Origin of the sequence: Ancylobacter sp. WKF20 (genome assembly GCF_029760895.1) — a bacterium.
Lineage (GTDB): Bacteria > Pseudomonadota > Alphaproteobacteria > Rhizobiales > Xanthobacteraceae > Ancylobacter.
Genome location: NZ_CP121679.1, coordinates 2848500 through 2905954 on the forward strand (window position 1 = coordinate 2848500; position 57455 = coordinate 2905954).

45 protein-coding genes and 1 other RNA gene (2 of these 46 cut by a window edge) are annotated in these 57455 nt (G+C 69.4%); 11 read left to right on the forward strand and 35 right to left on the reverse strand.

The window, feature by feature from the left end; translation table 11 throughout:
• Both AncyloWKF20_RS13220 and AncyloWKF20_RS13225 read right to left on the reverse strand, forming a co-directional pair.
• Positions 1-1398, reverse strand: the 5' end (the start) of a protein-coding gene (locus AncyloWKF20_RS13220) for an AsmA family protein (protein WP_279314498.1). It extends 2310 nt beyond the left edge of the window; only the first 1398 of its 3708 coding nucleotides appear in the window; it begins with the start codon at positions 1396-1398; its stop codon lies off the left edge, out of view.
• 182 nt (positions 1399-1580) lie between these two features.
• The gene (locus tag AncyloWKF20_RS13225; RefSeq protein ID WP_279317968.1) at positions 1581-2990 is read right to left on the reverse strand and encodes an FAD-linked oxidase C-terminal domain-containing protein; all 1410 of its coding nucleotides are present in this window, start codon (positions 2988-2990) and stop codon (positions 1581-1583) included.
• 233 nt (positions 2991-3223) lie between these two features.
• Here AncyloWKF20_RS13225 and AncyloWKF20_RS13230 point away from each other — a divergent pair, with 233 nt between their 5' ends.
• On the forward strand, positions 3224-3736 hold the full coding sequence (locus tag AncyloWKF20_RS13230) for a thioesterase family protein (protein WP_267584984.1): 513 nt from the start codon (positions 3224-3226) through the stop codon (positions 3734-3736).
• A 26-nt stretch (positions 3737-3762) separates the two neighbouring features.
• On the opposite strand, the gene AncyloWKF20_RS13235 is transcribed toward AncyloWKF20_RS13230, so the two are convergent.
• From AncyloWKF20_RS13235 to AncyloWKF20_RS13245, 3 genes are all read right to left on the reverse strand, one after another.
• Positions 3763-4689: a 50S ribosomal protein L11 methyltransferase gene (locus AncyloWKF20_RS13235; RefSeq protein ID WP_279314499.1), complete on the reverse strand. Its 927-nt coding sequence runs from the start codon at positions 4687-4689 to the stop codon at positions 3763-3765.
• An 82-nt stretch (positions 4690-4771) separates the two neighbouring features.
• The gene (locus AncyloWKF20_RS13240; protein ID WP_279314500.1) at positions 4772-7309 is read right to left on the reverse strand and encodes a UvrD-helicase domain-containing protein; all 2538 of its coding nucleotides are present in this window, start codon (positions 7307-7309) and stop codon (positions 4772-4774) included.
• Positions 7310-7477: 168 nt separating this feature from the next.
• The gene (locus tag AncyloWKF20_RS13245; RefSeq protein WP_279314501.1) at positions 7478-8353 is read right to left on the reverse strand and encodes an ABC transporter substrate-binding protein; all 876 of its coding nucleotides are present in this window, start codon (positions 8351-8353) and stop codon (positions 7478-7480) included.
• A 182-nt stretch (positions 8354-8535) separates the two neighbouring features.
• Here AncyloWKF20_RS13245 and AncyloWKF20_RS13250 point away from each other — a divergent pair, with 182 nt between their 5' ends.
• From AncyloWKF20_RS13250 to AncyloWKF20_RS13260, 3 genes are all read left to right on the forward strand, one after another.
• A complete protein-coding gene (locus tag AncyloWKF20_RS13250; protein WP_279314502.1) occupies positions 8536-9111 on the forward strand; it encodes a LysE family translocator in 576 nt (191 codons plus the stop codon).
• Between the two features lie 59 nt (positions 9112-9170).
• On the forward strand, positions 9171-10997 hold the full coding sequence (locus tag AncyloWKF20_RS13255; protein ID WP_279314503.1) for an aminopeptidase P family protein: 1827 nt from the start codon (positions 9171-9173) through the stop codon (positions 10995-10997).
• 205 nt (positions 10998-11202) lie between these two features.
• Positions 11203-11355, forward strand: a complete 153-nt coding sequence (locus AncyloWKF20_RS13260) for a DUF3309 domain-containing protein (RefSeq protein WP_267584976.1) — start codon at positions 11203-11205, stop codon at positions 11353-11355.
• A 112-nt stretch (positions 11356-11467) separates the two neighbouring features.
• On the opposite strand, the gene AncyloWKF20_RS13265 is transcribed toward AncyloWKF20_RS13260, so the two are convergent.
• The 15 genes from AncyloWKF20_RS13265 to murD form a co-directional block, all read right to left on the reverse strand.
• The gene (locus AncyloWKF20_RS13265; protein WP_279314504.1) at positions 11468-12025 is read right to left on the reverse strand and encodes a cysteine hydrolase family protein; all 558 of its coding nucleotides are present in this window, start codon (positions 12023-12025) and stop codon (positions 11468-11470) included.
• Positions 12026-12066: 41 nt separating this feature from the next.
• A complete protein-coding gene (ligA, locus tag AncyloWKF20_RS13270; RefSeq protein WP_279314505.1) occupies positions 12067-14223 on the reverse strand; it encodes an NAD-dependent DNA ligase LigA in 2157 nt (718 codons plus the stop codon).
• Positions 14220-15908: a DNA repair protein RecN gene (gene recN, locus AncyloWKF20_RS13275; RefSeq protein ID WP_279314506.1), complete on the reverse strand. Its 1689-nt coding sequence runs from the start codon at positions 15906-15908 to the stop codon at positions 14220-14222. Before recN ends, ligA begins: the two co-directional genes overlap by 4 nt.
• Before the next feature lie 135 nt (positions 15909-16043).
• Positions 16044-16862, reverse strand: coding sequence for an outer membrane protein assembly factor BamD (locus AncyloWKF20_RS13280; RefSeq protein WP_279317969.1), 819 nt, complete (start codon positions 16860-16862; stop codon positions 16044-16046).
• Between the two features lie 235 nt (positions 16863-17097).
• Positions 17098-18036, reverse strand: coding sequence for a UDP-3-O-acyl-N-acetylglucosamine deacetylase (lpxC, locus tag AncyloWKF20_RS13285; protein ID WP_279314507.1), 939 nt, complete (start codon positions 18034-18036; stop codon positions 17098-17100).
• A 319-nt stretch (positions 18037-18355) separates the two neighbouring features.
• Positions 18356-20083 (reverse strand): cell division protein FtsZ, encoded by a 1728-nt coding sequence (ftsZ, locus tag AncyloWKF20_RS13290; protein WP_279314508.1) that lies wholly within the window; start codon positions 20081-20083, stop codon positions 18356-18358.
• Positions 20084-20170: 87 nt separating this feature from the next.
• Positions 20171-21460, reverse strand: a complete 1290-nt coding sequence (ftsA, locus tag AncyloWKF20_RS13295; RefSeq protein ID WP_279317970.1) for a cell division protein FtsA — start codon at positions 21458-21460, stop codon at positions 20171-20173.
• A 32-nt stretch (positions 21461-21492) separates the two neighbouring features.
• Positions 21493-22365: a cell division protein FtsQ/DivIB gene (locus AncyloWKF20_RS13300; RefSeq protein ID WP_279314509.1), complete on the reverse strand. Its 873-nt coding sequence runs from the start codon at positions 22363-22365 to the stop codon at positions 21493-21495.
• Between the two features lie 125 nt (positions 22366-22490).
• On the reverse strand, positions 22491-23411 hold the full coding sequence (locus AncyloWKF20_RS13305; protein WP_279314510.1) for a D-alanine--D-alanine ligase: 921 nt from the start codon (positions 23409-23411) through the stop codon (positions 22491-22493).
• Positions 23412-23454: 43 nt separating this feature from the next.
• Positions 23455-24375 (reverse strand): UDP-N-acetylmuramate dehydrogenase, encoded by a 921-nt coding sequence (murB, locus tag AncyloWKF20_RS13310; RefSeq protein WP_279314511.1) that lies wholly within the window; start codon positions 24373-24375, stop codon positions 23455-23457.
• On the reverse strand, positions 24372-25781 hold the full coding sequence (gene murC / locus AncyloWKF20_RS13315) for a UDP-N-acetylmuramate--L-alanine ligase (RefSeq protein WP_279314512.1): 1410 nt from the start codon (positions 25779-25781) through the stop codon (positions 24372-24374). The genes murB and murC overlap by 4 nt, the downstream gene beginning before the upstream one ends.
• A gap of 117 nt (positions 25782-25898) precedes the next feature.
• Complete coding sequence (gene murG / locus AncyloWKF20_RS13320; RefSeq protein WP_279314513.1) at positions 25899-27044, reverse strand: undecaprenyldiphospho-muramoylpentapeptide beta-N-acetylglucosaminyltransferase; 1146 nt, start codon at positions 27042-27044, stop codon at positions 25899-25901.
• Entirely contained in the window at positions 27041-28213 is a 1173-nt protein-coding gene (ftsW, locus tag AncyloWKF20_RS13325) for a putative lipid II flippase FtsW (RefSeq protein WP_267584964.1), read from the reverse strand. The genes murG and ftsW overlap by 4 nt, the downstream gene beginning before the upstream one ends.
• 176 nt (positions 28214-28389) lie before the next feature.
• The gene (locus AncyloWKF20_RS13330) at positions 28390-29904 is read right to left on the reverse strand and encodes an amino acid permease (protein ID WP_279314514.1); all 1515 of its coding nucleotides are present in this window, start codon (positions 29902-29904) and stop codon (positions 28390-28392) included.
• A gap of 190 nt (positions 29905-30094) precedes the next feature.
• Positions 30095-31474 carry a UDP-N-acetylmuramoyl-L-alanine--D-glutamate ligase gene (gene murD, locus AncyloWKF20_RS13335; protein WP_279314515.1) on the reverse strand — a complete coding sequence of 460 codons (1380 nt, stop codon included), beginning with the start codon at positions 31472-31474 and terminating at the stop codon, positions 30095-30097.
• A 105-nt stretch (positions 31475-31579) separates the two neighbouring features.
• Between murD and AncyloWKF20_RS13340 the strand changes: the two genes are divergently transcribed.
• On the forward strand, positions 31580-32503 hold the full coding sequence (locus AncyloWKF20_RS13340) for an MBL fold metallo-hydrolase (protein ID WP_279314516.1): 924 nt from the start codon (positions 31580-31582) through the stop codon (positions 32501-32503).
• Between the two features lie 1318 nt (positions 32504-33821).
• Here AncyloWKF20_RS13340 and mraY read toward each other — a convergent pair.
• From mraY to AncyloWKF20_RS13375, 7 genes are all read right to left on the reverse strand, one after another.
• Complete coding sequence (mraY, locus tag AncyloWKF20_RS13345) at positions 33822-34907, reverse strand: phospho-N-acetylmuramoyl-pentapeptide-transferase (protein ID WP_267584960.1); 1086 nt, start codon at positions 34905-34907, stop codon at positions 33822-33824.
• 152 nt (positions 34908-35059) lie between these two features.
• Entirely contained in the window at positions 35060-36502 is a 1443-nt protein-coding gene (locus AncyloWKF20_RS13350; RefSeq protein ID WP_279314517.1) for a UDP-N-acetylmuramoylalanyl-D-glutamyl-2,6-diaminopimelate--D-alanyl-D-alanine ligase, read from the reverse strand.
• A gap of 5 nt (positions 36503-36507) precedes the next feature.
• A complete protein-coding gene (locus AncyloWKF20_RS13355; RefSeq protein ID WP_279314519.1) occupies positions 36508-37992 on the reverse strand; it encodes a UDP-N-acetylmuramoyl-L-alanyl-D-glutamate--2,6-diaminopimelate ligase in 1485 nt (494 codons plus the stop codon).
• A gap of 78 nt (positions 37993-38070) precedes the next feature.
• Entirely contained in the window at positions 38071-39759 is a 1689-nt protein-coding gene (locus AncyloWKF20_RS13360) for a penicillin-binding protein 2 (RefSeq protein WP_279317971.1), read from the reverse strand.
• Between the two features lie 123 nt (positions 39760-39882).
• Positions 39883-40479: a hypothetical protein gene (locus tag AncyloWKF20_RS13365; protein ID WP_279314520.1), complete on the reverse strand. Its 597-nt coding sequence runs from the start codon at positions 40477-40479 to the stop codon at positions 39883-39885.
• Positions 40480-40488: 9 nt separating this feature from the next.
• Positions 40489-41523: a 16S rRNA (cytosine(1402)-N(4))-methyltransferase RsmH gene (gene rsmH, locus AncyloWKF20_RS13370; protein ID WP_279314521.1), complete on the reverse strand. Its 1035-nt coding sequence runs from the start codon at positions 41521-41523 to the stop codon at positions 40489-40491.
• Positions 41520-41999 (reverse strand): division/cell wall cluster transcriptional repressor MraZ, encoded by a 480-nt coding sequence (locus AncyloWKF20_RS13375; RefSeq protein ID WP_267584955.1) that lies wholly within the window; start codon positions 41997-41999, stop codon positions 41520-41522. Before AncyloWKF20_RS13375 ends, rsmH begins: the two co-directional genes overlap by 4 nt.
• 291 nt (positions 42000-42290) lie before the next feature.
• Between AncyloWKF20_RS13375 and AncyloWKF20_RS13380 the strand changes: the two genes are divergently transcribed.
• Complete coding sequence (locus AncyloWKF20_RS13380) at positions 42291-43091, forward strand: N-acetylmuramoyl-L-alanine amidase (RefSeq protein WP_279314522.1); 801 nt, start codon at positions 42291-42293, stop codon at positions 43089-43091.
• 371 nt (positions 43092-43462) lie between these two features.
• Entirely contained in the window at positions 43463-43846 is a 384-nt protein-coding gene (locus AncyloWKF20_RS13385) for a transglycosylase SLT domain-containing protein (RefSeq protein WP_279314523.1), read from the forward strand.
• 81 nt (positions 43847-43927) lie between these two features.
• Here AncyloWKF20_RS13385 and AncyloWKF20_RS13390 read toward each other — a convergent pair whose 3' ends face one another.
• On the reverse strand, positions 43928-45073 hold the full coding sequence (locus AncyloWKF20_RS13390) for an alpha/beta hydrolase (RefSeq protein WP_279314524.1): 1146 nt from the start codon (positions 45071-45073) through the stop codon (positions 43928-43930).
• A gap of 171 nt (positions 45074-45244) precedes the next feature.
• On the opposite strand from AncyloWKF20_RS13390, the gene AncyloWKF20_RS13395 reads away from it, so the two are divergent.
• The 3 genes from AncyloWKF20_RS13395 to dapB all read left to right on the forward strand — a co-directional run bounded on the left by AncyloWKF20_RS13395 (position 45245) and on the right by dapB (position 47628).
• Positions 45245-46315 (forward strand): helix-turn-helix domain-containing protein, encoded by a 1071-nt coding sequence (locus tag AncyloWKF20_RS13395; RefSeq protein WP_279314525.1) that lies wholly within the window; start codon positions 45245-45247, stop codon positions 46313-46315.
• Between the two features lie 32 nt (positions 46316-46347).
• Positions 46348-46725: RNase P RNA component class A (gene rnpB / locus AncyloWKF20_RS13400), an RNA gene on the forward strand.
• Positions 46726-46821: 96 nt separating this feature from the next.
• Positions 46822-47628, forward strand: a complete 807-nt coding sequence (dapB, locus tag AncyloWKF20_RS13405; protein ID WP_279314526.1) for a 4-hydroxy-tetrahydrodipicolinate reductase — start codon at positions 46822-46824, stop codon at positions 47626-47628.
• A gap of 17 nt (positions 47629-47645) precedes the next feature.
• On the opposite strand, the gene AncyloWKF20_RS13410 is transcribed toward dapB, so the two are convergent.
• The 4 genes from AncyloWKF20_RS13410 to AncyloWKF20_RS13425 all read right to left on the reverse strand — a co-directional run bounded on the left by AncyloWKF20_RS13410 (position 47646) and on the right by AncyloWKF20_RS13425 (position 52717).
• Positions 47646-49211, reverse strand: coding sequence for an extensin family protein (locus AncyloWKF20_RS13410; protein ID WP_279314527.1), 1566 nt, complete (start codon positions 49209-49211; stop codon positions 47646-47648).
• Positions 49212-49322: 111 nt separating this feature from the next.
• Positions 49323-50726, reverse strand: a complete 1404-nt coding sequence (locus AncyloWKF20_RS13415) for an NAD(P)(+) transhydrogenase (Re/Si-specific) subunit beta (protein WP_279314528.1) — start codon at positions 50724-50726, stop codon at positions 49323-49325.
• A 10-nt stretch (positions 50727-50736) separates the two neighbouring features.
• Positions 50737-51204 (reverse strand): proton-translocating transhydrogenase family protein, encoded by a 468-nt coding sequence (locus tag AncyloWKF20_RS13420; RefSeq protein ID WP_279314529.1) that lies wholly within the window; start codon positions 51202-51204, stop codon positions 50737-50739.
• A 355-nt stretch (positions 51205-51559) separates the two neighbouring features.
• Complete coding sequence (locus tag AncyloWKF20_RS13425) at positions 51560-52717, reverse strand: Re/Si-specific NAD(P)(+) transhydrogenase subunit alpha (protein ID WP_279314530.1); 1158 nt, start codon at positions 52715-52717, stop codon at positions 51560-51562.
• Positions 52718-53294: 577 nt separating this feature from the next.
• On the opposite strand from AncyloWKF20_RS13425, the gene pyk reads away from it, so the two are divergent.
• Positions 53295-54908, forward strand: coding sequence for a pyruvate kinase (gene pyk, locus AncyloWKF20_RS13430; protein WP_267584947.1), 1614 nt, complete (start codon positions 53295-53297; stop codon positions 54906-54908).
• A 53-nt stretch (positions 54909-54961) separates the two neighbouring features.
• Here the strand turns inward: pyk and AncyloWKF20_RS13435 are convergent, their stop codons facing one another.
• The 3 genes from AncyloWKF20_RS13435 to bcsN form a co-directional block, all read right to left on the reverse strand.
• On the reverse strand, positions 54962-55510 hold the full coding sequence (locus AncyloWKF20_RS13435) for a GNAT family N-acetyltransferase (protein WP_279314531.1): 549 nt from the start codon (positions 55508-55510) through the stop codon (positions 54962-54964).
• Positions 55511-55520: 10 nt separating this feature from the next.
• Positions 55521-56543: a murein L,D-transpeptidase gene (locus tag AncyloWKF20_RS13440; RefSeq protein ID WP_279317972.1), complete on the reverse strand. Its 1023-nt coding sequence runs from the start codon at positions 56541-56543 to the stop codon at positions 55521-55523.
• Between the two features lie 292 nt (positions 56544-56835).
• Positions 56836-57455 carry the 3' portion of a cellulose biosynthesis protein BcsN gene (gene bcsN, locus AncyloWKF20_RS13445; RefSeq protein ID WP_279314533.1) on the reverse strand. The gene runs 523 nt beyond the window's last position, so the window shows 620 of its 1143 coding nt (coding positions 524-1143); its start codon lies beyond the right edge, outside the window — the gene reads right to left on this strand; its stop codon occupies positions 56836-56838.

Consider the following 57455-nt stretch of genomic DNA (forward strand, 5'->3'; position numbering starts at 1 on the left):
CAGGCCGGCGAGCAGCGCGGTCGCCTCGGGCGCGGCCCAGCCGGCGAAGGCGGGCAGGTCTTCGGCGGTGAGCGCCATGTCGCCGGTGAACAGCGCGGCGTCCGCCGGGGGACGTATCGGCTGGCCGGCGCCAGCGGCCTGTGGCAGGCGGCCCGACAAAGCGAGGCTCGCCCGGCCGGGCAGCCGCGCCTCGATGGAGCGGGCGCGCCAGCCGGCGGGCGACCAGTCGAGCCCGAGCTTGACCGCGCGCATCGGCGCGCCGCCGAGCAGCACCGTGTCGGTGGAGAGGTCGAGCGAACCGGAGCGCGCAATGCCCGCCAGCGGCGCCACGGTCTGGGCGACGCGGGTGAGCGCCGCGAGCGGGGCGGCCCCGCCGGTCGCCGCGCCGAGGTCGATCTGGCGTGCCGCCAGAGTGAGGTCGAGGCGCGAGCCGCCGGCATCGCCGCTCGTGCCGGCGGAGGGAGCGTTTGCCGGAGCGGGTGCGGGCGCGGCGGCGACGTAGCGCCCGCTGCCCGACAGCTCCACCGGCACCTCGCCGCTGCCGAGCTGAAGCGCGAGGTTGGTGATGTCGATGGCCTGATAGGTCGCGTTCACCGTGCCGGAAAGGCTCCAGCCGGCCAGCGGATCACGCGCCGGGACCGCGCCGTCGGCGTCGCGCAGCGGTGGCCCGCCAGCGCCGGGCACGCGGGAGGCGAGCGATGCCTTGCCCTGGAAGCCCGGCCGCCCGCCGGTGAAGGCCAGCACGCCGTCGAGATCGAGCGCGAAGGGCGAGCCGACATCCTGCACGCCGAGGCGCAGCCGCGCCGGCCCCTCGGCCGCCGCCAAGGCGAGCCGCACCGTGCGGAGCACGCCCGCCGCCTCCACCTGTCCCTCCAGCCGTAGCGGCCCTGCAAGGCCGCCAAGATCGCCCATGAGATTGACGGCGGACAGCGTCAGGTCATGCCCGCCGGCGCGGTCGATCAGCTCCACCGCGCTGTTCTGCAGGCGCAGATCGGCGATGGAGAGCGGCGCGGGCCGGCTGGTGCCGGTGGGCAGCGCCACGCGGCCATCGCCGCCGATCACCACGCGGATGCGGGCGCGCTCCAGCGTCACCCGGTCGGCGACGATGCGCCCGCTGAGCAACTGGCCGAGCGAGAGGCGCCCGCTCAGCTCGCCCGCGACGATGCCGGTGCCGCCCGCGTCCAGGCCGATGGCGACATCGCGCAGGGTGAAGCTCGGATTCGGCAGGAGGCGGGCGTCGATCGGCCCGCGAATGACCACGGGCACGCCGAGCGTGCGCGCCGCCTGCGCCTCGAAGGTCGCGCGGAACTGCGTCCAGTCGACCACGAACGGAGCCGCGAAGGCCGCGACGACGGCCAGGATGATGGCGCTCGCTATGGTCAGCAGAAGGTTCTGCACGCCTCTCCTCCGGTCGTCCGGCGCCGATGGGCCGGTCTCGCGGCTCGGGACGCGGCCGCTTCCCGCCGGTTTACCGCGAGATTGTTGAGATTTTTCGCACCTCTATGCTGCCGCGCCCGGCGCCCGGCCCGCAAGCGCAAAAGCCGAAACAGGCTTCACGCGGCGAACAGGGTCGGCGCCACTCACGGCAGCATCTTGCCGGGGTTCATGATGTCCCGCGGGTCGAGCGCGGCCTTGATGGCACGCATCGCCGCCAGAGTCTCAGCCCCGTGCTCGGCTTCCATATATTTGCGCTTGCCCTGACCGACACCATGCTCGCCCGTGGCGGTGCCGCCCATGGCGAGCGAGCGTTCGATCATGCGCGAGATGAAGGACTTGGCCTTGGCCACATCCTGCGGGTCGTCCATGTCGACCAGCGTCACCGTGTGGAAATTGCCGTCGCCGACATGGCCGACGATCGGGGCGATCATGCCCATTTCCTCGATGTCGTGCTTGGTCTCGTCGACGCAATCGGCAAGGCGCGAGAGCGGCACGCACACATCGGTCGCCAGCGCCTTGGCGCCGGGCTTCAGCGGCAGGCAGGCCCAATAGGCATCGTGCCGGGCCTGCCAGAGCTTAGTGCGGTCTTCCGGCCGCGTCGCCCAGCTGAAATCGCCGCCGCCGAAATCGCGGGCGATCTCGCCGAAGCGCTCGGCCTGCTCATGCACACTCGCTTCCGTGCCGTGGAACTCGACGAACAGCGTCGGCGCCTCGGCAAGGTTCAGCTTGGAGTAGGCGTTGCAGGCGCGCACCTGCACCTCGTCGAGCAGTTCGATACGCGCGACCGGCAGGCCGGACTGGATGGTCAGGATCACCGCATCGCAGGCGGCGCGGATGGTCGGGAAAGCGCACACCCCCGCCGAGATCGCCTCCGGGATACCCGAGAGCTTCAGCGTCAGGCTGGTGATGATGCCGAGCGTGCCCTCCGCCCCGACGAAAAGGCGGGTGAGGTCATAGCCCGCCGCCGACTTCTTGGCCCGGCGCGCGGTGGTGATGACCTCGCCATTGGCCAGCACGGCGGTGAGCGCGATGACATTGTCCTTCATCGTGCCGTAGCGCACCGCATTGGTGCCGGAGGCGCGGGTCGAGGCCATGCCGCCGAGCGAGGCATCCGCGCCGGGGTCGATGGGGAAGAACAGGCCGGCATCGCGCAGATGCTCGTTGAGCTGCTTGCGCGTCACGCCCGGCTCGACCACGCAGTCGAGGTCTTCCGGGTGAACCGACAGCACGCGGTTCATGCGCGAGAGGTCGATGGAGATGCCGCCGCGCGGGGCGTTCACCTGCCCCTCCAGCGAGGAGCCGGTGCCGAAGGGAATGACCGGCACGCCCGCCTTGGCGCAGGCCCGCACGACGCGCTGCACTTCCTCGGTGCTCTCGACGAACACCACCGCATCCGGCGCCTCATTGGCGAGCCAGGTGATGGTGTTGGCGTGCTGCTCGCGGATGGCGCGGCCGAGCGCGAGGCGGTCACCGAAATGGCCGGCGAGTTCGGCGATCACCGCGGCGACCTCTGCCTTATCCGCCGCCGTCGCGGCGCGGCCCTCATCCAGCATCTCAGCCATGTCATCCTCCCTGCCCGGCCTTTGGCGCAGGGCTTACACCCGATCGTCCGGCGGCGCGAGACGCGCGCACCGTGCGAATCCGCCCGAGGGAGCGCAAAAACCGCGAGATCGCAAGATTTCAGTCATTCAATCGCCATCAGGACAGGTGACGACTGCTCTGAAAGGCGGCACAATGCTTGTCAATAAGGCAGCGCAGAAGTCGCTCGCTTCTCGGGGGTCGTGTCATGCTGGACGGGATCGACTTCGAGCCCGTGTTCTTCGCGCCGTTCGTCTCGTCCGTCATGACGGTCGAGCCGGGCTGGGTGGACCACAACGGGCATTTGCATTCAACCTATTACACCCTGCTGTTCGAGCAGGCGGTGGACGAGGCTGTGTTCCTCGTGGGCCTCGGCCCGCATCTGACCAGCCGGGCGCCGGCCTCCTTCTTCACCGTGGAGGCGCATCAGCGTTTCGAGCGGTCGCTGCAGGTCGGCCATCAGGTGCGCGTCACGCTGCGGCTGATCAATTATGACGAGAAGCGGATGCACCTGTTCCAGGAGCTGCACCATGCCGGCGAAGGCTGGACGGCGGCGACCTGCGAGCAGATCGCCCAGCATGTCGAGCCCGGCAGCCGCCGCGTCTCGCCCTTCCCGGACGAAGTCCTGGAGCGCCTCGCGCTGATGCGGGCGGCGCATGGCGCGCTGCCGCTGCCCGACGGCCTCGGCCGCCCGATCAACATGCCGATCCGGCTGTCGTGAACCTTCAGGCCGCCTGAGCGGAGCCCTCACCCGCGGCGGGGGCGCCCCGCATCGGCGGCGAGTTCCAGTGTCACCCAGCCCTCGATGGTGCGCTTGCGCACGAGGCGCAGCCCCTGCGCGCGATAGGCCGCGAGCGCCGCATTGGCGTGGGACGGCAGCAGCCCCGACAGCACCACCCGCCCGCCGGGCGCCAGCAGCTTCGCCAGCGGACGGGCAATCAGCTTGAGCGGCGCCAGCAGGATGTTGGCGAGGATCAGATCATAGGGCCCGCCGCGCTTGAAGGCGCCCGCGCCGAGCCCCGGCGCGTGCAGGAATGTGATCTCCGGCCCGGCATGGTTGGCGCGCGCATTGGCCCGCGCGGTCGCCACCGCGACGCGGTCGATGTCGCTGGCCAGCACCGGTGTGTGGAACAGCCGCGCCGCCGCCATGGCGAGCACGCCCGTGCCGGTGCCGACGTCGAGCGTGCGGAACGGCCGGCGCTTCTTGCCGAAGGCGTCGATGGCGGCGAGGCACCCCTTGGTGGTGCCGTGATGGCCGGTGCCGAAGGCCAGCGCCGCCTCGATCTCGATGCCGATATGGTTGGGCCCGACCACATGCCGGTCATGCGAGCCATGGACGAGGAAGCGGCCGATGGCGACCGGCGCCAGCCCTTCCAGCGAGGCGGCCACCCAGTCCTTCTTCTCCAGCGTGGAGAACACCGCGCTGTCCGCCAGATCCGGCGCGACGATGGCGATCAGCTCGCGCACCATCGCCTCGTCCGGCTCCTCGCCGAAATAGACCTCGACCGCCCAGCCCGAGCCTTCCGCGACATTCTCGATCTCGAAGGCGCTGGTCGCCACCTCCGCCGGATCGAAGCTCTCGCCGAGAAATTCCGCGATTGTCCGCGCCGCCTCTTCCGGCGCGTCGAGCCGCATCACATGCGAGGCCCCGTTGGGCGGCAATCCTTCGAGCATGGCACTCCTCGCGTCGCGGGCTGGATGGCGCTCTGTAAGCGAGGGCGCGGGGGAATGCCAGAGCCGGACGGCCCTGCGCCGCTCACGCCGCCTGCACGAAGCTGTCCACCACCTTCTTCTCGCCAGCCTTGTCGAACTGGACGGTGAGCTTGTTGCCCTCCACCGCGACCACTTCGCCATAGCCGAACTTCTGGTGGAACACGCGTTCGCCGAGGCCGAAGCGGGCCGGCGTGCCGGTGGATTTGGCGATCAGCTCGCCCTCGATGATGCGCGTGCCGCGCGCCGCGGTGGAGGCGGCGAAGCGTGTGGGGCGGTTGTCGGCGCCGCCCGTATCCCGCCCTCCGGTAAAGCCGCCGGACGACCCGCCGGAAGCGCCACCAAAGCTGCCGCCGCCAAAGCTACCGCCACCCGTGCGCGCTGCGTTCTGCGCGTTCTGCGCGCGCTGCCAGCCGGGCGTCGAGTAGGACGAGCCGAAGCTCTGCGCCTCGTCGAAGCGGCTCGGGCCATAGCCATAGCGCCCCTGGCCCTGCCCGCCGCCCCAGCCGGAACCACCGCGCGATTCCGTCACCTCCACATCCTTCTCCGACAATTCGTCGAGGAAGCGCGAGGGCACGCTGGACTGCCAGAGCCCATGGATGCGCCGGTTCGAGGCGAAGAACACCTTGGCGCGCTTGCGGGCACGGGTGAGGCCGACATAGGCGAGGCGGCGTTCCTCCTCCAGCCCCGCGCGGCCCTGCTCGTCGAGCGCGCGCTGGTTGGGGAACACGCCCTCCTCCCAGCCCGGCAGGAACACGGTGTCGAATTCCAGCCCCTTGGCCGAATGCAGCGTCATGATGTTGACGGCGTCCTGCCCGGCGGCGCCTTCCGCGTCCATCACCAGCGAGATGTGCTCAAGGAAGCCGACGAGGTTCTCGAACGCCTCCATGGAACGCACCAGTTCCTTGAGGTTGTCGAGCCGGCCCGCCGCGTCCGCCGAGCGGTCCTTCTGCCACATCTCGGTGTAGCCGCTCTCATCCAGAACGATCTCGGCGAGTTCATGCTGCGGCAGGGTGGCCATCTGCTCGCGCCAGCGGTCGAAGGCGCCGACGAGGTCGCGCAAAGTGAGCCGCACCTTGGGCTTCAGCTCCTCGCTGCCGACAAGCTCGCGCGCCGCCTCGACCAGCGGCAATTGCGCGGCGCGGGCATGGTCGTGGATCTGCCGCAGCGCCGCGTCGCCCAGCCCGCGCTTGGGCACATTGACGATGCGCTCGAAGGCGAGGTCGTCGGAGGGCGAGGCGATGACGCGCAGATAGGCCAGCGCGTCGCGGATTTCCGCCCGCTCATAAAAGCGCGGGCCGCCAATCACGCGGTAGTTCAGCCCGAGCGTGACGAAACGGTCTTCGAACTCTCGCATCTGGAACGAGGCGCGCACGAGAATGGCGACCTGGTTGAGCGGATGGCCCTGGCGCTGGAGCTGCTCGATCTCCTCGCCAATGGCGCGGGCTTCTTCCTGGCTGTCCCAGGCGCCCGTCACCGTCACCTTCTCGCCGGACTGGCCTTCCGAGAACAGCGTCTTGCCGAGCCGGCCCTCATTATGGGCGATGAGGTGGCCGGCGGCGCCGAGGATATGGCCGTCGGAGCGGTAATTGCGCTCCAGCCGCACCACGGTGGCGCCGGGAAAATCGCTCTCGAAGCGCAGGATGTTGTCCACCTCGGCGCCGCGCCAGCCATAGATCGACTGGTCGTCGTCACCGACGCAGCAGACATTGCGCGAGCCCTGCGCCAGCAGGCGCAGCCAGAGATATTGCGCGACGTTGGTGTCCTGATACTCGTCGACGAGGATGTAGCGGAAGCGCTTGTGGTACTCCGCCAGCACGTCCGGATTCTCGCGCAGCAGGCGGATGCTCTCCAAGAGCAGATCGCCGAAATCGACCGCGTTCAACGCCTTCAGCCGCGCCTGATAGGCGGCATAGAGCTTCTGCCCGCGCCCATTGGCGAAGGCCGCACCCTCGCCGGCCGAAACTTGATCGGGCGAGAGGCCGCGATTCTTCCAGCCGTCGATGGTGTTGGCGAGCAAACGCGCCGGCCAGCGCTTCTCGTCGATCGCCTCGGCCTGAAGCAACTGCTTCAGCAGCCGGATCTGGTCATCCGTATCGAGAATGGTGAAGCCGGAGCGCAGCCCCACCAGTTCCGAATGCCGGCGCAGCATGCGCACACCGATGGAGTGGAAGGTGCCGAGCCACGGCATGCCCTCCACCTGCTCGCCGACCATGGCACCGATGCGCTCCTTCATCTCGCGCGCGGCCTTGTTGGTGAAGGTCACGGCGAGGATCTGCGAGGGCCAGGCCCGGCCGAGCGAGAGGATGTGGGCGATGCGGGTGGTGAGCACGCGGGTCTTGCCGGTGCCGGCGCCGGCGAGCACGAGCACCGGGCCTTCCGTCGCCTCCACGGCGGCGCGCTGCTCGGGGTTCAGCCCGTCGAGATAGACGCCGCTGGCCGCCGGCCGGCCGGGATTGGCCAGCGCCGATGCCCGCGCGGCAATGCCGCCCGGCTTCGGCGCGGGAGCCTCCACACGCGCCGGCAGGTCGAAGGGAATATCGAACGCATCATCGTCCGGCGGCTGGTTCCGGGGGTCGGCCAAGGGCCCGCTCGCAGTCATGGTTTGATTATTGGTTTTTGATTCTTGGAAGAACAGATTGAAAGAACAAAATGGCATCGCCATGCCCGTTTGGCGAGGGCGGCGACGAATTGGCGGTTCTGCACCGCTTTTTCCGCAGGCGACGGCACGCTCAGGGCCGGGGCAGCACCTTTAGGGCCGGGGGAGAACTTGCGTCACCGGCGAGCCGGGCTCCGGCGGGCTGCCGAACCAGGTCTGGTGGATGCGCGCCAGCGTGCCGTCCATCTTCAGCCGGGACACGATGGCGTTCACCGGCTCGGTGAGCGGTGAGCCCTTGGCGAGCATCAGGCCATAGCTCTCTTCCGTGCCGAGCCGCGCCACCACGGCGAGATCGTTGCGCCCGAGCAGGCGGTAGAGCAGCGCCGGCATGTCGCCGATATGGGCATCGACCTCGCGGCGGCTGAGCGCGGCGAGCCCTTCATCCAGCGTGCGCACATGGCGGACGTCGCCGATGCGGTACTGCGCGCGGTTCGCGCTCACCCACTGATCGCTGGTGGTCTGCGCGATGACGCTGACCCTGCGGTCCTTCAGATCGCCCAGGGAGCGGATCGGCGAGCGGCGCATGACCGCCACGGCCTGGGTGGTGCGGTAGTAGGGCTGGGTGAAGTCGAAGCCTTTCAGGCGCTCGGGCGTGATGCTGAGCGAGGAGATGGCGATATCGACCCGCCCCTCCTGCACCGCCCCGAACAGCTCCCCGAAACGCAGGTTGGTGATCTCGACCGGTCGGCCGAGCTGGTCGCCAATGGCCCGCACGAGATCGGCCTCGAAGCCGATGATGTCGCCAGCGGCATTGTAGAATTCCCAGGGCATGTTGAGCAGCGTCGCGCCCACCCGCAGTGGCGGCGGGGTCTGCGCCTCGGCCTGCACCTCTGCCGCGGCGGTCGTCGGCGCCTGCGCCTGGCTTGGGGCCGGGCCCAGCGGGAGCAGCGCCAGCCAAGCGAGCGCCAGCCCCAGCACGCGCCACAAGGCCGTTCCGGAGCTGCGCGGCACCGTCACCGGCCGGATCATCCCATGACCGGCATCCCCCTCTGCTGCCGCGGCGATTGACGCCGCCCGCGTTGCCCCTGATGCTGGTGCAAACCTCGCCATCCGTCCAGCGGCCCTCCCCAAGCGGTCGTCCCCGAAGGTCTTGCCCAATGTCCTATGGCCTTTACCTGATGACCGCGCTCGCGGGCGCCTTATACGTGCTTATGCCCGGCCCTGCTTTCCTCGCGCTGTTCTCGCTGGCGGCGGCGCATGGCCGCCCGGCGGGAGCGCGCTTTGTCGGCGGCCATCTGGTGGGTGACCTGTTCTGGTCGGCGCTCGCGCTCGCCGCCATCATCGGTGTTAACCAGCTCGGGCCGACCCTGTTCGACCTGCTCGGCATCGGCTGCGGGCTTTACCTCTGCTATCTCGGCATCAAGGCGATCCGCGCGCGGGAGGGCGGCGACGGCGCGGTGGGCGCGCGCCGGCCGCTGATGACCGGCATATTGTTCGGCCTCACCAACCCGAAGGCCTACCCGGTTTCGGTGTCGATGTTCACCGCGCTGACCGCGAGCTATGCCTCGGGCCTCACCTGGGACGCGGCGCCGCAATTGCTGGCGGCGGCGCTGGTCGGCTTCATCCTCGCCGACATCATCCTCATCTGGGCCGCCGGCCTTGCCCCGGTGCGCCGCATGTTCCAGCGCCACGGGCGGATCATCACCCGCGTCACCGGCGTGCTGTTCGTCGCCTTCGGCGCCAAGTCGCTGCTTGACGCCGGCCGCGGCATCGCCTCCCGTCACTGACCCCTGTCCCTCGCCTGCCACGTAGCGCCAGAAGCGTGCCGTCCAGAAGAGTGCCGATCATGTATGAAGCCCGCCTGCAATCCTTCGCCGCCCCCGCCGCGCCGAGCCTCGGCACGGAGCGCCTGCGTCTTTTGCGGGCGGAGCTGGAACGGCGCGGGCTCGACGGCTTCCTCATTCCCCGCGCCGATGCGCACCAGAACGAATATGTCCCGCCCTGCGACGAGCGCCTCGCCTGGCTGACCGGCTTCACCGGCTCTGCCGGTGTCGCGCTGGTGCTGCGCGAGGCGGCGGCGCTGGTGGTGGACGGGCGCTACACGCTGCAGGCGGCACAGCAGATCGACACCGCCTCCTTCACCGTCGTGCCGCTGGCGGAGACCACGCCCGAGCGCTGGCTGGAGCAGAACCTCGCCGCCGGCGCGCATCTCGGCTACGACCCCTGGCTGATCACCGTGGACGGTCTGGACAAGCTGCGCCGCGCCGCGACGAATGCCGGGGCGACGCTGGTCGCGGTCGATTCCAACCCGGTCGACGCCGTCTGGGCCGATCGGCCGGCCGCCCCGCTCGGGGCCGTCACCCTGCGCGATCCGGCCCTCGCCGGCGAGACGACCGAGGGCAAGCTCGCCCGCATCCGCGCCGCCCTCGCTGAGCAGAAGCTCGACGCCCTCGTGCTCTCCGACCCGCACGCGGTGGCCTGGACCTTCAACATCCGCGGCGCCGACGTGTCCTTCACCCCGCTGCCGCTCGCCTGGGCGATCGTGCCGCGCGAGGGGCGCCCCTCTTTGTTCATCGACGGGCGCAAGCTCTCCAACACGGTGCGCGACGCGCTGGCGGGCGTGGCGGAGATCCTTGAACCGGCGCTGCTCGAAAAGGGCGTCGAGCTCATCGCCGCCGGCGGCGCGGTGATCCGGCTCGACCAGGCGACCGCCCCGGCGCTCCTCGCCGCGCGCATCGAGGCGGCGGGCGGCACCGTCTCCTCCGGCGCAAGCCCGGTCGCGCTGATGCAGGCGGCGAAGAACGCGGCCGAACTCGCCGGCATGCGCGCCGCCCATAAGCGCGACGGCGCGGTGCTGGCCCGCTTCCTGTGCTGGTTCGACCAGGAGGCCCCCAAGGGCCACCTCACCGAGATCGACGCGGTGGCGGCGCTGGAGACCTTCCGCCGCGAGACCGGCGCGCTGAAGGACGTAAGCTTCCCCACCATTGCCGGCGCCGGCCCCAACGCCGCGCTGCCGCATTACCGCGTCACCGAGGCGACCAACCGGCGCATCGGCATGGATGAACTCTTCCTCATCGATTCCGGCGCGCAATATGAGGACGGCACCACCGACGTGACCCGCACCGTCGCGGTGGGCACGCCGAGCCCGGAGATGCGCGACCGCTTCACCCGCGTGCTGAAGGGCCATATCGCCATTGCCCGCGCGGTCTTTCCGGTCGGCACCTCCGGCGCGCAGCTCGACCCCTTCGCCCGGCAGTTCCTGTGGAGCGCCGGCCTCGATTTCGACCACGGCACCGGCCATGGCGTCGGCGCCTATCTCTCCGTGCATGAAGGGCCGGCGCGCATTTCCAAGGTCGGCACGGTGCCGCTGGCGGCGGGCATGGTGCTCTCCAACGAGCCCGGCTACTACAAGACCGGCGCCTTCGGGGTGCGGCTGGAAAATCTGGAAATCATCCGCGAGGCGAACCCGCCGGAAGGCGCCGAGCGCAAGCTGTTCGCCTTCGAGACGCTGACGCTCGCCCCGTTCGACCGGCGCGTGCTCGACCTCGCGCTGCTCACCGGCGAGGAGCGGGCCTGGCTCGATGCCTATCACGCCCGCGTCCGCGCCGAGATCGGCCCGCTGGTCGATGGCCCGACCCGCGCCTGGCTGGACGCCGCCACCGCCCCGCTCTGACCGCCGGGCCTACCGCCCGACTCTAAGCGCCCTGCGCTGAGCCCCCGCGCGGAGACCCCGTTCCGGGCGCCCCGCCCCGTGCCGCGTCTCCCGCGTCTCGTGCAACTGACAACAAATGTTCATCCGAGGATGGTTCAATGGAACCATCATCTCATGCCGGCGTTACTCCTGCGACCAATGTGCTGGGGCAGACGGAGAGGCTGGCATGACCACGATCCTGATCATTATTCTTGTTCTGATACTTGTCGGTGCACTGCCGAGCTGGGGCTACAGCCGCAGCTGGGGCTATGGCCCGAGCGGTATCGTCACCATTCTTCTGGTGATCCTTATCGTAATGATGCTGACCGGCCGCATCTGACCGTCGCGTGCCATCAGCTAAAGGCCGTCGCGCTCCCCCCGCGGCGGCCTTTTTTTGCCCGGCCGGTTCAGCCAAGAACAGTTCAGCTCAGGACAGTTCAGGCCAGAACCGTTCAGCCCGTGAGCGCTTCCGCCGCCACATTGGCCGGCACCACGTTCGCGCCGGCAAATTCCAGCGCCGCCATCAACGCCGTCTGTACTGAAGCCGCCGGCACATCCTTGCCGCCGAAGGACAGGTCGAGCGTCGCGGTCGCGTCATGGGCCAGCGTCACCTCATAGCCGAGATCGAGCGCCGCCCGCGTCGCCGCATCGACGCACATATGGCTCATCGCGCCGACGATGACGAGCGAACCCACTTCCCGGCCCTTCAGCAGCGCGTCGAGATCGGTGTTGAGGAAGGCGTTGACCGCCTCCTTCACCACCACCGGCTCGCCCCCCAATGGCGTGAGGCTCGCATGGATCTCCGCCCCCTTCGTGCCGCGCTCGAAGAACGGCGCCTCATCGCCCGTCATTTCATGGCGCACATGCACCACAGGCGCGCCGGCCGCGCGGGCGGCGGCGAGAAGATCCCCGGCCTTCGCCGCCGCTTCTTCCGTGCCGACCAGCGGGAACCGGCCACCGGGGAAATAGTCGTTCTGCAGGTCGATGATGAGAAGCGCGGTTGTGCTCATAAGAGCCTTCCAGAAAGCGTTGCGGCCGGGAAAGGGCGCCGTCAGCCCGCGCCGGCCAGCGCGAGCCACTCGTCTTCGGTAATCACGGCGACGCCGAGATCGCGTGCCTTGGCGAGTTTGGAACCCGCATCGGCGCCGGCCACCACGTAATCGGTCTTCTTCGACACAGAGCCGGCGACCTTCGCCCCCAGCCGCTCGGCCATGGCCTTGGCCTCGTCGCGCGTCATCTTCTCCAGCGCCCCGGTGAACACGACCGTCTTGCCGGCGACCGAGCTGGCCGCCGCCACCGCCTCCATCGGCTCGGGCGTCACTTCCGCCAGCAGGGCGGCGAGTGCCGCCTGGTTGTTCGGCTCCTGGAAGAAATCCACCACCGCCTCGGCCACCACCGCGCCGATGCCCTCGATGCCGACAATCTCGGCCCACGCCTCATTGCCCTTGGGGTGCTCCGCGCCGGGCATGTGGGCGGCGAGCGCCGTCTCGCGCAGCGCCTCAATGGTCGCGAAATGCCGCATCAGCCGCTTGGCATTGGTCTCGCCGACATGGCGGATGCCGAGCGCGTAGAGGAAGCGGTTCACCGGCACGCGCCGGCGGGTCTCGATCGCGGCGAACAGGTTCTTGGTCGAGGTCTCGCCCCAGCCGTCGCGATTCTTCAGCCGCGTCAGCGAGCGGGCGTCGCGGGCCTCCAGCGTGAAGATATCCGCCGGCTGCGCGACCATGCCCCAGTCATAAAAGGCCTGCACCTGCTTCTCGCCCAGCCCTTCAATATCGAAGGCGTCGCGGGCGACGAAATGGCGGATGCGCTCCACCGCCTGCGCCGGGCAGATGAGGCCGCCGGTGCAGCGGCGCACTGCCTCGCCCTCCTCGCGCACGGCGTGCGACCCGCACGCCGGGCACAGGGTCGGGAAGGCATAGGGCCTGGCGTCGGCGGGACGGCGCTCCAGCACCACGTCCACCACTTGCGGGATCACGTCGCCGGCGCGCTGGATCGTCACCCAGTCGCCCTCGCGAATATCGACGCCGCCACGGATCGGCTCGCCCTTGCCGCCAATGCCGCGAATATAGTCCTCATTGTGCAGCGAGGCATTCGCCACCACGACGCCGCCAACGGTGATCGGCGTGAGCTTGGCCACCGGGGTCAGCGCGCCGGTGCGCCCGACCTGGATCTCGATGCGCTCGAGCTTTGTGACCGCCTTTTCAGCGGGAAATTTATGGGCGATGGCCCAGCGTGGGCTGCGCGAGACAAAGCCGAGCCGCTGCTGCAGCGCGAGGCTGTCCACCTTGTAGACCACGCCGTCAATGTCATAGCCGAGGCTCGCCCGCCCCTCGCCGATGCGGCGGTAATGGGCGAGCAGTTCCTCGGCGGACTGGCAGAGCACGGTGAGCGGATTTGTCGGCAGGCCCCAGCGGGCAAAGGCCTCGATCACCCCGAACTGCGTCTGCGCCGGAAGGCCCCCGTCGCTGACCTCGCCCCAGGCATAGGCGAAGAATTTCAGCGGGCGGCTCTTGGTGATCGCCGGGTCGAGCTGGCGCAGGCTCCCGGCCGCCGCGTTGCGCGGATTGGCGAAGAGCGGCTTGCCCGCCGCCTCCTGCCGCGCATTCAGCGCCGCGAATTCGGCATGGCCCATATAGACCTCGCCGCGCACCTCGAAGATATCCGGCACGTCGGCGCCCGACAGGCGCTCCGGGATCTCGCCGATGGTGCGCACGTTGGCCGTGACGTCCTCGCCCTCGAAGCCGTCGCCGCGCGTCGCGGCCTGCACGAAAACGCCCTTCTCATAGCGCAGCGAACAGGACAGGCCGTCGATCTTCGGCTCGGCGGTGATGGCAATCGGCTCGTCCACCGGGAGGCCGAGGAAGCGGCGGATGCGGGCGACGAATTCCTCCACCTCCTCATCGGCGAAGGCATTGCCGAGCGAGAGCATGGGCACGCGGTGGCGCACCTTGGCGAATTTCGCGGACGGCGCGGCGCCGACCTTCTCCGAGAGGCTGTCGATGCCCCTCAGCTCGGGAAACTGCGCCTCGATCGCCTCATAGCGCCGGCGCAGGCCGTCATACTCAGCGTCGGAGACGGTGGGGGCGTCGTCCTGATAATAGCGCCGGTCATGGCCGGCGATCTCCTCGCCAAGCCGGGCATGTTCCTTGGCCGCCGCCTCGGCGGTCAGCGTCGCGACGGGGGGGAGCGTGTCATCCGTGGTCATGCCGGGTTTCTAGCGGATTCGGCGGTGGAGAGCAGCCGGTCCGCCGCCGCCCGCGCCTCGGCCGTGACCTCGGCGCCGGAGAGCATGCGGGCGATTTCTTCGCGGCGGTGCGCGGGGGCGAGCGGGGCGACATGGGTCGCCACCCGGTCATGCTCGGCCACCATTTCCTTGGCGATGCGGAAATGATTGCCGGCGCGCGCGGCGACCTGCGGAGCATGGGTGACGGCGACCACCTGCACCCGCCCGCCGAGCCGGGCAAGCCGCGCGCCGATGGCATCGGCCACCGCGCCGCCCACCCCTGTGTCGATCTCGTCGAACACCAGCGTCGGCGCCGAGCCCTTGTCGGCCAGCACCACCTTGAGCGCGAGCAGGAAGCGGGCGAGCTCGCCGCCCGAGGCGACCTTCATCATCGGGCCGGCCCGCGTGCCCGGATTGGTCTGCACCCAGAACTCGATCCGGTCGTACCCATCGGCCTGACCGTCCACCTCATCGGCCTGACACTCCGTGATGAAACGGGCGCGTTCCAGCTTCAGCGGCGGCAGCTCGGCGTTCACCGCCTCGTCCAGCGCGGCGGCCGCCAGCTGCCGGCGGGCGGAAAGGTCGCGGGCGCTGGCGCGATAGGCGACTTCCGCCTGCGCGGCGGTTTTCTCAAGCGCCTCAAGGCGTTGCGCGCCATGATCGAGCGCGTCGAGCTGATCGGCGAAACGCGTGGCGACGTTCGGCAGATCATCGGCCGTGCAGGCGAATTTGCGCGCGGCGGCGCGCAGCGCGAAGAGCCGCTCCTCGATCCGCTCCAGCTCGCGCGGATCGAAATCCGCCTCCCGCAGCGCCGCTTCGAGATGAAAGTTGGCCATTTCCAAGGCGTTAAGCGCCGCGTCGATCGCCTCGACCGCCGGACGCACCAGCGATTCGACCTCGCCCGCCCGCCGCTCCAGCCGCCGCACCGCCGCCGCGAGGGCGGGGACCGGCGAGTTCGCGCCCCCCACCGCGTCCTGCGCATCGGCAAGGTCGGTCGCGATCTTCTCGAAGCGCATCATCTCCGAGCGGCGCTTGGAAAGCTGCTCCTCCTCGCCGAACTCCACCCCCAGCGTCGTGAGTTCGTCGAGCGAATGGCGGATATAGTCGGCCTCCTTGGCCGCCTCCTCGAGCCGCGCCTTCTCCCCCTCCGCCTCACGCCGCGCCGCGCGCCAGGCACGCCAGAGGCCGCTGACCTCTTCCGCGAGGCCGGTCAACCCGCCAAAAGCGTCGAGCAGCTGGCGGTGCGAGGCGGGATCGACCAAAGCGCGGTCGTCATGCTGGCCGTGGATCTCGACAAGCCGCCGGCCGAGCTGGCGCAGCATCTGCGCGCTCACCGACTGGTCGTTGACGAAAGCGCGTGTGCGCCCGTCGCCATGCTGCACGCGCCGCAACACCAGCGCGCCGTCATCATCGATCCCCGCCTCGGCCAGAACGGCGCGCACGGGATGATCGGGCGGCAGGTCGAATTCGGCGGTCACCTGCCCCTGCGCGGCGCCCTGGCGCACCAGCGAGCCGTCGCCGCGCCCGCCAAGGGCGAGCGTAAAGGCATCCAGCAGAATGGATTTGCCCGCCCCGGTCTCGCCGGTGAGGACGGTGAGGCCCGGCTGGAAACTCAGGTCGAGCCGCTCGATGAGGACGATATCCCTGATCGACAGGGCGGCCAGCATGCGTGACGCTCCAGAACGAATCCGCGCGAGGGACGGGGTCGGCTCTGCCTTCTAGCAGGTCCGCGCGCCGTCCGCATCTGTTCTTCTTCTGTTCGCGACAATCCGCGGAGACACCGAGCGCCCCGCCGGTGATTGTCAGCCCAGCCCGAGACCCTTGAAGGCCTTGGTGATCCAGGAATTCTGGTTGAGCTGCGGGCTCACGCCGCGCGACTGAACCAGCTTGTAAGCGTCCTTGTACCAGGAGCTGTCCGGGAAATTATAGCCGAGCACGGCGGCCGAGGTCTGCGCCTCGCTCACCACGCCGAGCGCCATATAGGCCTCGGTCAGGCGGTACAGGGCTTCCTCGACATGGCGCGTGGTCTGGTAGCGGGTGACGACCACCTTGAAGCGGTTGATCGCGCCGGCATAGTTGCGCTGCTCGAGATAATAGCGCCCGACCATCATCTCCTTGCCGGCGAGCTGGTCGCGCGCGACCTCGAGCTTCTTCTTGGCGGCGACGGCGTATTCGCTGTCGGGATATTTCCGCACGATCTCGTCGAGCGCATCCATGGCGCGCTCGGTGCGCTGCTGGTCGCGGGAAATGTCCGGGATCTGGTCGAAATAGGACGAGGCGACCAGATACTGCGCATAGGCGGCATCGGCCGAGCCGGGGTGCAGCGTCAGGTAGCGCTTGGCGACGCCGATGCACTCGTCATACTGGCCCATCGTGTAGTTGATGTAGGCGATCATCAGCATCGCCTTGCGGGCCCAGTCGGAATAGGGATGCTGGCGGTCGACATCCTCGAAGCGCTTGATCGCCTCGGCATAGTCTTCCTTCTGCATCAGCGTCAGCGCCTCGTTATAGCGCTGCTCGGCCGGCACATCCGGGTAGACCGTCTCTTCCTTGTTGGTGTCGAACAGGCCGGCGCAGCCGCCGAGCGAGGCGCCCACCAGCACCAGCCCCACGAGGCGCACCGCGAAAAGCGCGGAACGCGCCGTTGCCGGGCGGGCGGCGTTTGCGGCGGGCCCGCCGGAACGGACGTGGCTGAGAAGACGCATCACAACTCTCGATCCCAATCTGGTCGCCTGCCGGCAGGGCGCAGATGTGCGCTATAGCCGCTTTCCGTCCGGATTATGGCGAGTGCCCTGCCGGTCGCCGCAGATTGCAGGATGACCGCGTGAGGAACGACTAAAAGTCGCGCGGACCGGCTCACAGCTCCGGCGCGTAGGCCGGCACCGCCACATCGACGAGACCGACATTGCCACGCACGCTGCGGCGGGCCGGCAGCTTGGCTTCGACGATCTCATAGGCCGAACGGTCGGACAGCAGGGCATCGACCACGGCGAAGTTCAGCTTGTGGCCGCCCTTGTAGGAGCGGAAGCGGGCCATCAGGGGCAGGCCGCTAATGGCAAGATCACCCACCGCGTCCATCGCCTTGTGGCGGACGAACTCGTCCGCAAAGCGCAGGCCGGTGGTGTTCAGCACGCCATTCGTGTCGAGGCAGATCGTGTTGTCGAGCGAGGCGCCGAGCGCGTAGCCGGCCTGCCAGAGGCGCTCCACATCGGCGACGAAGCCGAAGGTGCGGGCGGCGGCTAGCTCCTTACGGAACACGTCCGGCGACAGGGTGGCGGCGTAACGCTGGCGGCCAATGGCAGCGTGGGCGAAGTCAATCTCGACCTCGAGCCGGAAGCCCGCATCATAGGGGGAAAGCTCGCCGAAGCCGGTCTCGGTCTCGACGCGGATGGTTTTCAGCACGCGCAGATAGCGGCGGGGCGCGGCGATCTCGACAACACCCACATCGTCGATGGCTGCCACGAATTCGCCCGCACTTCCGTCCAGGATCGGCACTTCAGGCCCGTCGATCTCGACATGGGCATTGTCGATGCCGAGGCCGGCGAAGCAGGCGAGCAGGTGCTCGACGGTGGAGACGGCGGGGCCATTCTCATCGCGCAGCACGGTCGCCAGATCGCTGCCGCGAACGGCCTGACGGGAGGCGCGAACGGACTGGGACGAATCGGTGCGGTGAAAGAGGATGCCGGTATCGGCCGGAGCGGGAGCCAAGCTCAACCGCGCTTCCTTGCCGGAATGCACGCCCACGCCCGAAAGCGTGACCACGTCGCCGATGGTTGTTTGCCGTACAGCGTTCATTCCAGACCCAGCGAGCGGACCACCAGAGGCCATCCGCTCCCCCCAATTCCCAGTGCCAACTTCAATCCGCCATCGGTTCCGGGGCTCGTTTTGCGAATCCACGCCGAGGGCTTGTCGTTGGTGGGCAACATACTGGCGCCCCCGGGGGGTGCCAAATCACGCTTGCTTACCGTCTGTTACCGTCCCGTCGCGCCTGCAGCACATCAGATATTCGTTTACAATCAATGAATTGCGCCCGAGCTACAAACCCGGGCGCTGCATTGCGTCATTGGCTGTGTAACAGGGGCGGTCACCCGCCCCTGTTAGTCAGGAAGCCGGCTCAGCCCTGGCGGCGCAGGAAGGCCGGAATATCGAGGTGATCATCCTCGGAGGCGCGCGCCGCCGGACGGCCATGGGCGTCCATCGGGCGAGCCGCCGGGCGCTTGGCGAACTCGGACGCTTCCGGGCGGCGCTCGGCGAGCGGGCGCGGCTCCGGCTGCGCCGGGGCGCGGCGGACCATCGGGCGCATCTCGGCCGGCGGATCGACCTCTTCCTCGTCCTGATGGCGGCCGAGGCCGACATTGGCGAGGCGCTGAAGCAGCGTCATGCGCTTCTTCTCGGCGTGGTGATGCTCCGTCGGCTCGCCACGAGCGGCGCGGATCTGGTTCTGCGCCGGCATGGGCAGCTCTTCCACGCGCGGCATGCGCGGGCTGCGCATTTCCGGACGTTCCGCCTGCGGCGGGATGAAGGGCTCGTGTGTCTCGTGCTCATAAGCCGCGTCGTTCATCGGCTCGGGCTCCGGCTCGGCATAGAGCTGGGGCTTGGGCGCGAGCGGGCGAATGGTCACGTCATCGATCGCCGCCGGGGCGTGCTGGGCGTAGTCCGGCTCGCCATAGACGTGATCGCTGCCCGAGGACGCCGCGAAGGTCGGCTCGTAGCTGTGATCGGCATAGGCCGCGTGGTCCTCGGTGAGCGCGGACGCGACCGAGCGCAGCGCGGCGTCGCGGCGGGCCTCGACGGCGGCGCGGCCGGCATTGGAGACCTTGCGGCCGCCGAGATCCGAGAGGTTGGCGAAGCTGTGCGGGATCTGCTCGGGAATGACCGCCGGGTCGATCCCGGTGGCCACGACCGACACGCGGATGAGGCCTTCCAGCGTCTCGTCGAAGGTGGCGCCGAGGATGATGTTGGCGTCCGGGTCGACTTCCTCGCGGATGCGGGTCGCCGCCTCGTCCACCTCGAACAGGGTGAGATCCTTGCCGCCGGTGATCGAGATCAGCAGGCCACGGGCGCCGCGCATCGACACTTCGTCCAGCAGCGGGTTGGCGATCGCCGCCTCGGCCGCGTGCAAGGCGCGCTTCTCGCCGGAGGCCTCGCCAGTGCCCATCATCGCCTTGCCCATCTCGCGCATCACGGCGCGAACGTCGGCGAAGTCGAGGTTGATCAGGCCTTCCTTGACCATCAGGTCGGTGATGCAGGCAACGCCCGAATAGAGCACCTGGTCGGCCATCGCGAAGGCGTCGGCGAAGGTGGTCTTCTCATTGGCCACCCGGAACAGGTTCTGGTTCGGGATGACGATGAGGGTGTCGACGCCCTTCTGCAGCTCGTTGATGCCCATCTCGCCGATGCGCATGCGGCGCTGGCCCTCGAAATGGAAGGGCTTGGTCACCACGCCGACGGTGAGGATGCCGAGCTCGCGCGCCGCGCGGGCGATGACCGGTGCCGCGCCCGTGCCCGTGCCACCGCCCATGCCGGCGGTGATGAAGACCATGTGGGCGCCCGCGAGGTGATCGCGGATCTCGTCCAGCGCCTCTTCCGCCGCCGCGCGGCCAACTTCCGGCTGCGAGCCGGCGCCGAGGCCCTCGGTGACCGCCACGCCCATCTGCACGATGCGCTCGGCCTTGGAGAGGGTGAGCGCCTGCGCATCGGTGTTGGCGACGACGAAGTCGACACCCGACAGGCCGGCCGTGATCATGTTGTTGACAGCGTTGCCGCCGGCGCCACCGACGCCGAACACGGTGATGCGGGGACGCAGTTCGCGGATGTCAGGTACCTGCAGATTGATGGTCATGGCTGTTGTCCCCAAACGCCGGCGGGCTCGAATCCCGTCTCGATCTCAGTGGTGCCGGTTCCGCCGGCGCGGATATGATGAAGCACGTCAGAAGGCCTCCCGAAGCCAATGGCCGACGCGCGAGAAGTACCCGTCCGATTCCCCGTGGGAGAGCCGGCGGCGGCGGGCCTCGAAATGCTCGAGCCCCGCAACCTGCGGATAGACGAGAAGTCCGGTGGCGACCGCGAAGGGCGCGCCACGCGCGGCCTCCGGCAGGCGCGAAATACCGAGCGGGCGACCGATGCGCACCTGCCCGCCCATCACGCCGGCCACCATGTCGGCAAGGCCGGTGAGCTGCGCCGCGCCGCCCGTGAGCACGATGCGGCGCCCGGCGCCGGCGGCGTGGCCGGAGGTGACGAGGCGGTCGCGCACCAGCTCGGTGATCTCTTCCACACGCGGGCGGATGATCTTGAGCAGGCGCGACTTCGGAATGGCGCGCGGCAGGTCGTGATGGTCGTCGGCGATCGGCGGGACGGTGAGCATCTCACGATCATCCGCGCCGACGACGGTGACGCCGCCATGCAGGCTCTTCAGGCGCTCGGCATCGGCAAGGCGGGTGGAAAGGCCGCGCGCGACGTCGTTGGTGACGTGCTGGCCGCCCACCGCCACGCCGTCCACATGGACGCAATGGCCGTTCTCGACCACGGCGACGGTGGTGGTGCCGGCGCCGAAATCGATCAGCGTCACGCCGAGTTCGGTCTCGTCATCGGCGAGCGTGGCCAGCGCCGCCGCATAGGGGGCGGCAACCATGGCCTCGACGCCGAGATGGCAGCGCTCGATGCACAGGAGCAGGTTGCGGACCGCCGCCGCTTCGGCGGTGACGACATGCAGATCGACACCGAGGCGCCGGCCGAGCATGCCGCGCGGCTCGCCAATGCCGGACACGCCGTCGATGGCATAGCCGACCGGCAGCGCGTGCAGGATGGTCCGGCCCTCGCCGACGGCGAAGGTGGAGGCGGCGTCGAGCACGCGGCGAATATCGCCCTCGGCGACCGCCGGCTCGGGAAGGTCGACCTCGGCGGCGAAGTGCTCGGAGGCGAGGCGCCCGCCGGCCATGGAGACGACGACGGAGGCGATCTGCGCGCCGGCCATGCGCTCGGCGGCGTCGACCGCGCGGCGAATGGCGTGCTCGGCGCGCTCCATGTCGATCACCGCGCCGCCCTTGATGCCATGCGACGAGGTATGGCCGATGCCGAGCACATCCACCGAATGGGTGCGCCGGCGCAGGCTCGTCGTGGCATCGCGCGGCTTCAGCCGGGCAATCATGCAGACGATCTTGGAGGTGCCGATTTCCAGCACGCCCACCACGCCGCTGCGGCGCGGCGCGAGGGGGCGCATCTTGGGAGCGATCTCGAACGGAGCCCGGGGTCTCACGTGTTGCCGCCCTTCTTGGCCTTCGCCTGCGCCTTCAGCTCCGCCTGACGCGCCTCATAGGCGGCATCGGACAGACGCACCGACACACGGTCGGGCAGGCGCAGATCGATGATGGTGATGTCGCGGCTGAGCAGTTGCTTGTCGCGGTCGAGCACGGCGAGTTCCTGCAAGGCGGTGGCGATGTCCTTTTCCGGCAGGCGCACGTCGATGCCGCTGCGCATCTTCAGCGTCCAGCGCCGGTCGGCGACGCGGATGGCCGCACGCACCTGGTCCCGCACGCCCGGCACGAGGCTGAGCGCCTCGACGATCTCGGTGACGTGCTTTTCCGCGCCGTCGCCGACCACGATGGGCAGGCGGATATAGCGGGCGTCGTCGGAATAGGGGGCGATGACGGTGCCGTCGCGGGCGATGACGTTGATCTTGCCGTCCTTCTGCCAGAGCGCGAAGCCCTCGCGCTCGACCACCTGGATGTCCAGCCGGTCGGGATAGAGCTTCTGCACCGTGGCGCGCTTGATCCAGGCGAGTTCCTCAAGCCGCATCCGCGCGCCCTCGGCGTCGAGGAACAGCAGCGAGGAGGTCGGCTTCACGCCGGCCGTGGCGAGGATGTCGCCGGGGGTGACGTGATTCTGGCCGGAGAGATTCACATTGGCGATTCGGAAGCCGGCGAGGTTGGCGGCCGAATCAGCCATGTCGCGGGCGGTCTCGACCGCTACCGGCATGTGCCCGCCCTGCTGGAGGCCATAGGCGCCGGTCGCGGCGAAGAGCAGCGCCACCAGCCAGGTGCCGGCGCCGCAGCTCAGAGCCCGCGAGGCGGACAGCCCGACGAAGAAGCGGCGCCCGCCGATGATCGTGCGGTCGATGATTCGCACCCGGCCCCGATCGGCGGCGCCGGACGTGGCGGGACGTGCGAAAGCCCGGCCATCACTGCCGTTTCGCCTCGTCTCAACCTTGGCCGCGCTGGTCCGTCCGGCCCCGGCAGGCATCTGCCTGGGGGTCAGCGGTCGAGCGAAGCGTCCTCCACCATCCATCGTACAAGCTCACCGAACGAATGGCCCGCATGGGCTGCCAGTTCGGGCACGAGAGAGGTCTCGGTCATTCCGGGTTGGGTGTTAACCTCCAGACAGAACAAACCGGATTCGTCCCCGGTCCGGTCGTCGTAGCGGAAATCAGCCCTGCTAATGCCCCGACAGCCGAGCGCCTCATGCGCCCTAGCCGCTAGCATCCGTACCTTTTGGTAAATTTTCGGTAAAATCCGGGCCGGAAGAATGTGAACGGATCCGCCCGGAGCGTATTTTGCTTCGTAATCATAGAACCTTACGGCGGATTGAATTTCGATCACATCGAGCGGCTCACCGCCCATAACGGCGCAGGTGAGCTCCAATCCGGGGATGTAAGATTCGGCCAGAAGCAGTTCGCCATGCGGCCAGTCGGGCCGATTCAGTTCCTGCGGCGGGAATTCCTGATCTTCGTTAACGATGAAGACGCCGACCGAGGAGCCCTCCCGCACCGGCTTCAGCACATAGGGGCGCGGCAGCACATGGGCCTTCGCGGCCTCCGCGCGGGTGACCAAGCGCCCATGCGGCACGGGCACGCCATGGGCGGCCAGCACGATCTTGGCCTGCGCCTTGTCCATGGCCAGCGCCGAGGCGAGCACGCCGGAATGGGTGTAGGGGATGCCGAGGATCTCCAGCATGCCCTGAATGGTACCGTCCTCGCCGAACGGGCCGTGCAGGGCGTTAAGCACCACGTCCGGCTTCAGCTCGGTCAGCACCTGCGCGATGTCGCGCCCGACATCGACGCGCGAGACGCGGTAGCCGACGCTCTCGGCGGCCTTGGCGCAGGCCTCACCCGAGCGCAGCGACACCTCGCGCTCCGCCGACCAGCCGCCCAGAAGGACGGCGACGTGCTTGGACATGGTCTTCTCCTCGCGCCGGTAAGGCGTCAGTCTGGGGCGTCAGTCAGGCCGGAACGCCGATGCGCTTGATCTCCCACTCCAGCTCGATGCCGGACTGGGCCTTCACGCGCTGGCGCACTTCCTCGCCGAGGCCTTCAATGTCGGCGGCGGTGGCCCCGCCGGTGTTGATCAGGAAATTGCAGTGCATCTGCGAGACCTCGGCCCCGCCGACGCGCAAGCCCCGACAGCCGGCGGCATCGACGAGTTGCCAGGCCTTGTGGCCCGGCGGGTTCTTGAAGGTCGACCCGCCGGTCTTCTCGCGAATCGGCTGGGAGGCCTCGCGCGCCTGCGTGATCCGGTCCATCTCGGCGAGGATCGTCGCGGGATCACCGGGGCGGCCCTGATAGAGCGCGCTGGTGAAGATGAAATCCGCCGGCGCGCCGGAATGGCGGTAGCTGAAGCCGAAATCGGCATTGGCGAGCACATGGACCTTGCCGGCACGGTCAACCGCCCGCGCCTCGATGAGGCAATCCTTGGTCTCACCACCATGGGCGCCGGCATTCATGCGCAGCGCCCCGCCCAGACCGCCGGGAATGCCCCGGTAGAAGGCGAGCCCGTCAATGCCGGCATCAGCGGCGGCGCGGGCGAGCTTCACATCCGGCACCGCCGTGCCCGCCCGCACGCGGTGGCCGTCCTCGACGGTGATCTCGTTGAAGCCGCGCCCGAGCCGGATGATCACGCCGGCCACGCCGCCATCGCGCACGATGAGGTTCGAGCCGAGGCCGATCACGGTGACGGGGATGTCGGCGGGGAGATTCGCGAGGAAATAAGCGAGATCGGCCTCGTCCGCCGGGGTGAACAGGATTTGCGCCGGGCCGCCGACGCGGAACCAGATCAGCTCCGCCAGCGGCTGATTGGCGATCAGCCGCCCGCGCAGCTCGGGCAGGCGGGCGGAGAGGTCGGCGGTGATGTCGGGGAAGCTCACTTAGCCGGCCCCGCCTCAAGCTGGCCCGGCAGCGCATAGGCCCATTGGGTGATGTTGCCGGCGCCGAGGCAGACCACATAGTCACCGGGCTTCGCCAGGCCCTTCACGATCCCCGCCAGCGCGTCGGGGCCACTCAGCGCGGTCACCGAGCGATGGCCGCGCGCGCGCAGCGCCTCGACGAGGTGATCGCGGTCGATGCCGGGGATCGGCGCCTCGCCCGCCGCATAGACATCGGCGACGATGACGTGGTTGGCGTCGTTGAAGCAGGTGGCGAACTGGTCGAACAGCGATTGCAGCCGCGTGTAGCGGTGGGGCTGGACGATGGCGATGACCTGCCCTTCCGTCGAGGCGCGGGCGGCGCGCAGCACGGCGGCGATCTCGACCGGGTGGTGGCCGTAATCGTCGAAGATGGACACACCGTCCACCTCACCGGTCCGCGTGAAGCGCCGCTTCACCCCGCCAAAGCCGGCCAGCGCGGTGCGGATCTGCGCGTCGCTCGCGCCCAGCTCGCGGGCCACGGCGATGGCGGCGGTGGCGTTGAGCGCATTGTGCCGGCCGGGCATGGGCAGCACGAGGTCGCGCAGCTCATGCACGGTGTGGCCGGTGCGGTCGCGGAAGATCACGGCGAAGCGGCACACGCCGCCGCGCAGGTCGAGATCGACAAGTCGCGCATCCGCTTGAGGATTTTCGCCATAGGTGATGACGCGGCGGTCCTCGACATGGCCGACGAGATCCTGCACCACCGGATGATCGGTGCACATCACCGCGAAGCCGTAGAAGGGCAGGTTGTCGATGAAGCTGCGGAACGCCGCCTGCACCGCCTCGAAGGTCTTGAAGTGGTCGAGATGCTCGGGGTCGATATTGGTGACGATGGCCACCTCGACCGGCAGCTTCAGGAACGTCCCGTCGCTCTCATCGGCCTCCACCACCATCCAGTCACCATCCCCCAGCCGCGCATTGGTGCCGTAGGCGTTGATGATGCCGCCATTGATGACGGTGGGATCGAAGCCGCCCGCGTCGAGCAGGGTGGCGACCAGCGAGGTCGTGGTGGTCTTGCCATGGGTGCCGGCAATGGCGACGCAGCTCTTCAGCCGCATCAGCTCGGCCAGCATCTCCGCGCGGCGCACCACCGGCAGGCGCTTGGCGCGGGCGGCGACCAGCTCGGGATTGTCGCGCTTGATGGCGGAGGAGACGACGAGCACCTCCGCCCCCTCGATATTGCCGGCCGCATGGCCGATCAGCACCTTGATGCCCTTCTCGGTCAGGCGCTTCACATTGGCGCTCTCGGCCACGTCCGAGCCCTGGACGGTGTAGCCGAGATTGTGCAGCACCTCGGCGATGCCGCTCATGCCGATGCCGCCGATGCCGACGAAATGGATGGGGCCGAGTGAGAGCGGGAGCTTCATGCGATCTTCCTTCGGCCCGCCACAACCTGGGGCGCGGGCGCTACGTCAAGGCGGGCAGGAATAGACGAGGCGACCGGCCGCGTCATCCCGACGATGGCGGACCGCCCGGCCACGCCGTCAAACCTTCAGGCCGGCGGTCCGGATGACCAGATCCGCCAGTCGCGCCGTCGCGTCCGCCCGACCCATGACCTGTGCCCGCTGGGCCATGGCGGCGAGCTGTGCCGGGGCACGCATCAGCGAGATCAGCAATTCGGCGAGCGTGTCGGGGGTGAAGCCGCTCTGGCGCGCCAGCACAGCCCCGCCCCCCTTGGTGAGCGCGGTGGCGTTGGCGAGCTGGTCCTGATCAATCGCGCCGGGCAGCGGCACGAGAATGGAGGGCCGGCCGATCACGCAGAGCTCGGCAATGGTCGAGGCGCCAGCGCGGGCAATGACCAGATGCGCGTTGCTCATCCGCGCCGGCAGATCGCGGAAGAACGGAGCGATCTCCGCCCGCACGCCGGTCTTGGCGTAGATCTCGCGCACGAAGCCACTATCCTCCGCCCGCGCCTGCTGGGTGATGCGCACCCGGTCGCGCAGCACCGGAGGAAGCTGGGCGATGGCGTGGGGAACGACGTCGCTCATCACCCGCGCGCCCTGGCTGCCGCCAAAGACCAGGAGATCGAACGGGCCGTTCTCCAGCGGTGCCTCATAGGGAGCCGCCGCGTCGATGACGGCGGGGCGCACCGGATTTCCGGTGTGCCGGGCCTTGGCGGCAAGTTCGGGCTTCGTGCTGAAGATCTCCGGATAGCCGGTGGCGATGGCCGTCACGCGCGGCGCGAGCATGGCATTGGCCCGGCCCAGCACCGCATTGGCCTCGTGGATGATGGTCGGGCGGCCGGCGAAGCGCGCGGCGAGCAAAGGCGGCACGGTCGGATAGCCGCCGAAGCCGACCACCACCGCAGGCTTCAGCTCCTGCATGAGCTGGTAGCCCTTGAGCACCCCGCGCGCCAGGGCAAGCGCCGTGCGCGCCAAAGCAATGGGCGAGCGCCCGCGCACCGTGTCGGCCGGCAGCACATGGAGCTTGCGGGCGGGGAACACATCGGCATAGCGCGCCGCGCGCTCGTCCGTCGCCAGGTCCACGTCGAGACCATAGGCGGTCAGCGCGTCGGCCAGCGCCTCGGCCGGGAAGAGATGCCCGCCCGTGCCGCCGGCCGCCAGCAATACCAGCGGCTTGCGAGTCATTACCGGGCGCGGGGCACGGGGCGTGCGGATGGAATCGTTCATGCCGGGCGTACCGCTGTGCTGCCGAGCCGGGTGCCCAGCCGTTCCAGTTCTGCCAGCGTCGCCGTGCGCGGGCGGCGGCGGGTGAGCGCCAGCAGCATACCCATGCCATAGGCTAGCGACAGCAGCGAGGAACCGCCATAGGAGACGAAGGGCAGCGTCATGCCCTTGGCCGGCATCATGTGGAGATTGACCATCATGTTGATGCAGGACTGCAGGCCGAACAGCATGGTGAGCCCGGCAATGGCGAAGCGCACGAAGGGGTCCTCGTCATTCATCGCCCGCGTCAGCGAGCGCAGCACGATGAAGGCAAAGAGCCCCGCGATCATCATGCAGAGAATGGCGCCGAATTCCTCGCCGGCGACCGCGAAGATGAAGTCCGTATGCCCGTCCGGGAGGATCTTCTTGTAGGTGCCCTCACCCGGCCCCTGGCCGAGCCAGCCGCCATTGAGGAAACTGTCGGTGGCGATGTCGATCTGGTAGGTGTCGCCCGATTCCGGGTCGAGGAAGCGGTCGATGCGCTTGGTCACATGCGGCACCAGCGTGTAGGCGACGAAAAGGCCAAAGGCGCCGACGCCGCCAAGGCCGATCACCCAGATCATCCGCAGTCCCGCCAGGAAGAACAGGCCGCCCCACACCAGCGAGACCAGCATGGTCTGACCGAAGTCGGGCTGCATCACCAGCGGCGTCACCACGATGCCGAGCAGGCCGATGGCGAGGAACTGACCGGGCATTTCCGGGCGCCGCACGCTTTCGGAGAACAGCCAGGCGGCGATGATGACGAAGCTCGGCTTGAGGAATTCCGAAGGCTGCACGGTGATGCTGGCAACATTCAGCCAGCGCCGCGCGCCCTTGACCTCCGGACCGATGACCAGCGTGGCGCAGACGAGGCCGAGAAAGAGGAAGAACAGCACCAGCGACACGCGCCGGATGTTGCGCGGGGAGAGGAACGAGGTGCCCAGCAGCACGATGAGCGCCGGCACCAGGAACATCACCTGCCGGTTCACGAAGTGGAACGGATCGGCGATGCCGAGCCGCGCGGCGACCGGCGGGCTGGCGGCCAGCGCCAGCACGATGCCGATGATCATCAGCGCGGCGAGGGCGCCAAGCAGCAGGCGATCAATGGTCCACCACCATTCGCCCACCACCGTCCGTTCGGCACGCGAGATCATGTAGCTCTACTCCGGAGAAACGCTTCCCGGACTATCGAACGATTAAGGTTGACGCCGGCTTAATGACGCGGCGCCGAGCGGCTTATCCCCGCCGCATCGCCCGGAACGCAAAACCCCGCCCGGCGGAAGCCGGACGGGGTGAGCGGTGGCGCATGGCCGGAAATGTCAGCCGGCGGTCAGTAGGACTTGTACTCGGTGGTGCCCTTGGAGAGGGCGAACTCCTCCTCCGGCGAGAGCACCAGCTTGTGGCGCCCGGCAATGGCGAAATAGACGATGCCGATGGCGAACCAGATCACCACGCCGATCACGCCGGCCCGGTAAACGGGATCGGAAAGCTGGAAGAACAGCGTGACGATGGCGATGGCGATGGTCAGCCCGGCGCCGACGACGCCGAACGGGCTGCGATAGGGCCGCTCGATATGGGCGGCGTTCTTGCGCAACAGGATGAAGGACAGCGCCTGCATCACATATGACAGCATGGCGCCGAACACCGCCATGTTGAGCAGCGTGCCGCCGATGACGCTCGCGCCCTGCTCGGCGCCGACGCTGAACCAGATCACCAGCATCAGCCCGAGCGCCACCACCGCGCCCACCAGCATGGCGAGGTGCGGGGTCTTGCGGGTGCCATGGGTGATCGACATCCAGCGCGGGAAGTAGCCAGCGCGCGAGAGCGAATAGATCTGCCGGCCCTGCGCGTAGATGATGGTGTGGAACGAGGCGATGAGGCCGATCACCGCGACGCAGGCCAGCACCTTGGCGAGACCGTCGCCATAGATGGCGCGGAAGCCGTCCAGCAGCGGCTCGCCCGACTTGCCGAGGGCGAAGGCGCCATTGGCGACCGAAGCGTTCAGCCACAGGATCATGAAGGCCGAGACGATGAGCGTGGTGATGCCGAGGATGATGCCGCGCGGCAGGTCGCGCTTGGGGTCGACCGATTCTTCCGCCGCGAGCGGGAGTTGCTCGATGGCGAGGAACAGCCACACCGCGAAGGGCAGCGAGGCAAGGATGCCGTAGATGCCGAAGGGCAGGAACGGCCCGCCGCCATCCGGCAGCTCGGTGCCCTCAGCGGAGATGTTCAGCGCCCAGCGGGTGAAGTCGATATTGGGCAGCGCGCTGACCCAGAAGGCGACGAGGCAGGCGAGCGCGGCCAGTGTCACTACCAGCGTGACCTTGAAGGACAGCTCGACGCCGACGACGTTCAGCCCAACGAAGACGATGTAACCGAACACCCAGTAGACCGGCTGGAACTCCGGTGGCGTGCCGAAGATCGAGCCGAGATAGGAGCCGATGAAGAACACCACCACGGCGGGAGTGACGACATACTCGACATTCTCGCACAGGCCGGTGATGAAGCCGCCCCACGGCCCCATGGCGGTGCGGGCGAAGGAATAGGCCGCGCCGGTGTGCGGCAGGGCGGAGCTCATCTCGGCGATGGAGAGGGTGAGGCCGAGATACATGATGGCGATGATGATGGCGGCGATGAACAGCCCGCCCCAGCCGCCGGTGGCGAGGCCCAGATTCCAGCCGGAGAAATGGCCGGAGATGACCGCGCCGACGCCAAGCGCCCAGAGCGAGGCGACGCCCGCATAGCGCTTCAGTCCGCGCGCCTCGAAATAGGCGCCGTCGACGGTGGTGTAGCTGACGCCGGCGGAGCCCGCGGCGGGCGCGCTTTCGGCCGAAGGAATGCTCATGACGCTGATCCCCTTCAAGGGGCAGGCGTCCCGTCGGCGCCCCCGCGCCACCCGAGTCCGTCGCCCTGTGTCCCCAACCCCTCCGGCAGAAATGCCGCAGAGACAGGCATGCATGTTTTCAGGGCATCACACGAACGTCAACCCGCGCTTGACGCAGCGCGCGGCCTTTCATCCCCGACCTTCGACGCACTCAGAGCGCCGCGACGAGGGCGCGGAAGGCGTCGCCCCGCACCTCGAAATTGCGGAACTGGTCGAAGCTGGCGCAGGCCGGCGAGAGCAGCACCACCGCGTGGTCGAGCCCGGCGCTCGCGGCATCCCGCGCGGCGCTCGCCACCGCGACCTCGAGCGTGCCACTCATCTCATGGGGAACGCCGTCCCCCAGGGTCGCCGCGAAATCCTCCGCCGCGACGCCGATGAGATAAGCCTTCTTCACGCGGGGAAACAGCGGGGCGAGCGGGGCGATGCCGCCCTCCTTCGGCTTGCCGCCGGCGATCCAGTAAATGTTGTCGAAGGACACCAGCGCGCGCTCGGCCGCATCCGCATTGGTCGCCTTGGAATCGTTGACGAACAGAACGTTGCCGATGGTGCGCACCTGCTCCATGCGGTGCGCGAGACCGGGAAAGCTCTTGATGCCGACCGCGATCACCTCGGGGGCGAGGCCAAGCGCGCGGGCGCTGGCGAAGGCGGCGGCGGCGTTCTGCGCGTTGTGGCTGCCGCGCAGCGAGCCGATGCCGGCGAGCGGCAGGGTGAACACGGTGCGCCCGCCTTCCGCCACCACCAGATCGGTGCCGTCGAGATAGATGCCGTCCTCCAGCTTTTCCAGCACGGAGAGGCGCACCAGACCCTTGCCGCTCGCCGCCACGCGGTCGGCGAAGGCGCGGCACCACGGGTCATCGACGCCGATCACCGCCGTGCCGCCGGCCTCCACCTGCGCCACCAGCCGCTCTTTGACGGCGGCGTAGTGCTCCATCGTGCCGTGCCGGTCGAGATGGTCCGGCGAGAGGTTGAGCAGGATGCCGACCGCCGGGTCGAGGCTGGGGGCGAGGTCGATCTGGTAGGAGGAGCACTCGATCACATAGACCCGCCCCTGCTTGGGCGGCTCCAGACCGAGGATGGCCGGGCCGAAATTGCCGCCGATCTGCACGTCGCGCCCGCCGACCTTCATCAGATGCGCCAGCAGCGCCGTGGTGGTCGACTTGCCATTGGTGCCGGTGATCGCCGCGAAGGGCGCGCGGCGCAGGCCAAGGCGCCGCTCACGGCAGAACAGCTCGATGTCGCCGATGACCTCGACGCCCGCGCCTTGCGCCAGCCTCACGCTCCAATGCGGTTCGGGATGGGTCAGCGGCACGCCGGGCGCCAGCACCAGCGCGGCGATGTCGCTCCAGTCCAGCGCCCGCAGGTCGCCGGTCGGGATGCCCTCCGCCGCCGCCTTCTCCACCGAGGCGGGCGAATCGTCAAAGGCCGTCACCCGCGCCCCACCAGCGATCAGCGCGCGGGCGGTAGCGAGGCCCGAGCCGCCGAGGCCGAACAGCGCCACGGCACGGTCTTTGAACGAAGTCACGGGAATCATGGGACAACCTCGGCTGACGCGCGCCATCGGGACGCGACACCTCGCTAGCGCATTTCCCCGGCTGATGAAATGATCGCGCGCCTGCCGGCGACGCAAAGGATGACGATGAGCAAGCCCGCCTCTCCGCCTGCCCCCTCCCCTGCCCTTCTGCCGCTCGGCTCCACGCTAAAGGTGCTGCGTCCGCACCCCAACATCCTCGCCTTTTATGACGGGCGCATCGCCGGCGCCCGCGCCCATGCCGCCGGGCCGAACTGGCTCGATGACGGGGCCTATGCGCTCGGCGTGTGCGTCTATGCCATCATCGAGGGCAGCGAGGCGCTGCTCTACGACACCCACATCTCGCTCACCCATGCCCGGCTGATGCGGGAGGCGCTGGAGCGCGAGGGCGTGACCTCGATCCGCGTCGTGCTCAGCCACTGGCACGACGACCATGTGGCGGGCAATGAGGTGTTCGCCGATTGCGAGATCATCGCGCTGGACCGTACCGAGGCGGCGCTCACCGCCCACCGCGCGGCGCTGGAGAGCGGCAACCCGCCGATCCGCCCGCTGGTCATGCCCAACCGCATCATCACCGGGCCGACCGAGCTATCGGTCGGCAGCCTGCGCGTGCTCTTGGAGCCGGCGGAGATCCACAGCCATGACGGGCTGATCCTGCTGCTGCCGGACGAGTTCATCATGCTCGCCGGCGACACGCTGGAAGAGCCGATCACCTATGTCGCCGAGCCCGAGCGCCTGCCCGTTCATGTCGAGGAGCTGAAGCGCATCCGCGGCTGGGGCTATCAGCGCATCCTGCCCAATCACGGCGCGCCGGAGGTGATCGCGGCCGGCGGCTACGGCCCCTCGCTGATCGACGCGACGATCCGCTATGTGCAGAAGCTGCTGCGCACCCGCTCGGTCATGTCCTTCGCCGATCAGGATCTCAGCACCTTCATCGCCGAGGACATTGCGGCAGGCCACCTCAGCTATTTCGCGCCCTATGAGGAGGTGCACGCCAATAATGTGAAGAAGGTGCTGGCGCTGCCCAGCTGAGCCCGCGCCCATCGGGGGACACGTCGCCCTCCCCTCATTACGTCATCCCGGACGCCTCCTTCATGTGACGTCATCCCGGACGGCCGGAGGCCGATCCGGGATCGCGCGCGCTCGTTGACGCGGCCTCCCTCCCAGAACGCCGTCATCCCCGTCCCCGGACTTGATCCGGGGATCAGCCCGGGGATCCACGACTTCTGCCGGCGCAACGAGGAAGTCGTGGATGGCCGGGCCAAGCCCGGCCATGACGGTGCGCGGGGGTGATGAGCGCGGCCCGCGATCCCGGCTCTCCGGCTTCGCCTCCGGCCGGGATGACGACGGGATGGGACCGGGATGACGGCCCCTCTACAGCGTCATCCCGGACCGCCGAAGGCCGAGCCGGGATCGCGTGCCGCCAGTCGGTCCCGCAAACGCACCCGCACCAAAACCGCCCCACCGTCCCGCCCGCACCAAAACCCCCGCGCCGCTGTCGCGGCCGGGGCTCTGCGTCAGGCGCCGACTGCCCAAAGAAGGGCGCGCGGGGCACCGGGGCGGACGCCAACGGCGGCCGCCTGCACCTTTGTTTTAAAAGGTGGTGCAAGCCTTCACTCAGCCAACCGACGCGCCGCTCCCGGCGCCCCGCACGCGGTGTTTTGTGGCTTGCTTCGGGAGGCCCCTGGAGGAGTCAGACTTGCTATCCTCCACTGAAGGCGGCGCCCACGCGCTTGAAGGCGCGTAGCATCCCGCCCGTGAACGGCGCTACGCCGCACGGGAACACCCGACTTGGGCCGCGACGCCACCGGGTGCGTTACTCCCGCCGACGCCGCCACCGCCCCCATCCCCCACGCCGGCCGCTCCGGACGCACCCCTCGGTGAGGACAGGTGCGGGTAGGATGACGGAGATTGGGGTGTGTGTCTAGGTTTATTTTCCTAGGCGCTCTCTTGATCGCCGCCCCTGCTCGTCGCCGACCCTCTTTCCGTCATCCCGGACGGCCAAAGGCCGATCCGGGATCGCGTGCCGGCTCGTTCACGCGGCCTCCCTCCCAGAACGCCGTCATCCCCGGGCTTGGCCCGGGGATCCACGACTCGGGCCGGGCGCGGCGGTGGGAAGTCGTGGATGGCCGGATCAAGTCCGGCCATGACGGTGTGCGGGGGGGTGATGATGGCGCTCGATGAGCCCCATCGGCCAGCGATCCCGGCTCTCCGGCTTCGCGGAGCCTGCCCTTGGGCTTGCCGAAGGCAAGACCCGAGGGGCCGGGATGACGAATGGACGCCCGTGTCCCGGACGCTCGGAGCGTCAGCGGAGGGCGAGCCGGGATCGCGCGCCGGCTTGTGGCTCTTCTCAGCGCAGCTTCAGCGTGGAGAGGCCGATCAGCGCCAGAACGACGGCGATGATCCAGAAGCGGATGACGATCTGCGGCTCGGTCCAGCCCTTCTGCTCGAAGTGATGGTGGATCGGCGCCATCTTGAATACGCGCTTGCCGGTGAGCTTGAACGACGCCACCTGCACGATCACCGACACCGCTTCCAGCACGAACAGCCCGCCAATCACCGCCAGCACGATCTCATGCTTGGTGGCGACCGCGATTGTGCCGAGGAGGCCGCCCAGCGCCAGCGAGCCGGTGTCGCCCATGAAGATCTGCGCCGGCGGGGCGTTGAACCACAGGAAGCCGATGCCGGCCCCGATCAAGGCCCCGCAGATCACCGCCAGTTCGCCGACGCCGGCGACATAGTGGATCTGCAGATAATCAGCGAACAGCACGTTGCCCGACAGATAGGAGATCAGCCCGAAGCTGCCCGCCGCCACCATGACGGGAACGATGGCGAGGCCGTCGAGCCCGTCCGTCAGGTTCACCGCATTGCCGGCGGCGACGATGACGAAGGCGCCGAACACCACGAAGAACCAGCTCAGATCGACCAGCAGATCCTTGAAGAACGGGAAGGCCAGCGAGGAGGAGAGCGGCTCGCGGCCGATATGCATGATGACCACCGCGGCGATGCCGCCGATCAGGCCCTCAATGGCGAGGCGCGCCTTGCCGGAGAGGCCGTTATGGGTCTGCTTGGTGACCTTGAGATAGTCGTCATAGAAGCCGATCAGCCCGAAGCCGAGCGTGACGAACAGCACCACCCAGACATAGGGGTTGGACAGGTTGCCCCAGAGCACGGTCGCGACCATCAGCCCGGAGAAGATCATCAGCCCGCCCATGGTGGGCGTGCCCTTCTTGGTGAGCAGGTGCGACTGCGGCCCATCGGTGCGGATCGGCTGGCCCTTGCCCTGCTTCAAACGCAGCAGCGCGATGATCGCCGGGCCGAACATGAAGACGAAGAGCAGCGCGGTGATGATCGCCCCGCCGGTGCGGAAGGTGATGTAGCGAAAGACGTTCAGAGCCGGGAGGCTCTCCTGGAACTGGGCCAGCCATTGCAGCATCGGGTATCAACCTTCCGAAAGGGACGCGGGCCGGCACGGCGTGGTCACGGCGCGCCAGCGGGCGGGGCCATGCCCGCTGCCGGCAGAAAGTGCAAGAGGGCCCGCGACGGGAAGCGCGGCATCACCCGCGCCTCCCAACACCCGGACACCGCTCATTCCGGCGTATCCGCTGCCAGCAGCTCCGCGCTCGGCTTGAAACGCTCGGCCAGCGCCCGGGCGAGCACGCCCATGCGGCTGCCATTGGAACCCTTGACCGTGACCACATCGTCGGCGCGCAGCCGCTCGGCGACCTGCGGCAGGAGCGCGGCGGCGTCCGGCGCCCAGGCGCCGCGGCGGTTGTCTGGCAACGCCTCCCACAGGGAGCGCATCAGCGGTCCGGCGCAGAAGACGAGGTCGATCCCGGCGGTGGCGGGCGCGAGTTCGGCATGCATCGCCTCGCCCTGCGGGCCGAGCTCCAGCATGTCGCCGAGCACGGCGATGCGCCGCCCGCGTCCGCTCACCGGCATGCCGGCGAGCACGGCGAGCGCGGCGCGCATCGAGGCGGGATTGGCGTTGTAGCTCTCGTCGATCAACGTCGCGAGCCCACCCTTGACGGCGAGCCGCGTGCGCACGCCGCGCCCCGGCGGCGGGCCGAAACTGGCGAGCGCCATGGCGGCGAGCGCGAGATCGGCGCCGGCGAGCTTGGCCGCCGCCAGCACCGCCAGCATGTTCTGGATGATGTGCCGGCCGGGCAGGCCCACCTTGAAGCTGACGGTCTCGCCGAGAATATCGGCAGTGGCGGTCGAGCCATGCGGCTGGAGCGCGTGGGAGACGAGGCGCGCCTGCGCATCCGCCGATTCGCCGAAGCCGATGATGGTGGCGATGCCGGCTGCCTGTGCCGCCGCCGCCAGCCGGTCGAAATGCGGGTTGTCGCGGTTGAGCACCACCGCCCCGCCTGGCTCGACGCCGAGGAAGATCTCCGCCTTGGCGTCGGCGATGGCCTCGATGCTCGGGAACTGGGCGATATGCACCGGCTCGATGGTGGTGATGACCGCCACATGCGGGCGCACCATCCGGGTGAGCGGGGTGATCTCGCCGGCATGGTTCATGCCGAGCTCGAACACGCCATAGGCGCTGCCCGCCGGCAGGCGCGCCAGTGAGAGCGGCACGCCCCAGTGATTATTGTAGGAGGCCGCCGAGGCATGGGTCGGCCCGTCCGCTCCGAGGGCGAGCAGCAGCGCCTCCTTGGTCGTGGTCTTGCCGACCGAGCCGGTGACGCCGACGATGCGGGCGGCGCTGCGCGCGCGTGCCGCGCGACCGGCCGCTTCCAGCGCGCCGAGCACATCGTCCACCGCCAGCAGCGCCGCGCCCTCGGGCATCTCGGCGACGCGGGCGCGCTCGACGACGCAGAGGCTCGCCCTGGCATCGGCGGCCTTGCCGACATAGGCATGGCCGTCGCTATTGTCACCGCGAATGGCGAAGAACACGTCGCCCGGCTGGAGCGTGCGGGTGTCGATGGACACGCCACCGATCGCCGGGCCCGCGGCGCCCGCCAGCGTGCCGCCGGTGGCATCGGCCAGCGCCTGCGGCGTCCAGAGCGGCTCGGAGGCGGCCATGGCGATCACTCCTCGATGAATCCCGCCGCGACGTCGCGGTCGGAGAAGGGCAGCACGCGGTCGCCGATGATTTGGCCGGTTTCGTGACCCTTGCCGGCGATCAGCACGACATCCCCCGTCCCGGCCATGGCGATGGCGGCACGGATCGCCTCCGCCCGGTCGCCGATCTCGCGGGCGCCGGGGGCGGCGGCGAGCACGGCGGCGCGGATGCTGGCGGGGTCCTCGCTGCGCGGATTGTCATCGGTGACAATGGCCACATCCGCCTTCTCAGCCGCAATGGCGCCCATCAGCGGGCGCTTGCCCGTGTCGCGGTCACCACCGCAGCCGAACACGACGATAAGCCGGCCGGTGGCGTAGGGGCGCAGCGCGTCGAGCGCGTTGGCGAGCGCGTCGGGCTTGTGGGCGTAATCGACGAAGACACCGGCGCCCTTATGCGTGCCGACCAGTTCCAGCCGGCCGGGAACGCCCTCTAGCGTCTCCAGCGCGTCCAATGTCGCCGCGCGCGGACCGCCGGTGAGCAAGACGAGGCCGGCGGCGATCAGCGCGTTGGAGGCCTGGAAGGCGCCGACCAGCGGCAGCTTCAGCGTGCGGCGCTCGCCCTCCATTTCGATGTCGAGACGCTGGCCGAGCCCCTCATCCTGCCGCGCCAGCAGGGTGATGCCGGCCCCGGCATTGCCGATGCCGAGCACGTTCAGCTCATGCTCGGCGGCCACCTGCGCGACATGGCTTCCCTCGGTGGTATCGACCCAGATCGCCGCCCCGCCGCCGCGCGGGAGGAGCGCCCGGAACAGCCGCATCTTGGCCTCGAGATAGGCCTCCATGCTCGGGTGATAATCGAGATGGTCGCGCGACAGATTGGTGAAGGCCCCGGCAGTGAGGCGCACGCCGTCCAGCCGGTGCTGGTCGAGCCCGTGCGAGGAGGCCTCAAGGCACAGATGCGTCACGCCCTCCTGCGCCAGCTGGTGGAGCGTGCGATGCAGGGCGATGGGGTCGGGCGTCGTCAGCGACCCATAGACCGCGCCGGAGGGCGCGACGACGCCGAGCGTGCCCAGACTCGCGCTGGCATGGCCAAGCCGCGCCCAGATCTGACGGGTGAAGGCGGCGACGGATGTTTTCCCCGACGTGCCGGTGACCGCGACGATGGTGGCGGGTTGCTTGGGGAAAGCCCGCGCCGCCGCCAGCGCCACCGCGCGGCGGGCGTTGCCGACGCGGACATAGGAAATCGCCGGATCGAGCCCCGGCGCCTCGCTCTCGCCGACCACCGCGACGGCGCCGCGCGCCACCGCGTCACGCGCATAGGCCATACCGTCGGTCTTGGCTCCGGCGAGCGCGAAGAACACGTCGCCGGCGCGCGCCGTGCGGCTGTCGAGCACCGGCTCGGCGACATCGAGCGCGTGGTTGGCGGCGCTGTAATCGGCGTCGTCGCCGATCAGCTCACCCAGGGTGAGGCGGCGCGCGCAGTCGGCGGTGGGGCGGATCCGGTCGGGCATTCCCGTCGTCCTGTTGTCCAGCCTTGTCCGGCATAGCCGATTCCGCGCGCGCTGACGCTGCGGAAATCGGCGGTGCCGCTACTGGGCCTGCGCCAGCGTGTAGTTGGTCAGCAGGCTTTCCGCCGTCGGCACGTCGGTGCGCGGCATGATGCCGAGCATCGGGCCGATGCGGGAAATGATCTTGCCGGTGGTCGGCGCCGCGTTCCAGCCGGAGGTGGCGAAGCCATAGGTGCCTTCCACCGCCTGCGGTTCGTCGAGCATGACGAGGACGAGATAGTGCGGGTCGTCCATCGGGAACACGCCGGTGAAGGTGGTCAGCAGCTTGGTCTTGGAGTAGCGGCCATTGATGACTTTCTCCGCCGTGCCGGTCTTGCCGCCGGCGAACATGCCGGGCACGTTCACCTTCTTGGCCGAACCCTTCTCCGCGTTGAGCCGCAGCAGGTAGCGCATCTTGGCGCTGGTCTCGGGCTTGATGATGCGGGTGCCGAGCGCCTGCGCCTCTTCGGGCGTGCGCTTGAGGAAGGTCGGCGGGATCAGCATGCCGCCATTGACCATGGCGTTCACCGCCATCACCGCCTGGAGCGGCGCGACCGCAAGGCCGTGGCCGAAGGAAATGGTGGCGGTGTTCAGCTCGCCCCACCGCTTGGGCACGATCGGCGCGGCGCTTTCCGGCAGCTCGGTGCGCAGCCGGTCGAGCTGGCCGGCCTTCTTGAGGAACGCCTTGTGCGCGTCGACGCCGAGCGCCAGCGCCATCTTCGCCGTGCCAATATTGGACGAGACGAGGAAGACTTCCGGCAGCGTCAGCACGCGGTTTTCCGCGTGATAGTCATTGATGCGGAACTTGCCGAACTGCAGCGCGCCGCGCGCGTCCAGCGTCGAGTTGACGTTGAAGCGCCCGCTGTCCAGCGCCATGGCGAAGGTCAGCGCCTTGAAGGTCGAGCCCATCTCGAACACGCCGGTGGTCAGGCGGTTCAGGTTCTTCGGATCGAGCGAGCGGGCGGGGTCGTTGGCGTCGAAATCGGGCAGCGACACCATGGCGATGATCTCGCCGGTGCGCACATCCACCACCGTGCCGGCGGCGGCGATGGCCTTGAACTTCTCCTTGGCGGTGGACAGCTCGTCGCGCAGCACATGCTGGACGCGCAGGTCCATGGCGAGTTCGACCGGCTCCTGCTGGCGGTCGGAGGCGAAGCCGGCGAGGTGCAGGTCGGCAAGGCCGCGCGTGTCGATCCACTTCTCGACGCCGGCAATGCCCTGATTGTCGATATTGGTCGAGCCGAGCACATGCGCGCCCAGCGTGCCGCCGGGATAGACGCGGCGGTTCTCGGTCATGAAGCCGATACCGGGCAGGCCGAGATTGTGAATCTCGCGCTGCTGCTGCGGGGTGATCTCGCGCTTCAGCCAGACGAAGCCGCGATTGGAGGCCAGCCGCTGGCGGAGTTCATCGGCGTTGATGTCCGGCAGCACGGCGGTGAGCGCCTCCACCGCCTCGTCGACGTCGATCAGCCGGCGCGGCTCGCCGAACAGCGAGGAGGATTTCACGTCAGTGGCGAGCACGAGACCGTTGCGGTCGAGCACATCCGGCCGGGCCGAGGCCACCGCGTCGGAGGCGACGCCGCGCCGCGCCAGCGTGCCCTCGGGCGCCGAGGCGAACATGGCGAGGCGGCCGGCAATGCCGAGATAGACGCCGGAAAACACCAGCATGCACAGGATGATGCGGGCGCGCGCCACGGCGTGCGGCTCGGGCCGGCCACGGCCGGCGGCCATGCGGGCGGTGGCGATCAGACCGCGCAACAGCGTCGCCGGCAGCCGCAGCACAGCCCTCGGCAGCGCCTTGAGGCGAGCGGACAGGGAGGAGAGGAACGCAGCCATCAGGGCAACCTCCGGGAACTACTGGCCGACCGCGGCGGGCGGCAGGAGCGGACGCGCCGCGGCGGGATTGAGCGAACCGGCAAGCGAGCCCTGCGGTCCGGCAAAGCCGGGCCGCGACGGCGCCATATTGCCGGCGGCCGGCATGGCCGAGAGCGGCAGCGGCTGGCCGTTGCCGGTCGGTTCGGGCAGCGGCGCATCATCCGGCAGGCGGGCGACCGGGGTCGGCTTGGTGCGCGCCGCGCCGGGCGCCGGGGTCTTGGCCGCCGGCGGGGCCGGGTTGGGATTGGGGCCGTCCACCAGCGCCTCGATCATGCCGCCCAGCGCATCGGTGTTCTGCTCGGGCTTGGCCGGCAGGCTGGCGAGGCGGTCCATGTGATCGACATCGAGCGGGCGCATGTCGAGATGGTTCTCGGCCAGCGCCTGAATGCGGTCGGGCGCGGTGCGGCGGGCCCATTCGGCGTTGAGCAACGCGATGCGGTCGCGCTCGGCACGGATCTCGTCGCGCAGCTGGGCGATCTTCTGCGCCTCGGACGCGGCCGAATATTTGACGTGATAGACCGCGCCGGCCGCGGCGAGCAGGGCGATGAGCGAGACGGCATTGAGTACGCGGAACATGTCTCGACCTCAGCGGCGGCTTTTGGCGTCCGGGGTGGGCGGCAGGAGCGAGGCGAGATCGCCCGGCGCATGGGCGGGCGCCTCGGTGCGCTCGCCAGCCCGCAGCTTGGCGGAGCGCGCGCGCGGATTCACCGCCAGCTCCGCCTCGCCCGCCTCCACCGCGCCGCGCGCCACCAGCCGGAAGCTGGTCGGCGCGCTCACCGCGAGCGGCAGGTGGCGCGAGCCGGCATTGGCCTTGGCCCGGTTGGCGAGGAAGGTCTTCACGATGCGGTCTTCCAGCGAGTGGAAGGTGACGACCACCAGCCGCCCACCGGGCTTCAGCACCCGCTCGGCGGCGGTGAGCGCACGGGCGAGTTCGCCCAGCTCGTCATTCACCGCGATGCGCAGCGCCTGGAAGGTGCGCGTCGCCGGGTGCGGCTCATGGGGCTTGGCCCACACCACCTTGGCGACGATGTCGGCGAGTTGCAGCGTGCGGGTGATCGGCTCGACCTGCCGCGCGGCAAGGATGGCGCGGGCGACGGCGCGCGAATGGCGCTCCTCGCCGAAGCGGTAGATGAGATTGGCGAGATCGGTCTCGGAAAGCGTCGCCACGAGATCGGCGGCCGAGGGCCCCTCCTTCGACATGCGCATGTCGAGCGGCCCGTCGCGGCGGAAGGAAAAGCCGCGCTCGCCCTCGTCGATCTGCATGGAGGAGACGCCGATATCGAGCACCACGCCGTCGATCCGGCCGGTGAGATCCAGCCGTTCGGCCACCTCTTCCAGCTCGCTGAAACGCTCATGCACCAGGGTGAGCCGGCCGGCGCTCGCCTCGACCATGGCCTGCCCGCCGGCAATGGCGGTCGGGTCGCGGTCGATGGCGATGACGCGGCAATCGGCGGCGGCGAGAATGGCGCGGGTGTAGCCGCCGGCGCCAAAGGTGCCGTCGACATAGACGCCGCCATCCTCAGGCGCGAGATGGGTGACGACTTCCGCGAGCAGGACCGGCAGATGGCGGGCCGGTCCGCCGGCAGCGTCCGTCTCCGAACCGCCGCGACCCGCCATCATGCCCCCTCGGCGCGTGTGACACGCGCCGCCCCCTGAGACCCCAGCTCTTCCTTCAGCGCGCGCACCTTCGCCTTGGCCTCGGCCAGATGCGCCCGGAAGCGGCTGGGCTCCCAGATTCGAAACGAATCGCCGAGACCGACCAGCACGGCCTCGGTCGCGATCTGCGCGTGCGTCTTCAAGGTCTCGCTCAGCACCACCCGGCCCTCCGGATCGAGACGCAGCGTCTCGATCGATCCATAGAGCGCCGTGGCCAGCTCCTCGCGGGCCTCCGAATAGGGCGGATAGCGCTCGATCAGACTGTCGATCCCCGCCATCAGCCGCCCGCCGCCGGCCTGAAGGGCCGGCAGGTCGAGCGCGGGATGGCAATAGACATGCTCCAGCCCGTCGCGCGCGATCAGCGCCCGGAAGGGCGCGGGGATCGACATCCGGCCCTTGGAATCGAGCCGCATCGGATAGGTCGATACGAAACGATCCATCGGCTCCGGAAACTCCCGCGCCAGTCCACGCCTGCGCACACCACCCGGCAGTCGCACACAGCCTCGCGACGGGCGTCTTGAGGGCACCGCCGGCCGGGCTGACATGGAACTGCAACGGGATGATTTGGGATACCATGGGCTATGATGGGCGTCAATGGAACGGCCTTGGCGGAGACCTCCCAGGGCGCCATTGCCCAGGGTGATTCCCGCCGTGACCGGGGATTGCCGATTAACGCTCCATGAACCTTAAGAATCTGTTGAATCGGGCGCGCCGCGCGCTTAGCTCGCGTCATGACCGACGCTGCCGCCACCTTCCCCGCCGATTCCCCGCTTGCCGCCGAGGTGCTGCCCTCGCCGAACCATGGCGAGCGCGTGGGCGCGGGAGTAGGCTTGGCGCGGCCGGACATCCTGCTGCTGCACTACACCGGCATGGAATCGACCGCGCAGGCGGTGGACTGGCTGCGCAGCCCCGAGCGGCAGGTCTCGGCTCACTATGTCGTGTTCGAGGATGGCCGCATCGCTCAGCTCGTGCCGGAGGCGCGGCGGGCCTGGCATGCCGGGGTGAGCAGCTGGGGCGGGGCGCGCGACATCAATTCGCGCTCCATCGGCATCGAGATCGCCAATCCCGGCCATGATTTCGGCTACCCGCCCTTCCCCGCCATCCAGATCGAGGCGGTGACGGCGCTGTGCAAGGATATCCTCACCCGCCACCCCATCCCGCCCGACCGGGTGCTCGCCCATTCCGACGTCGCCCCGGCGCGCAAGAATGATCCCGGCGAAAAATTCCCGTGGGAGGTGCTGCACCGCTTCGGCGTCGGTCATCTGGTGGAGGAGACGCCGCCCGTCGATGGGCGCTTCTTCATGCGCGGCGAGCACGGCCAGCCGATCGAGGCGCTGCAGGCGATGCTGGCGCTCTATGGCTATGAGGTGCCGGTGAGCGGCACCTATTGCGAGCAGACGGAAGCGGTGGTGCGGGCCTTCCAGCGGCATTTCCGCCGCTCGCGGGTCGACGGCATCGCCGATGTCTCGACGCTGCAGACGCTGTACCGGCTCTGCATGTCCCGCCCCGAAACCGGCGCGAGCGACGCCTGAAATTTCGCCATGACTGAATGGGCGGCAATGCGCGACAGGAAGTTGCGCCCGAGGAGCCGTGCCCGCAACGAAAGGCCCTAAACGCCCAGGTTGCGCCGCAATAGGTGCGCACGCACCGCGACTCTTAGCGGACCGTTCATGTCTAGGGCGAGACATGGGCTGGCCGAGCCTCATTCGGGTCAGATTGTCGGGGCTTTTCGCCGGCCTCGTCATCATCCTGAAAAGGCAAAAACCCGGTAATGCTGATCTCGCGTCTCGTCTGTGCTTCGCTCATGGCTTCCTTCATCAGCCTGGGCGGCGCAACTTTCGCTCATGCCAAGTCGAACAACGATCGTTCGTCCTCGCTTGAGAGCCTACATTCGGAAACATCTGTGACGGGAGCGGATAGACTGGTCGCACTGGTCGACCGCGAGGCGAAGGCGAACGGCATTCCCGTCGCGCTGGCCCGCGCCGTGGTGCGCATCGAGAGCAACTGGAACGTGCGGACGACGGGACGCGCCGGTGAGGTCGGGCTCATGCAGATCAAGCACCAGACCGCGCGCGGCGTCGGCTACACCGGCACGCGGGCCGCGCTCTACGAGCCCGCCACCAATATCAAGTTCGGCATGCGCTACCTGGCCGGCGCCTATCGGCTGGCGGGTGGCGATACCTGCGGCACGGTCATGCGCTACCAGGGCGGCCATGGCGCCACCCGCATGTCCTCCGCCGCGCGGGCCTATTGCGGCAAGGCCCGCACCATCATGGCGGCCAATTAATCCGGGCGGACATCCTGCGAGCTTCGCGTGCAGGGCGGGCGGACGACAGGTTGTGCGTAGCGCCGCCCGCCCCGCGCGTGATCAGTTGCCCGGCGCCGCCGCGCTGAGGAAACGCCCGGCCCGCTCGATCACCTGCCGATGCACCTCGGCGCGGTCCGCCCCCACCGGATCGGCGCAGATCGGGTCCTCGCCCTCGGCCTTGAGCAGTTCCGGCGCCGCCGGCTTGCACAGCGCCAGGAAGCTGTAATGGTCGGCCGGCGCGATGGTCTCATGCACGAAATGCGGGATCCGCGCGGCGAAGTTGCCGCCGGTCGGGCCGACCTCTACCGCCTCCCAGACGGGATCGCCGAGGCTGATCACCTCGACCGGCACGGTGATGCCCTTGAGGCTCTCGGGCGTGTAGACCTTGGCCATGGCCGGATCGACCGCCACCACCTTTGAGAGGCGGGGATCGCGCAGATCCTGCTCGAACGGCTCCTTCGGCAGCTCGTTAAAGGCGACGCCGCCCTTGGAGAAGAACAGACAGTCCTTCTTGCCCTCGGCCGGCACGGCGCAGTAACGGGCGAAGGCGTCGCGGTCTGGCCGGGCGCCCGCCAGCGTCATCGCCGTCACCCCGCCAAGCGAGAAGCCGAGCACCGAGATGCGGCTGGTGTCGATATGCGGGCCGAGCTCCGGCTCGGCGAGCAGGCCGTCGAGCAACGCCCGCACATCCTGCGCCCGCTCCCAGTGCCGCACGCTGCGGCGGGGTGAACTGTCGCCCGAGGTGCTGCCGGGATGATTGACGCCGGCGACGATGAAGCCCTGCGCGGTCAGCCCGTTGGCCAGCCAGGACAGGCCGTCGATATTGCCGCCCGACCCGTGCGAGATCAGCACCAAAGGCAGCTTTCCGGCCGGATAGGGCGCGCCCATATAGGCCGGCGCGCCGATGAAGATGGCATTGTCGCCGACCGGCGCACGGTAGGTGCGCCCCTGCGTCGGGTACCAGACCGAGGCCTTGAGCGGCGCCCCGCGCAGCGGCGCGGGGATGTCGATCCGCTCATGGCCGGGGATCGGCGCGGCGGGGCTCGCAACGGAACCCGCCTCCTGCGCCGCCGCCGGAAGGCCGGAGATCGGCGCGAGAAGCAGGGCAAGCGCGAGGACCGGCAAGCCGGGGGCAAGGCGCGGGCGGTGCGGCAAGGAATGGCCGGCGCGAGGATGGGCAGTGGGCGTGGTCATGGGCGTGGTCATGGGGAGGTCTCCGTGGCGGGATGCCGGGGCCCACAGCAGCGAAAATCGCCCCGCGGCGAGACCTGAAACCGGATAGAGGTCGACAGGAACCGGCTTGAGGACGGAAGAGGAGGGCAGAGGTCGCTCCCTCCCCTCACCCGGCCTGCCCACTCCCCCGCCACCGAGCCCGCCATGCCCGACGCCGCCCTCGCCGCCATGCCCGCCTTCCCCGTTTCGGTCTTCGCCGCGGCGCTGCTGCTGTATCTGCTGCTGCGGCTCGTGCTGCGCGGCGAGGGCAATGGCTGGCAGCGCGCGCTGGTGGGGCTCGCGGCGATGCAGTCGCTCATCGTCGCCGGCACGCAGCATTACGGCATCGAGGCGCTGCGCCCGGTCCAGCCGGTGACGGCGACGCTGGTGCCGGCCGCCGCCTATCTCGCGTTTCTCGCCAGCGCGGTGCGGCCGATCGATCCGGCGCGGGACTGGGTGCATCTCGGCGGGCCGGTGTTCACCGCCTTCTGCCTTGCCTTCGCGCCGGCGACGCTCGACGCGGTGATCGTCCTCGTCTTCCTCGCCTATGGCGGGGTGATGCTGCTCGCCTTGCGCGGCGGCGAGGATGCGCTGCCGCGCATCCGGCTGGAGAGCGGCGGCCCCTCGCTCACCGCCTGGCGTCTGCTGGCGCTCTTGCTGATCGGCTCGGCGCTCAGCGACCTCGCCATTACGCTGGCCGATCTCGCCGGTGCCATGGCCTGGCGCGGCGCCATTGTCAGCCTGACCTCCTCGCTGCTCATGCTGGCGCTGGGCCTCGCCGGACTGGAGCGCGCCGGCGACGAGCCCCAGGGCGAGGCGGCCGAGGACGACGCCAGGCCGGAAACGCCCGCCGCCGATGCCGCGACGCTGGAGGCTGACCGCGCGCTGGTCGCCCGGGCGCGCGCGGTGCTGACCGCCCAGAAGCTCGCCGCCGACCCGGACCTTACGCTGGCCCGTCTCGCCCGCCGGCTCGGCGTGCCGGCCAAGGCGCTGTCGGCGGCGGTGAACCGGGCCGAGGGGCACAATGTCAGCCAGTTCGTCAATGCGGTCCGCGTCGAGGCGGCCTGCGCCGACCTCGCCACCGGCGCCCCGGTGACGCAGGCCATGCTGGATGCCGGCTTCCGCACCAAATCCAACTTCAACCGCGAATTTCGCCGCCTCACCGGCCTCAGCCCGACCGAATGGCGGGCGAAAGGCGCGCCGCCTGCCACGGGAGAGACGCCGCCGCGCCCTTGACGGCGCCCGCCGCCTCCCCCATTGCTGCCCCGCCAGCCGGCCGGACGGCCGCGTCATCGCAAGATGCCGAGGAAAGTCCGGGCTCCACGGAGACACGGTGCCGGATAACGTCCGGCGGGGGCGACCCCAGGGAAAGTGCCACAGAAATCAGACCGCCACGGGTTCGCCCGCGGCAAGGGTGAAACGGTGCGGTAAGAGCGCACCGCGCGTCCGGCAACGGAGGCGGCAGGGCAAACCCCACCGGGAGCAAAGTCGTATAGGGGTGGCGCGAGGTTCGCCTCAGGTCCCGTCTTCGGACAGCCGCCCGGGTTGACTGCTCGAGGCGCCAGGCAACTGGCGTCCCAGAGGAATGGCCGTCGCGCGGGAGCAATCCCGCCTTACAGAACCCGGCTTACAGGCCGGCTGGCACCCATTCTCCCCCGCAAGGGCTTCAAGCCCTGCCCTTCCGGCACATGGCCGGGCGGCGCCGGCTTTGCTATGCCTTCCGGCAACCAAGGGGACATCGCATGATCCGCATCATTCTCGCAGGCGCCACCGGCTGGGTCGGCCGCGCCCTCGTGCCCGCCATCACCAAGGCTGCCGATCTCGAACTCGTGGCCGCCATCTCGCGCAACCATGCCGGCACCGATCTCGGCGTCGCGCTGGACGGCAAGCCCTCCGGCGTGCCGGTCTTCGCCCGCATCGAGGAGGCGCTCGCCACCCCGGCCGATGTGCTGATCGACTACACCAAGCCCAATGTGGTGAAGGCGCATGCGCTCGCCGCGCTGAAAAGCGGGCTGCATGTCGTCATCGGCACGTCGGGCCTCGGCGCGGCCGATTATGCCGAACTCGACACGGAAGCCAGCGCGCGCGGGCGCGGCGTGCTCGCCGCCGGCAATTTCTCGGTGACGGCGACGCTGCTGAAGCGCTTCACGCTGGAAGCCGCCAAATATGTCGCCGATGTCGAACTCATCGACTACGCCTCCGCCGGAAAGCCGGACGCCCCTTCCGGCACCGGCCGCGAACTGGCCGAGGCGCTGGCCGGCGTGCGGCAGGCGGCCACCAGCCGCCCGGTTTCCGAGGTGGTCGGCGTGCCGGAGACGCGCGGCGGCGCCTTTGGCGAGGGCGCGACGGAAGTGCGGGTGCACGCACTGCGCCTGCCCTCCTTCGTGCTCGGCGTGGAGGCGATCTTCGGCGCGCCGGATGAGCGCCTCACCATTCGCCACGATGCCGGTTCCTCGGCCGCGCCCTATGTCGCCGGCACGCTGCTCGCCACGCGCAAGGTCAGCGGCTGGACCGGGGTGCGGCGCGGCCTCGACACGCTGCTGGACTGAGCGCCGCTTCGCCGGACTCAGTCCGTACCGCCCTCGCCCTCCGGGCCGGGGATCGGGCTGGCGAAGCGCCGCTCATTGGTGAAGGAGCGCACATTGCTCGATGCGGCCGTGCCGGTCGAGCCGGTCGGCGTGGTGTCGAGCCCCAGCCATTTGGCCAGCGGAATGCCCGCCGGCGGCAGCGGCACGCCGGGCGGCCGCGTCGTGCCCGGCGCGGGTTTGGGCGCCGCGGCGGGTTTTGGCGCAGGCGCGGGGTAGCTTTGCGCCGGGTAACCCTGCGCGGGGTAGCCCTGTGCGGGGTAGGTTTGTGCGGGTTGGGTCGGGTAGCCCTGCGCCGGATAGGCCGACGGCGCCGGCTGGGCGGGATAGCCCCCCGTCGGATAGCCCCCGGTGGGATACCCCCCCGCCGGGTAGCCCTGCGGCGGATAGGCCGGCTGAGCGGGATAGGCTTGCTGACTGGGATAAGCTTGCTGGCTCGGATAACCCGCCGCCGGACGCGCGGCGGGCGGCGGCGTGGTCGGCGCGCGGTAATTCGGATCGACGCCGTGCCCGTAAGCCCCGCCGGAACCGGGCTGCGGCGTCAGCGGCATCGGCTCGCCCGGCGCGGCGAGCGGCGCCGGCGCCGCGGCCGGCAGGCGGGCGGGCTGGACTGGCGCGCCCAGTCGCGCAGGGCCGGGCGCAAGGTTGGCGGGGGCAGCATTTGCCGGCGCGCGGGCCACGGGAGCGGGATAGGCCGCCCCCGGGTAAGACGCGGCCGGATAGGACGAGGCCGGATAGGACGAGCCTTGCGCGGCGGCGGGCGCGCTGCCTGGGCCGAAATCCTCCTGCGTCCCCGCCTCGGCTTCGCCGGAATCGACCATGGGCCCGAGCGGGCGAGCCATGGGCGGCGCCTTGAACACCGGCAGATTCGGCGGGCGCGGCGGCGCGACATTCGGGTTGCACGAGGTGCGCCCGGCGCGGCGCATCAGGTCCACATGGATGTGGTCGTAATGATAGATGTTGTAGCCCGGCCCGAGCGTGGTGGTGAAACGCCGGCAGCCGGTCGCCTGCACGGTGCGCAGAAAACCCTGCTCGTCCGGGCGGCCCTTCCAGCCGGTCTTGACCAGGATGATGCGCCCGTCGGCCAGTTCGAAGCCGCCAATGTCCAGCGCATTGCCGAAGGCATGTTCGGAGATCTTGCCCGCCGGCCCGCCATTCATGTTGCGGCAGGAATAGGAGGACATCTGCTTCACCTTGGCCACGGGCTGGCCGAACCAGGCCATGGCGGCGGGCTGTATGTCCTCGGCCATCCAGCGGTCGACGGCCGATGTCATCGGGCAGGCCAGCGTCGCCTTGGGCGCCACCTCGACCGTGCCCTGATTGAGCGCCATCACCCGGAAGGGGTGGTCCATGCCGCAAGTGCCGGCCCCGTCGATCTCGCGCATCGGCACGATGTAGGCGGAGGGCTTGACCTCGCCCCCCGCCAGGCACCGTTCCTCAGCGTCCGAGCGCCAGGGTTCGCGCCGATCGAACAGCCCGAACTTGCAACCGGAAAGCCCCAGAAGGACGAGCGGGGCTACGAGAAACCAGGATACGCCGCGCGTCATGGGCGCAAGCTAGGCCGAACTTGGTTGACAGCCGGTTAAGCAAGACCAAGCACAAACAAAAACGGCCGGAGGAGATCCCCCGGCCGTTATTTCGATTTTTTAACTAACCCCTCAATGGCCGAGGTTCTTGACGATGTCCTCGACCATCTTCTTGGCGTCGGCGAAGAGCATCATGGTGTTGTCGCGGAAGAACAGCTCGTTCTCGACGCCCGCATAGCCGGCCGCCATGCCGCGCTTGATGAACAGCACGGTCTTGGCCTTTTCCACGTCCAGGATCGGCATGCCGTAGATCGCCGAGGTCGGGTCGGTCTTCGCCGCCGGGTTGGTCACGTCGTTGGCGCCGATGACGAAGGCCACATCCGCCTGCGCGAACTCCGAGTTGATGTCCTCGAGCTCGAACACCTCGTCATAGGGCACGTTGGCCTCGGCCAGCAGCACGTTCATGTGCCCGGGCATGCGGCCCGCCACCGGGTGGATGGCGTACTTCACCTCGACGCCCTCGTCCTTCAGCCGGTCCGCCATCTCGCGCAGCGCGTGCTGCGCCTGCGCGACCGCCATGCCGTAGCCGGGCACGATGATGACCTTGGCCGCGTTCTTCATGATGAAGGCCGCGTCCTCCGCCGAGCCCTGCTTGACCGGCCGCGTCTCGACCGCGCCCGCCGGGCCTGCCGCGGCGTCGCCGCCGAAGCCGCCGAGGATCACCGAGACGAAGCTGCGGTTCATGCCCTTGCACATGATGTAGGACAGGATCGCGCCGGAGGAGCCGACCAGCGCGCCGGTGATGATCAGCGCCGTGTTGCCAAGCGTGAAGCCGATGCCCGCCGCCGCCCAGCCGGAGTAGGAGTTCAGCATCGAGACGACGACCGGCATGTCCGCCCCGCCGATCGGGATGATCAGGAGGCCGCCGAAGATCAGGCTGGCGATGACGATCAGCCAGAACACGGTGTGGCTCTCGGTCACGGTGAGCACGCCGATCAGCACCACGATCAGCGCGGCCAGCGCGATGTTGATGAAGTGGCGCGCCGGCAGCAGGATCGGCTTGCCGCTCATATTGCCGTTGAGCTTGGCGAAGGCGATCACCGAACCGGTAAAGGTGATGGCGCCGATGGCGACGCCGAGGCTCATCTCGATCAGCGCCTGGGCGTGGATCTCGCCGGGCAGGCCGATGTTGAAGGCTTCCGGCGCGTAGAGCGCGGCCGCCGCCACCATCACCGCGGCCAGGCCCACCAGCGAGTGGAAGGCCGCGACCAGCTGCGGCATCTGCGTCATGGCGATGTTCTTGGCGATATAGGCGCCGGCGCCGCCGCCAATGGCGAGGCCGCCGATCACCAGCGCCCAGCCGCCCAGACCCGCCGGCGGCGAGGCCGCGAGCGTCGTCAGGATGGCGATGGTCATGCCGACCATGCCGAACAGATTGCCCTGGCGCGAGGTGGCGGGGCTGGAGAGCCCGCGCAGCGCCATGATGAACAGGACGCCCGAGACGAGGTAGAGCAGCGCGACGATATTGGCGTTCATCGGGGCGCCCTCACTTCTTCTTCGAGTACATGGCGAGCATGCGGCTGGTCACCAGGAACCCGCCGAAGATGTTCACCGCCGCCAGAATGAGGCCGAGGAAGCCGAAGCCCCGCGCCCAGCCCGTGCCTTCCGCCACCGTGTCCACGCCGACCGCCAGGAGCGCGCCGACCACGATCACCGAGGAGATGGCGTTGGTCACGCTCATCAGCGGCGTGTGCAGCGCGGGCGTCACCGACCACACCACGTAATAGCCGACGAACACCGCCAGCACGAAGATGGCGAGGCGGAACACGAAGGGGTCGATCGCCCCGCCCGACAAGGCGTGCGCCGCGTTCCCCGCGATCTCCGCATAATGCTGGGCCGCCGCGTCCGCATAGGCCTGCGCCGCCTCCGCCGCCTGCCGCGCCACTTCCGCGGCGGTGCGCGCGCCCTCCACCGCGTTCTGGGCGATCGGATCGCCCGCTACCGGATTGGCCATGTCCTAATCCCCTGAAGCCTCGACGCCGGGTCGCTGCATCTGCCGCGCCGCGACCGGCCTGTCCCCTGAAGGTGCCGGGCGCAACCGCCCGGATGTTGGTCGTATGGGCGCAAAGCGCCTGGAAGGTCCGGCGTGTTGGCCGCCCATTCCACCCGGCCCTGTCCGGCCATCCCCACCCCTCCGGCCGTCATCCCCGGGCTTGACCCGGGGATCCATGACCGGGCGCACCATCCTGCGGCGGCGCCCCGTCGGGCCGGCTGGATCCCCGGGTCAAGCCCGGGGATGACAAGGTGGTGGAGGGCGGACGATCCCGGCGCGGCCTGCGGCCCTCCGGGATGACGGCGGAAGGACGGCCTCAGGCCGCGCTCGCGGCCGCCTCGGCCGGCTTGAAGTTCGGGTGCACGATGGCCCCGTCCTTGGTCAGCAGCGTCGCCTTCACCAGCTCGTCGTCCCACTTCACGGCAAGGGCCTTCGACCCCTTGTCGATCAGCGTCTCGACGAAGGCGTAGAGGTTCTTGGCGTAGAGCTGCGAGGCGGTCGCCGCGAGGCGCCCGGGCACGTTGAGATGGCCGACGATCTTGACGCCATTGTCGGTCGTCACGACTTCGCCCGGCACCGCGCCGACCACATTGCCGCCGCGCTCCACCGCGAGGTCGACGATCACCGAGCCCGCCTTCATCGCCGCGACCATCTCGGCCGACACCAGCTTGGGGGCCGGACGGCCGGGGATCAGCGCCGTGGTGATGACGATGTCCTGCTTGGCGATGTGGCTCGCCGTCAGCGCCGCTTGCTTCGCCTGATACTCCGCCGACATCTGCTTGGCGTAGCCGCCCGCCGTCTCGGCCTGCTTGAACTCCTCGTCCTCGACCGCGATGAACTTCGCCCCGAGAGACTCGACCTGTTCCTTCGCCGCCGGGCGCACATCGGTCGCCGACACCACCGCGCCGAGGCGCCGGGCGGTGGCGATCGCCTGAAGGCCCGCGACCCCCGCGCCCATGACGAAGACGCGCGCCGCCGGCACCGTGCCGGCCGCCGTCATCATCATCGGGAAGGCCCGGCCGAACTCGGCGGAGGCGTCGATCACCGCGCGGTAGCCGGCAAGGTTCGCCTGCGAGGACAGCACGTCCATCACCTGCGCGCGGGTAATGCGCGGCATCAGCTCCATGGCGAACAGGCTGGCGCCCGTCGCCGCGATCTCGGCAAGAGCCGCCTCGTTGCCATAGGGGTCGGCGATGGCGATCACCAGCGCGCCGGGCTTCACGCCCTTGAGCGCCGCCGCCTCCGGCCGGCGCACCGCCAGCACGACATCCGCGCCGGCCACCGCCGCCGCATTATCCGCCGCAATGCTCGCCCCGGCGCCGGAAAACTCCGCATCGCTCACGCCCGAAGCGAGCCCCGCCCCCGACGCAACCACAACCTCCGCCCCCAGACCCACAAACCGCTTCACCGTCTCCAAAGACGCCGAAACCCGTGGCTCTGTCGCGGCCGTTTCCTTCAACACGGAAAGGCGCATATCTTCCTCCTCCCGAAGGCCGTTTCGTCGGCTGTTATTCGCTTGTCGACCGCACCGGCGTTGGCGGCACCGGGCATGAGGTGGCCCCCGGCGGTCTCTCGCGGAAGCCGCCGCCGCCCGGTCGCCAGCGGCGCACACGGGAAGCCGGTCGGCCTCACCCCGAATTGGTATACAGAATTCCGAATGCCAGCAAGATGATTCCGTCAGCCCGTCGCGAAGATGGTTGACGACCTCGGCCTCGCATGGGAACCACAGGCCGTGCGCGCCATCGGCGCGCCGCCACGGGTGCCAGAGCACCCGCCTCCTTCGGCCCCGGGGCGCCAGGTCGTCCCGCCGGAGGCTTCACGCGATCCGACACGAGGCAAAGGTGCCAGAGCGCCTGCGATGCACGTCCAGTAAGGGCGGAAGTCACCGACAGGTCAAGCGCGCCGCCTCGCTGTCCCCGCGAAGAATTGAACGCCGCGTCGCGGTAGAGACACGTTGCAGTGCAAGATAACACGCCAGAGACAGCGGCGGTGTTTTGGTCCATATGAAGGCGTGCCGGCGACCAGCGGCGCACGCCACGACGGAGGATGACATGGTGATCAGGCGGGAACGCGCGACGAAGATCGTGGCGACCCTTGGACCCGCTTCTTCGAGCCCGGAGATGATCAAGGCCCTTTACATGGCCGGCGTCGACGTCTTCCGGCTCAATTTCAGCCACGGCACGCAGGAGAACCACGGCCGTGTGCTCGGGGCCGTACGTGCGCTGGAAGCCGAGGTCGGCCGTCCCATCGGCGTGCTCGCGGATCTGCAGGGCCCGAAACTTCGCCTCGGCAAGTTTGTCGACGGCGCCATCACCCTCACCGCCGGCACCACGATCCGCTTCGACGCCGACCCGACGCCGGGCGACGAGAAGCGCGTGCCGATCCCCCATCCCGAGATTCTCGAAGTCCTGCACGAAGGTTCGACCGTGCTGCTCGACGACGGCAAGGTCCGGGTGCGCGTGGTCAAGAAGGGCAATGGCTTCATCGAGGCCCAGGTGATCGCCGGCAATCGGCTGTCCAACAATAAGGGCTTCAACGTTCCCGACGTCGTGCTGCCGGTCTCGGCGCTGACCGACAAGGACCGCTCCGACCTGTTCTTCGCCCTCGACCTCGGCGTCGAGTGGATCGCGCTGTCCTTCGTGCAGCGCCCGGAGGATGTGATCGAGGCCAAGGAACTGATCCAGGGCCGCGCCCAGATCAACCTGAAGCTTGAGAAGCCGCAGGCGGTCGAGCACCTCACCCGCATCACCGAGCTGTCGGACAGCATCATGGTGGCGCGCGGCGATCTCGGCGTCGAGCTCTCGCTGCCGGAAATCCCGGCGCTGCAGAAGCGCGTCATCCGCGAATCGCGCCGCCTCGGCAAGCCGGTGATCGTCGCCACGCAGATGCTGGAATCGATGATCTCCGCCCCGGTGCCGACCCGCGCCGAGGTGTCCGACGTCGCCACCGCCGTCTATGATGGCGCCGACGCGGTGATGCTCTCCGCCGAAAGCGCCGCCGGCCAGTACCCGGTCGAGGCGGTCGCGATGATGGACCAGATCATCAAGAACGTGGAGCGCGACCCCGGCTACCGCGCCATCATCGAATCGCAGCGCCCGGAGGCCGGCACCACGGTCGCCGACGCGGTGACGCACGCGGCCTATCAGGCGGCGATGTCGGTCGATGCGGCGGCCATCGTCACCTACACGCTCTCCGGCACCACCACGCTGCACGCCGCGCGCGAGCGGCCGCGCGTGCCGATCGTCGGCATTGCCAGCCAGCTCTCCACCGCCCGCCGGCTGGTGCTGTCCTATGGCGTGCATGTCGTCCATGCGCCGGAGGAGATCCACACCTTCGGCGAGATGGCGACCAAGGCGACGCAGGTCACGCTGGAGCACGGCTTCGCCAAGGAGAATGACCGCATCGCCATCACGGCGGGCGTGCCCTTCGCGACGCCGGGCACCACCAACGTGATGCGCCTCGTCACCATCGACAAGGTGATGCTGGCCCGCCTGCCCGGCAACAAGCCGGCGGAAGCGGCCAAGCCCCGCGCGGCCGCCCGCGAGAATCGCGGCGGCGCCGTCACCCGCTCCAAGCCTGTCGCCAAGGGCGGCAAGGGTGCGGGCGGCGCCGGCAAGCCCGGCGAGCGTCGCGGCGGCAATGGCGGCGCGCGCCGTCCGGCCTGAGGCTGACCTCCCCGACCAACAGAAAGGCCCTCCGCATGGAGGGCCTTTTTGTTTCAGAGCTCGGTCTTGGGAGATGGCAGGCAGGTCGCGCCCGCGCCCAGCGGCCGCTGCATCAGCACCGAATCGAGCCAGCGGCCGAATTTGAAGCCGACATCGCGGAACACCCCGACCGGCGCGAAGCCGTGGCGGCTGTGCAGGGCGATGGAGCCGGCATTGGCGCTGTCGCCGATCACCGCCACCATCTGCCGCCACGGCCCGGCCTCGCAGCGGGCGATCAGCGCGCCCATCAGCGCCGTGCCGATGCCCTGCCCGCCATGGCCCGGCGCGACATAGACGGAGTCCTCAAGCGTGTGGCGATAGGCGGGGCGGGGCCGGTAAAGCGTGGCGTAGCAATAGCCGACGACACCCTCGCCCGTTTCCGCCACCAGATAGGGCAGGCCATGGGCGAGGATGGCGGCGCGGCGGGTGTTCATCTCGTCGAGGGTCGGCGGCACCTCCTCGAAGGAGGCGGTGCCGGTCAGCACATGATGGGCGTAGATCGCCTGCACGGCGGCCATGTCAGCGTCAGTCGCCGCGCGCACGTGGACCCCGAGCGAACTCACCCCAGCTGGCCTATTGAAGCGCGGCGGTCGCGGCCGGCGTGCCGAGAGACGCCGCAGCCGGCGCACTGGCGGGCGCGGGGCTGCTCGCCGGGGCTGCCGCGAGGGCGCGACCGGAATAGGGATCGGCCAGCGCCGCGTCGGGCTGGCTGACCGGGATCTTGCGCGAGGTGAAGGCGGCGAGCTTTTCCGGGCCGGAGGAGCGCAGAATATCGCGGAAGCTGCGGTGCATACCGCCATCGACATAGGCCGGCGCGGGCGGAATGGCCGCCGCGAGCGCCGCCGCCTCGGCATCCTCCGCCGCCTGGCGCTGCTTCACCGCCTCGGCCACCTCGACGCTGCCGGGCACCGCCGGGCAGGGGCCGAGCGGATTCAGCGTCGCATCGAACGGCGTCGGGCCGTCATTGAAGCGGTAGCGCCCGGCGCAGGCGGTCACCGTCGGCGGGCGGCGGGTGACGTTGAAATACTCCACGCCCTCCTGAAGGTTGCGCCAGAAAGCGAGGTTCGGGTCGCGCCGATGCGCGGCGAAATTGGCTGGCGTCATGCGGAAGGGCAGCGCCTGAACCTGGAAGCTCTGCTGCCCGCCCTTCAGCGCCTCGCGGGCGATGGCGTAGATTTCCGTCACGCCATTGTCGGTCATGGCGTAGCAGCCGGCCGAGGTGCAGGCGCCGTGCACCATCAACGCGCTGCCGGTGTAGCCGAGCGCGGATTCCAGCTGGTTCGGGTAGCCGAGATTGAAGGAGAGATAATATTGCGAGCGCGGGTTGAGCTGCGCCGGCGTGACCTCATAGAACCCCTCCGGCGCCTGCCGGTCGCCCTCGCGGGTCTTCGGGCCGAGCTTCCCGGACCAGCGGCACATCGGGTAAGTCTTCAGGAGCGCGTATTGGCCGGTGCGGGTGCGCTTCCACACCTCGAGCTCGCTCTCCTGCTTGTAGATGCGGATCATGATCGGGTCTTCGGGCGTCATGCCCTTCTTGGTCATGTCCGCCACGATGGCCGGGCTCAGCGGCACCGAGCCGCGATCATCCGAATCCATGGACGCGCAGCCACCCAGGGCCGCGGCAAGGCCGAGAACAAGCAAAAGGCCCAGCCGGGCCATCAGTCTGGTCGAACGCACACTCAAGCTCCCGACGGCGATCCGCTGTGCGCGGGGCCTGCCCGGCGTCACCTGCGGAACACCGATGCCGGCCGTCATCCCGCCCATCATGGTTTGCCATTCATGAAGAAAGTGGCACCACGGCGACCTCCCCTACCCGCCAAAGCTTGCGCGGCAAGGATCCGCACCGTCTTGCGCGGGCCCGCTCACGCCATCGTGACCCGCGCGGGGCCTATTGGCTGGGGGTCGGGTAGGTCGTGGCACCCGGCACCAGCCGCACCGGCTCGCCCACGGTCGAGGTCGCCGGCGTCGTGCGGGTGGAGGACGGCGTGACGCCCGGCAGGGTCGGCGGGGTGGCGAAAGGCGTGTTCTGGCTGGGCGACTGCACCGGGCGGGCCGGGGCGCGGTCGATCACCGTGCCGGCCGGCACCTGGCCGGGCGTCACCTTCGGCGTGGTGCTCGGCGCGAGCTGGTTCGAGACGGCCGGTCCCGGCACCTGCGGATAGCCTTCCACCGGATCGACGAGGTTGCCCTGCGGATAGGCGCCGGGCGCGCCGGGCTGATAGACCGGCTGGGCCTGCGGCACGGCCGTGCCATAGCGGCGCGTGCTGCGGGCGCGCGAGGTCTCCGCCGGCGCGGTGGTCTGCTGCGGCTCGCCGCCCATCCAGCCACCGAGCACGGTGCCGTCGCCCTGAAGGCCGGAGGGATAGGACATCGGCCCGCCGATCTGGCCGAGGCCCGCCGGCTCGCCCATCGGCTTGCCATAAGGCTGCCAGGCCTGCGGCAGGAAATAGCCGTTGATCGAATAGCGGTACATGACGCGCAGCAGATCCTGCTCGCTGGCGCCGACCT

Coding starts and splice junctions, on each gene's coding strand:
- AncyloWKF20_RS13245 (WP_279314501.1), bottom strand. CDS start 8,353: ATGATCCGGCCGGTGACGGTGCCGCGCAGCTCCGGAACGGCCTTGTGG.
- AncyloWKF20_RS13440 (WP_279317972.1), bottom strand. CDS start 56,543: ATGGATTCGGATGATCGCGGCTCGGTGCCGCTGAGCCCGGCCATCGTG.
- AncyloWKF20_RS13410 (WP_279314527.1), bottom strand. CDS start 49,211: ATGACGCGCGGCGTATCCTGGTTTCTCGTAGCCCCGCTCGTCCTTCTG.
- ftsW (WP_267584964.1), bottom strand. CDS start 28,213: ATGATCTCGCGTGCCGAACGGACGGTGGTGGGCGAATGGTGGTGGACC.
- AncyloWKF20_RS13415 (WP_279314528.1), bottom strand. CDS start 50,726: ATGAACGCCAATATCGTCGCGCTGCTCTACCTCGTCTCGGGCGTCCTG.
- pyk (WP_267584947.1), top strand. CDS start 53,295: ATGGTGATCAGGCGGGAACGCGCGACGAAGATCGTGGCGACCCTTGGA.
- AncyloWKF20_RS13255 (WP_279314503.1), top strand. CDS start 9,171: ATGTATGAAGCCCGCCTGCAATCCTTCGCCGCCCCCGCCGCGCCGAGC.
- AncyloWKF20_RS13380 (WP_279314522.1), top strand. CDS start 42,291: ATGACCGACGCTGCCGCCACCTTCCCCGCCGATTCCCCGCTTGCCGCC.
- AncyloWKF20_RS13260 (WP_267584976.1), top strand. CDS start 11,203: ATGACCACGATCCTGATCATTATTCTTGTTCTGATACTTGTCGGTGCA.
- AncyloWKF20_RS13420 (WP_279314529.1), bottom strand. CDS start 51,204: ATGGCCAATCCGGTAGCGGGCGATCCGATCGCCCAGAACGCGGTGGAG.
- AncyloWKF20_RS13305 (WP_279314510.1), bottom strand. CDS start 23,411: ATGTCCAAGCACGTCGCCGTCCTTCTGGGCGGCTGGTCGGCGGAGCGC.
- AncyloWKF20_RS13390 (WP_279314524.1), bottom strand. CDS start 45,073: ATGACCACGCCCATGACCACGCCCACTGCCCATCCTCGCGCCGGCCAT.
- AncyloWKF20_RS13250 (WP_279314502.1), top strand. CDS start 8,536: ATGCCCGGCCCTGCTTTCCTCGCGCTGTTCTCGCTGGCGGCGGCGCAT.
- dapB (WP_279314526.1), top strand. CDS start 46,822: ATGATCCGCATCATTCTCGCAGGCGCCACCGGCTGGGTCGGCCGCGCC.
- mraY (WP_267584960.1), bottom strand. CDS start 34,907: ATGCTGCAATGGCTGGCCCAGTTCCAGGAGAGCCTCCCGGCTCTGAAC.
- AncyloWKF20_RS13225 (WP_279317968.1), bottom strand. CDS start 2,990: ATGCTGGATGAGGGCCGCGCCGCGACGGCGGCGGATAAGGCAGAGGTC.
- AncyloWKF20_RS13235 (WP_279314499.1), bottom strand. CDS start 4,689: ATGCTCGAAGGATTGCCGCCCAACGGGGCCTCGCATGTGATGCGGCTC.
- AncyloWKF20_RS13360 (WP_279317971.1), bottom strand. CDS start 39,759: ATGGCCGCCGGCCGTGGCCGGCCCGAGCCGCACGCCGTGGCGCGCGCC.
- rsmH (WP_279314521.1), bottom strand. CDS start 41,523: ATGATGGCGGGTCGCGGCGGTTCGGAGACGGACGCTGCCGGCGGACCG.
- recN (WP_279314506.1), bottom strand. CDS start 15,908: ATGCTGGCCGCCCTGTCGATCAGGGATATCGTCCTCATCGAGCGGCTC.
- AncyloWKF20_RS13230 (WP_267584984.1), top strand. CDS start 3,224: ATGCTGGACGGGATCGACTTCGAGCCCGTGTTCTTCGCGCCGTTCGTC.
- murG (WP_279314513.1), bottom strand. CDS start 27,044: ATGAACGATTCCATCCGCACGCCCCGTGCCCCGCGCCCGGTAATGACT.
- AncyloWKF20_RS13330 (WP_279314514.1), bottom strand. CDS start 29,904: ATGAGCATTCCTTCGGCCGAAAGCGCGCCCGCCGCGGGCTCCGCCGGC.
- AncyloWKF20_RS13350 (WP_279314517.1), bottom strand. CDS start 36,502: ATGGCCGCCTCCGAGCCGCTCTGGACGCCGCAGGCGCTGGCCGATGCC.
- murD (WP_279314515.1), bottom strand. CDS start 31,474: ATGATTCCCGTGACTTCGTTCAAAGACCGTGCCGTGGCGCTGTTCGGC.
- AncyloWKF20_RS13265 (WP_279314504.1), bottom strand. CDS start 12,025: ATGAGCACAACCGCGCTTCTCATCATCGACCTGCAGAACGACTATTTC.
- AncyloWKF20_RS13365 (WP_279314520.1), bottom strand. CDS start 40,479: ATGTTCCGCGTACTCAATGCCGTCTCGCTCATCGCCCTGCTCGCCGCG.
- AncyloWKF20_RS13425 (WP_279314530.1), bottom strand. CDS start 52,717: ATGCGCCTTTCCGTGTTGAAGGAAACGGCCGCGACAGAGCCACGGGTT.
- murC (WP_279314512.1), bottom strand. CDS start 25,781: ATGAAGCTCCCGCTCTCACTCGGCCCCATCCATTTCGTCGGCATCGGC.
- AncyloWKF20_RS13340 (WP_279314516.1), top strand. CDS start 31,580: ATGAGCAAGCCCGCCTCTCCGCCTGCCCCCTCCCCTGCCCTTCTGCCG.
- AncyloWKF20_RS13395 (WP_279314525.1), top strand. CDS start 45,245: ATGCCCGACGCCGCCCTCGCCGCCATGCCCGCCTTCCCCGTTTCGGTC.
- AncyloWKF20_RS13375 (WP_267584955.1), bottom strand. CDS start 41,999: ATGGATCGTTTCGTATCGACCTATCCGATGCGGCTCGATTCCAAGGGC.
- ligA (WP_279314505.1), bottom strand. CDS start 14,223: ATGACCACGGATGACACGCTCCCCCCCGTCGCGACGCTGACCGCCGAG.
- lpxC (WP_279314507.1), bottom strand. CDS start 18,036: ATGAACGCTGTACGGCAAACAACCATCGGCGACGTGGTCACGCTTTCG.
- ftsZ (WP_279314508.1), bottom strand. CDS start 20,083: ATGACCATCAATCTGCAGGTACCTGACATCCGCGAACTGCGTCCCCGC.
- ftsA (WP_279317970.1), bottom strand. CDS start 21,460: ATGCGCCCCCTCGCGCCGCGCCGCAGCGGCGTGGTGGGCGTGCTGGAA.
- AncyloWKF20_RS13355 (WP_279314519.1), bottom strand. CDS start 37,992: ATGCCCGACCGGATCCGCCCCACCGCCGACTGCGCGCGCCGCCTCACC.